The following is a 57671-nucleotide window of genomic DNA, read 5'->3' on the forward strand; positions in this document are numbered from 1 at the left end:
CGATTAACGGCGCGGGCGGGACGTGGACGCTTCCGGCGAATACCGCTGTTGCCGAGGCGCTTACGGTCTCCGCGGGCACTTTCGACTCGGACACCAATGACTACACGGTTACCGTAACGGGGCTCGCGACGGTTTCCGGCGGGACGTATCTGGCAAGCTCATCCGCGGCGCAGACGTTTAACGGCGGATTGACCATATCGGGTGGAACTTTTACAGGCTCTGGCGGCGTTGTGGACATAAACGGTGATCTCATAATATCGGGCGGAGCATGCTCCGCCCCTACGGGGACGTTGACCATCTCCGGTAATTGGCTGCAGACAGGGGGGACGTTCGCGCACAATTCAGGCACGGTCAATTTTGACGGAACAGGCGCCCAGACCCTGGAATTCATCGACGGCTTCTATAACCTTACCCATTCAGGGGCAGGTACGCTCAATGTAGCTCTCTGGTATAGCGCTGACTGGACATACAGGAAGACGATTATAATCAGCAAATCAGTAGTATCGGGCGGGAGCGACCTTACCGATTTTCCGCTTCTTATAAAATTCTCGGCCGACGCCGACATCGCGGCGCACGCGAAGTCGGACGGCTCGGATATCAGGATAGCCTCGGGCGATGGCAATACGCTTCTTTCGCGCGAAATAGAGAAATACGACAACGCGACAGGCGAGCTCTGGGTCTGGGTGAAAGTTCCGACGCTCTCCGCGTCGGTTAACACCGTCCTATACCTGTATTACGGCAATGCCGCGGCCGCCGCTCCCGTGGACGACGCGCAGGTGTGGGACGCTAATTACGTGGGCGTGTGGCACTTGAATGACGATGCGGCCAACACCAACGTCAACGAATCCACCTCAAACGGCAACGACGGCACAGCCCAGCAGAATACAGAAGACCTTACCACTACCGGCCAGGACGACGGCGCGCTGACGTTTAATGGGACGAGTGATTATATATCGCTTGGTAACGAAATCATACCCAATGGTTCAACAACATGGTCGTTTGCGGCATGGGTGAATCTTGATACATTGGCGAATGCTGACAGTTGGGATGGGAGGAATGTCTACTATGAGGCGACTTCTGGGGGAATTAATTGGACCAAGTATAGTGTAAATATAGACAGCGGTGGGCATCTTTGGAGCGGTTATCGTGATACTGAGACAGGTGCTTTTATCAATTTTGGCGATTCAACTAATACGATTACTTCTGGTACATGGTATTACTTATCAGTAACAGTGGATACAGTCAACGATATTGCTTGCTATTATGTTAATGGCGCTTTGAGCGATAGTCCGACATTCGCTGGAGACGCAATTATTACATCGGGTACACGAACGCGATTAGGATGGGCGCAGGATGCTCCTTATACAGGTAAACTGGATGGCACTCTCGACGAAGTCCGCGTCTCCGATACCACTCGCTCTACCGACTGGATTGCCACGGAATACAATAACCAGTCTGCTCCCGCGACATACCAGAACGCGCTTGCCGAGATGACCACTTCCTCGACTGCGCTTCCAATAGCCGGCACATTCACCAATTCCGGCGGTGAGTTCAACGCCAACGGCCGCAACATGACGGTTACCGGCAATTTCGCAAATTCCGCGACATTTACGCCGGGAACGAATACGGTTACCTTTAACGGCGTAACTCCTAATACCCAGACCCTCGATATCGGCGCAAGCTCCTTGTATGGTATGGCCCATTCAGGCACAGGGACATTGCAGTTAACCGGCAATGATCTTACAGTTACCAATTCTATCGACCTCTCCGCCGGCACATTTGACTTAAACGGCATGAACCTCACCACAAACGGCGCTACATTCACCGTAGCCAACGCCACCTTAAAACTCCAGGGCGATGAGACCATCGGCACCGTCGCCCCGACACTCGGAAGCGGCTCTACCGTGGAATACACCGCCACATCCGGCTCACGCGCCATAAAGGATTGGGATTACACTAACGCGACCATATCTTTTACAGGCGCGGGGACGTTCGTATTCGGCGAGGACCACACGTTCACGGCGATATCGGATACGGCGGCAGGCTCGACGCTGACGTTCACCGCCGGGATGGAGCAGACCGTTACTGATGACATTACAATCACCGGTTCCTCGTCAAATCCGATCATAATTAACGATAACGGCGCGGGCGCTACACCGAAGCTCTCTGTCCAGGCAGGCGCGACACAGGCCATCACAAATGTCAGCGTTACAAATAACGACGCGTCAGGCGGGGTAACGCTTGTGGCGCGTGGGAGCGGTTCATCATTACATGGAGTTACCACTAACTGGGTCCTCGGCCCGGTGGGCACGACATTTACCTGGACGGGCGCTGTCTCGACGAACTGGAACGCGGCAGGCAACTGGGACGTCGGACTTGTGCCGTCCGACGCGGATAACGTTATCATCCCATCGGGCACACCGAACGACCCTCATCTGGCGGCCGCTACGACTATAGAGACGCTTCAGCTAAATTCCGGCGCCTCGATGTTCACGGACGGGTTCGCTTTCGGCGTCCTGCAGGGGGCCGTTGTGGACGGCGCTCTCGACGCGGGCTCGTCCGCGGTGACGGTCGGCGGCAACCTTACCACAGCCTCCGCCGGCAGAATATTAGGGACAGACACCTATTTTTCAGTAAGCGGTTATGCGGGTACACGGGCTAATCCTATTAGCACAACTATAACCGGCACGCTCACGATACACGCCGGAGGCATGAACGATTACTCGTCGATAGTCCTGTCCGGGACGGGCAAAGTGAATTTCCGGGAGACGATGCCGGGATTTGTATTCATGAACGGCCTCCAGCCGTCCGTGGGGCAGGGGAATTTCCGGGCGCTTTTGGATTCGGCCGATAAGGATCTGAATCAACCTATGCAGAATATTGGTAGGGGAGGTTTAAACCTCCCCTACCTTGAGGGGTTGGGTTACATTGGCGGCGGACTGCCGGGTTACGGTATGGCCGCGCCGATGATGGTTGCGACGCCGGCTGGTCCGGTGATGGCGCCCGCGCCTATGATTGCGCCGATGCCGGTTGTCGCGCCGGTTGTGTTACCCGCGCCTGCGGTTACGGAAAAAATAGAAGGTTCTCGACTCGGCCCGCAGTATGACAGCGGCCTCGCTCGAACAGTAAGAGGGGCTTACGGCGCTCACATGTTGCCGCCGGTGCCGTCATTCATTGGCGCGGCCGGCCAGGCGGGATTACCTCATCCGGTGCCGTCATTTGAGCAGGTTACCGCGCAAACCATATTACCACCTCCGAGGAGTGAATACTTGGACCGGTCACACCTCGGAGGTGATTTCGCGGCTGCGCCGGCGCCGTCGTTTGCCGGGGCCAGGCCGTCGGTGGAGTTTAAGAGCGCGTTGACCAAGGAGAACTTCGAGAACGCTATCGCGCTCGTCGTCCTGCCGGAACTGCGGCCCAGGCCGTCGTTCGAGGGCGCCACTGCGCGGATCGTGTTGCCCGCGCCGCTGCCTATTGAAAAAATGGGACAGTCCCCACCTCCGTCATATCAAGGTCCGGGGACAGTCCCTATTTTTTCGCCTCGTCCGTCGTTTGAAGGCGCCGGAGGCGCGTCGGCGGTGCCGGACAGGTTCAGCCTCGACGCGTTTAAAGGCGTATTTTATATAACGGAGTTGCCGGAGAGGCCGTCGTTCGAGGGCGCCACTGCGCGGACCGTGTTGCCCGCGCCTGTGGCCGCGCCGGTCGCGGCGAGAGCGAAGGAGGAAGCGGGTCGATACCTCGACAAAAGCTCGGTATCGACCCTGAGCTCGTCGAAGGGTCGGGAAGGTTCTCGACTCGGCCCGAAGTATGACACTGGCCTCGCTCGAACAGGAATAGGTGAGTATGACGCTGGCCTCGCTCGAACAGTAAGTGAAGGTCCGGGGACAGTCCCTATTTTTTCCGCGGTCCCTATAGGCGAGGCGCGGATGCCTTCGGCGCCGTCGTTCGAGGGAGTTACAAGCGCGGCGTCCCTGCCAAAGGCTTCGGTTTTCGAAGGAATCGCGGGCGCGGCGTCCCTGCCGAAAGCTCCGACTTTCGAGGAGATACGCGTTTCGGCGTCGCTGACCGGCAAGGGCGGCGTAGGGCGATTCAGGGAAGCATCCGCCGCTGTCTCGCTCGAGTTCCCGGGAGGCGGGAAGATAATTCCTACATACAATATAGGCGTGCCGCTTGGAGCGGAGAAGCCGCTGTTAGAGCCTAAGGTGAAGAGGGAGAAGGAGTGAGGCGCTATTAAATTATATTGCATTAAGTTAACAAATATGATAATATAACGTTATGGCCTCGGCTTGAGGCCTCGGCACTTAGCAAACTGAAAGGCTTAACTAACTTGAAATTCGAAGAATTTATTAAAATCACTAAAAATTTACCTGTAATCGATACGGAAATACTTCTTGCCGGTATCGAGGAAACGAGCCCTCTACGAGTTCAAATCAGCCGTTGGAGGAAGGCAGGCAAACTTATTCAGGCTAAACGGGGGGTTTATTTATTGGCCGAACATTACCGTAAAGTAACTGTCTATGAACCTTACCTCGCGTCGGTTATTAAAAAACCTTCATATATCAGTTTAGAAAAAGCGCTCGAGTATCATAGTTTAATTCCCGAATCGGTTACGGTATTTACTTCGCTTACTACCGCGCGTTCCGGCAGATTTACCTCATCGGCGGGGACTTTTGAATACAGGCATATCAGAGAATCCCTGTTTTGGGGATACAATTCCGTTACCGTGGGCGGACAGACAGGTTTTATCGCTTCTCCGGAAAAGGCCTTACTTGATTTTTTTTATTTTAGGAGAACGGGTGTTACCATGGAATATATCGAGGAATTAAGGCTCCAGAACGTCAAAAATATCGGGCTCGACAAGCTATTTAAATACGCGGAACGGTTTAAAAAGCCGGGAATTTTGCGTTTCGCTGAATTGCTCAAAAAATATATCGATTCATACGACAAAGAGGAGAATGCGCTGTGAAAGATTATGCCCTGGAGCTGGCGTCCCGGCAAAACGGTTTTAACGCCAAGTTAAATGTCATGAGAGAATACATCCAGGCGTACGCCATGAGTATTTTATATGATGAAGGATTCTTCCGAACGACGGCGTTTTTAGGCGGCACCGCTTTACGGTTCCTCTATAATCTTCCGCGCTTCTCGGAAGACCTGGATTTTTCCATCGCGAATAAGAGCGAGGGTTATTCTTTCGTGAAAATCGTCGAGAGGCTTAAAAAAGAATTTTCACTGGCAGGATATGATATCTCCGTGACATACAACGATAAAAATACGGTCCAAAACACTTTTTTGAAGTTCAGGGCCTTATTATATGAGGCGGGGATTTCGCCGCTGAACGATCAGAAATTTTCAATCAAGATTGAAATCGATACCAACCCTCCGGAAGGCGCCGTCCTTAAAACCGGTATCGTGAACAAATATTTTCCAATCTCTTTTTTATCTTATGACATTCCGTCCCTCTTCGCCGGTAAACTGCACGCTATCTTCTCCAGAAAATATACCAAGGGCCGGGATTATTTTGATTTAGGCTGGTATCTTTCCAGGTGGAAAGATTTATCGCCTAATATTACATTACTGCGGAACGCACTGAAACAGACCGGTTGGATCGGCGATATGCCGACCGAAGGAAATTGGCGCGAGTTTTTATATGAAAGCGTTAAAAAAACCGACTGGAAGGGTGTGAGGCAAGATGTTAAAAGTTTTCTCGAAAATCAAGCTGATATGGACGTATTTTCTCAAGAAAATCTCCTTATGTTAATAAAAGATTAGCCGGAATTACAGCGGCCTCGCTCGAACAGTAATAGGGAAAATGACATTTTGTATTGCGATTATAGCAGATGTAGGCATTTCATGAAATCATTTGACAAAATGCCCGTTTGTGATAGACTTTATAATAAAAAGAAAACTAATTTAGTTATAACTAAATAAAACAACTTATTTATGGCGCCCTATAACTCTTTACAATTACGGGAGATATTCCATATAGAATTCCTAAGATCGCTGGCGAGGGCGATGAAGGGAGAAAATTACGCCCTCAAGGGCGGCGCGAATTTACGTTTTTTCTTCAAAAGTTTCCGCTATTCCGAAGATATGGACCTGGACGCCTCCGGCGTAGGCGTCGCCGCTCTCAAGGATATTGTAATGAAGATACTTGACGACGGCGCCTTCAGGGATAACCTGAAGCCTTTCGGCATAGAAAGGGTAGTGCCGTCGAATATAGTCAAAGCGAAACAAACGGGGACGACACAGCGTTTCAAGATTCATCTTATTACATCTTCGGCGGAAGACCTCTTTACCAAGATCGAATTTTCCCGCAGGGGATTTTCCGGTGATATCAAAGTCGAAACGATAGACGGCGCTATTTTACGGACATATAAAATCGCGCCTTTATTAGCGCCGCATTACGGAGCGGAATCCGCTGTCGAGCAAAAGCTCCGCGCCCTCTCCGGAAGGACGACCGTCCAGGCAAGGGATATATTTGATCTGTATATACTGGATTCTCAAGCCGGCGCGCCCGTCAGGCGGCCTGACGGCATGGACGGGAAGACGCTCGATAAGGCGGCCGAACGCGTATTCGAAGTCGGCTTTGACCAATTTAAAGATACCGTGGTGGCATATCTGGACGGAGAGGATCAGGCCGCGTATAACAACGCCGCTGTATGGGACGATATAAGGTTGAAGACATCGCAGTTTATAGAAAAGGCGCGTAAATATCATGCGTAGGCTGTCGATACTTTCGGCATTCAAGAAAGTGGGAAACCGTGTTTTTACCACGCGTGAAGCCGCTTTGATATCCGGCAAATCATTATCCGGCGCCACCCAATCCCTCAATAATCTGGCCTCCGAAGGCATTATAATCAAGATTCGCAGGGGCATATGGGCTCCGGAGTCGGAAACGATAAGCGTTTATGACGTCGTGCCGCATCTATTTCCGAAACATCGCGCTTACGTGTCGTTTATAAGCGCTCTGCATCTTCACGGAATAATAGAGCAGATCCCTCATGTAATAACACTTGCCTCAACGGCCCACGCCGCGGCCATTCGCACGAATCTCGGCGTCTTCCAGGTCCATCATATATCGCCTTTGTTCTTCGCCGGGTTCGGATGGTACAGAGGAAGCGGCTCCTTTCTTATCGCCGAACCGGAAAAGGCGCTGGTGGACAGCCTGTACCTCTCCGCGTATAAGAGGAAACGTTTTGGATATTTCCCCGAGCTTTACTTTCCGGAAACGTTTAGTTTCAAAAAGGCAAAGGCCTGGGCCGATAAGATACCGAGCCAAAAAGCGCGGACGCATGCCGTTAAACGGCTTGAAGAATTGTTTCCGAAGGTGAGAAAGGAAAATAGAAAATAAAATATGAAACCGCCGCTTTCGGGATATCCGTATATAATGAAACCGCTCTTTTATCATATCCAGAACGCCGTATTGACCCTATTGGTAAGCCTCGCGCTTTGGCTTATCGTTATCGCAGTTTCCAATCACATAGGGTTTATGTCGCGGATCAACTGGAAGATATACGATATCCTGACGCGGATAGAATACAATATCGCCCGTCGTCCAGCGGCGGATGGCGTCGTCCTTATAACTATCGACAATGATACGCTCGCGGCTGTCCACGAACGGTGGCCGTTCTCGCGCTCAAAATTCGCGGCTGTCGTGAATAACCTGCGCGGCGCCGGCGTTCGCGCGATAGGGTTCGATTTTATTTTTTACGGCCGTTCCACGCCGGAAGAAGACGCCTCGCTCGATACCGCGATAAAGGAAGCAGGCAATGTCGTGCTCGCGGCGGCTATCGACGAAGAAGGCAAGCTGCGCGCGTCCGCGCCTTTCGGCGCTTCGGCCTCCGCAACCGGCCTGGTAACGAAGCTTCAGGAGTCCGACGGGATCACGAGAAGGGAATTTACATATCTTACGCGGGACGACGGCAATGCCGGCGTCGTCCTGTCGTGGAGTCTTGGCCTCCTCGGGACAGCCAGGAAAGACCTGTTATGCGGCCTGCGCGCGGGCAACGGCGTGGTAGAGTGCCGCGAGGCAGGAGGCGGCATATGGAAGATACCTGTCGATGATTATTCGAAAGCGTATTTGATCCGTTTCCACGGCCGTACATCGGATTATAAAAGGGTTTCTTTTTACAACATCCTGAAAGGGGACTTCGACCGCGCCGCAATGAAAGACAAGGTGGCGATCATAGGATTGACGTCTTCGATATTCGGGGACTTCCACAACACGCCGATCGGCTGGATGCCGGGGGTTGTGTTGAACGCGAACGCGTTTTCGACCCTGTATAAGCGCGACTTTTTGACCATGATGCCGAAAGCGTTAAGTATGTCGCTTGCCCTCGCGGCGCTATTTGCCGCGTCCATACTTATCTCTCTTTTCGGGTTTAAAAAAACATCTATTTTTATTATCCCGGCGGCGGTTCTCTTCTTTATGGTAAGCTATTTTATCCTGACAAAAGGATATGTATGGAATTACATCCGTTTTCCGGTAGCCCTGGCGCTGATACCCGTATTGAGCAAGAAAATTGTGGACTTAATACTTCATATATGGTTTACTATTATATTAAGAAAGGGGATATGGATATGGAAATTAAGGAATTAAGCAAAAGGCGCGGGCTTCTTTTTTTCTTTGCTCTCATTTTTTTTGTTATATGTCCTATGTCTTGTTCCTTTCAGCACGGTGATGATATCAAGCTTGTCGATATGAAAACCGCCATGGGCGTTGACGATAAATACATGCCCGTGAACCCCATGAACGTATTTCCCGACGGCACAACCCGTATATTTTGCTGGTTTTCATGGAAGGATGCCAGGAAGGATGTAAAGATCCTGGCCAGGTGGCGTTATGTAACGGATGATATATCCATACTGGACTACACTTTCGCTATCCCGCGCAAAGAAGGATCCGGCAGCGTTTCTCTGGCGATGCCTGAGGGCAAGACCCTCCCGCCCGGTTTATACAGGGTTACATTGAACGCCGGTCACAGAGAACTGAAATCTCTCGAGTTCAATATTTCCGGAAAATAACGGTTTGGGCTGATAATCAGATAGGAGGCAGAATGTCGAATATGGGTAAGATTGTCGCGGTCTTTTTTACTGTGATTATCGCAAGCTTTCTTTTGGTAAACCCGGCATTTTCTCTAGACGAAGCATCTCTCGCAAAGCCCCAGACAGCAGTCCAATCCATGGTCAAACAGGCCGCCAAGGAGACCCCTTCAAGCGGCACCGATAAGGTGGAAGCTATGGAACAGCCGCCTGCCGAAGGATTGAGTTTCAACCTTGAAGGCCCCATCGTGAAGGCCCCCGCCGCCAAAACGCCTGAATTGAAGAAGATAGATATTAACAAGATAGGCGCCAGCGCTTACTACGAGACATACGAAGGCTTGCGGCTTTTGAAATATTTCACGGTCGCGCAGAGGGTGGAGATATACCAGGAGCCCAGGCCGGTGGACGCCTATATCATGGACGCGAAGAAGATAAGGTGGCTGCACTGGAACATGCCGTGGAATGAGAAGGTGCGCTATAGAGAACAGATCCAGCCTATCTTCACCAGGGCATACGGCACCGAGATCACTATGAGCGACCCGAAGGACAAAGAAGGGCAGTGGCGGTATACCCATGATTACCGTCAAATATATCATAACCAGTTCCCCGTATACCAGATGAATCCGCAAGCGAACCGCAGAGACATCATTTACACGTGGAATACCAACTACAAGGCTGAAGAATGGGACCAGAACGAGATCCTTATGATGCATTCGAAGCACATAGACGGGATAGAGTGGGATTACACATCCAACTTAGGGTATCGTTATTCGACTATGGACGCTAAAAATACCGAAAATACCCACTCTTATTACGAGAACAGGCATACGCTTTTCTGCAGCCTTTCCCTTGTGCCGAACCAGAGGTTCGAGACGTTTTCACAGCTTGAATACTTCAAGTCCAGGCGTCCCAAATCCACATTTCCCTACAGCCCCGACCATTGGTTTATGGCGCAGGAATTGCGGATGCGGTCCAAGGACTTAAGGACGAGTTTTATCCCGAGGATAAGCTATTCCCAGGACCGTTATTATCCTACAAGGAACAAGTTCCATAAGACGGAGATGCAGCTAAGGTGGGGCCATGACTGGAACGAAAAGTTGAACGGCAGTTTTACCTACAGGTATGTCCTGGCTATGAGGAATGAGGTTGACAATAAGGCGCCGACATATCTGGTGGAAAACGCTGTTAACGATATGGCCGCATGGACGGGATTTGAGTCGCGAGGACAGTACAATGTCTACGACCGCCTGTGGATCCAGGGCGGGCTCGATTATTCCGTCGGAACGAATATGTCCGATTTCGATAACCTGGGCCTTCTGGCGGGATTGGAATATTACGCGCCCGGCATGATACGAGTCGACGTTGGCTGGAGAGGGAACCAGTACTATAATATAGATGATTACATGTCGTCCGTATATTTTAAAGTCTATTTCTTCATGTAGCCGGAAAGAAGGATAGGCATGTATCCCAAAAAGCTATTAGCGGCATTGGCGGTATTGGCAGTGCCGCTTTCTTTTTTTATAGCGGGTTGTTCCGGCGATAAGGCCGGGACGGCCGCGAACAAACCCGTCGAAATAAAAGTGGCGTTCTGGGGCGCGCCCGATGAATTGAATATAATAAATGGCATCATAAGCAAATGGCAGGCCGCTCATCCGGAGATCGCCGTGAAACTTGAACATACCCCGTATCGCGGCTACGTGGACAAGCTCCTCACCCGTATAGCAGGCAGGGCCGCGCCCGATGTTATATGCACCGAAGTAGACCTCTTTGTCACGTTCCAGTCCAAGAACGTCCTTCTCGACCTCAACCCGTATATCAAAGACGATCCGGAAATTAACATAAAAGATTTTTATCCCGAGATAATCAACAGGTTCACGGTTGACGGCAAACTGTACGCCCTTCCCAGGGATACGGCGCCGTTCGCCTGTGTCTATTACAATAAGAAGCTCTTCGATGAAGCCGGCGTGCCGTACCCGACCGACGGCTGGACTGTGGACGATATGCTGGAGAAGGCGAAGAAGCTGACTAAATTCGACAGCGAGGGCAGGCATATCCAGTACGGTTTTTACGCGTGGGCATGGCAGAATTTCATCTACGCGTTCGGCGGAAGTATCGTCGACGATGTGAAGAAGCCGACGAGGTGCACGCTTGATTCGAAGGAATCTGTGGAAGGGCTGCAGTTCTACGCCGACCTCATCAATAAACATAAGGTCCACCCGTCGTTTATAGCGATGACTAACCTGGCGATGGGCGTCCAGGGCATGTTCATGACGAGGAGGCTTGCCATGTTCTCCTCGGGCATATGGGAGACGCCCGGTCTTAGAAAGATAACGGATTTCGAATGGGATGTCGTCATGTTCCCCAAAGGGCCCAAAGGCGTCAGGGGGTTCGGCACAGGCGGCTCGGGCTACTGCATATTGAAGGACACCAAATACCCTCAAGAGGCCTATAAGGTCTTAAAGGCGCTTACCTCAAAGGACGCCCAGATGATGCTCGCCGATACAGGGTTGGCCCAGCCGGCGAGAAAGGAAATAGCCGAAGGGCCGCATTGGGTAGGCGATAACAACCCCCCGAAAAACAAGAAGATGCTGAACGACGCTATGAAATATGTGGTCTACGACCCGTTCCATCCGGCCTGGAGAGAGGCGAGGGAGATGTATATCAACTCGGAGCTGGACCTGCTATTTAACGGGAAGAAGACGGCCCGGGAAGCGGTTACCGCATTCATAGGCAAGGTTAATGCTCTGCTGGAGAAGAAATAAACTAAAAAGCGGAAAGTCGTCATGAGAATACTTGTAATAGAAGATGAAAAGAAGATAGCAGATTTCATAAAACGCGGGCTTAAAGAGGAGGGCTATGCCATAGATACGGCCCATGACGGCGAGAAAGGCCTTTTTCTTGCCAAGACGAACGACTACGACTTGATACTGCTCGATCTCATGCTCCCGAAGATAGACGGTATAACCTTATGCAAGCGGTTGAAAGAAGAGAAAGTACCCGCCCCTGTAATAATGCTGACGGCAAAAGACACGGTAAGGGACAAGGTAAGCGGCCTCGACGCCGGCGCCGACGACTACCTCACCAAGCCGTTCGCGTTCGAAGAACTCCTCGCCAGGGTCCGCGCTATCCTCAGGAAAAAGCAGTCTCAGGCCGTGACGAAGCTTAAGGCCGAAGACCTTGAGCTGGACCTCTTTACGCATAAAGTGACGCGCTCCGGAAAAGAGATCGAGCTTACGGCGAAAGAGTATTCGCTGCTCGAATACCTCATGCGGAATGCGGGCTCTGTAGTGACAAGGACGATGATATCCGAGCATGTATGGGATATCGATTTCGATACATTCACAAATGTCATAGACGTGTATATAAATTATCTGCGTAATAAGATAGATTCCGGGAGCGGGAAGAAACTGATACAGACGATCCGCGGCAGGGGATATATGCTGAAAGATAGTGATAAGTAGTAAGTTATAAGTTGTAGGCAGGAAGTTTATAAATAATTATTCTTTAACTTAAAACTTAAAACTTACTACTTACAACTAACACGAGCCTGACTATTTTATGTTCTACAAGTCCATCCGTTTCAAGATGACGATAGTCTACATGGTGATACTGGCGGTTACAATATCGTCATTCAGCGCCGTGCTCTATCATTATGTCCGGCGCAGCCTGAACGAGAGTATGGACACCCTGCTCCAGTCGAAGGCGGAAGGCATAATATACGCTATCAGCACCTACTGGGCCGCGGAAAGGCTCGGGACGAAACGGTACGGCGCGAAGCCGGAAGCGGATACGAAAGACGGGGCGGTGGATTTCGCGACGATGGCCCAGCGCTGGGTCCAGGCGAGGTCCATGGACCCCAAGCTCCTCGACATCATCGTTAAGATATTCAACGCAGACGGCGCCCTGATAGTCTCGTCTAAAAATACTCAGGGCATTACTAATGTCTCGGAAGAGACGCTTGCGGCGGTCCTGCAGGGCAGGAGCTGTTTCGACCACCTTACCTCTTCATTCCCTACAAAAAAATTCCTGGTATTCAGGGTATTTATAGCTCCCGCTGTCGAGAATAATAAGGTCGAATATATCGTCCAGGTGGCGAGCCCGATGACTTCAATACAGACGGCGCTTAACAGTATAAAGGTCATCATCTTCCTCCTGATCCCGGTCACGATCCTGGCCACGGGACTGATGGGCGTATTCCTGGCGGGGCTGGCGCTCCATCCGGTCGATAACATGATAAACACCATCCATGATATAACCGCCGAGAACATGAAACTGAAGATAAAGGTGCCGGAGACCAAAGACGAGATACAGAAGCTGGCCGAAACATTTAACGATATGCTCGGCCGTCTCGATAGCGCGTTCACGACACAGAAACATCTCTTCGAGGACCTGTCTCATGAGCTGAAGACGCCGCTTACCATATTAAAAGGCGAATTCGAGGTAGTGTTGAAGAAGATGCGTTCCAGTGAGGAGTATGAAACGATACTCCGGTCGAGTCTCGAAGAAGTCGACAAGATAACCAGGCTTGTGGAAAACCTTCTGATGCTGGCAAGCTTTGAATCCAAGAAGATATTGCCGGAAAGAAAGAGCCTGGACCTGAACCTGCTGGTCCAGGGCGTCGCTAACAGCGTAAAGACCCTCGCGGAAGAGAAGAAGATAGGATTGAATGTCGAGCAGCATGACCGTATTACGTTGAACGCCGATGAAAAACAGATCAAGCGGCTCGTATTGAATCTATTGGATAATGCCGTCAAATATACCGAGCCCGGAGGAAAGGTCGCCGTGGATATCAGGCGGGACGGCCAGAATGCTAAAATGACGGTAAAGGATACTGGCATCGGCATACCCAAGGACGAGATCGGCCGCATCTTTGACCGGTTCTACCGTATTGACGACGCCAAAGGCGGCCATGGGTTCGGGCTGGGGCTTAGCATAGTCAAATCCATAGTCGATTCTCATAAAGGCTCTATTACGGTCGACAGCCGGCCCGGCGCGGGGACCACCTTTATTGTCACTTTCCCGGCACCCATTCATTAAAATCTTTTAATCTCATACTAATCGAACCTTAATCTGGCCTGATGTATAATTTGTAGTGTAGGATGAAGCGGAGTGCTTCATCTTTTGACACGTGTTAAGATACTTCGGCAGCTACAATCCTCCCGTTGGTCGGATTGTTTAACGCTGCCTCAGTATCGAATTTGCACGCAAATTCGAAAGGAGGAGTAGTTATGGTAAAGAAACTACTAAACGCGGCTATGGTGTTGGCTATGGCAGTCCTTCTGCTTGCGCCGGCGGCTATGGCGGCGGAGAAGGACAGCTCCAACGAGCTGATGATCGCCGATTTTGATACCGGCGAGAAGCCCAATAGTATAGGCGGTGATTTCGGAGCATGGAACAAAGATCCCACCGATTTTACGCAGGGGTGCACGGAATCCTTTGACAGCGTTAACAGGTACGGCGTCAAGGGTTTTTGCATGAAGCTGGACTACAGCGTAGATTCCAAGAACCCGGCTTACAACGGTTTTTGGATGAATCTACAGAACCTGGACGCGACAAAGTACGATAATATCGCCATGAAGGTGAAAGGCGACGCCAAAGTCGGTTATACCACCGTATTTAAGGTAGAGCTTAAGAATGCCGCGAAGCAGATCGGCCGTTATTACGTAACTAATATCACCGATCAGTGGCAGGATATAGTGATACCGCTGAAGGCGTTCAAGGGCATCACCGATTACTCGAACCTCACCGAAATAGTCGTGGTATTCGAGGACAGGGTAGCGTCCAATAAGAAGGGCGTTATTTACATAGACGACATCAGATTGACGAAGAACAAATAATACCGGCACAAATATACCGGCATCAGACAGGAGAGAGGCCGCGATATCGACAACCTGTTTATACACGGCCTCTCTACCTGAATGCCGAATATGAGGAAGATAGGCGATGAAGCTTTTATCTGACACAAGCCGGAGGCTGTTTTCGATATCTTTTTTTTGCGTACTTTTCGCCGGCTTTTTAAATTTATCATTTGCGCAGAATGAGACCTTAGGCGAAAAGACGAAATTCGTCCCACCGGCCATCATATATAATTGCGACAGCGGAAGTCTCATAACCAACATTGGAAGCCTCTCAGGCGGCGATGAGACTCTGCCCGGCACCACATTCACCACCCTGATACCCGACGAAGATTACACAAAAGGCCGTTCCGGCTACTCCCTGAGGCTCGATTTCGACGTATCGAATCTCGGCGATTATTCTTTTTATTGGATAAAGCTCGGCAAAGAACTTACGGACAAGAAAGACGCCACCGCTCCGCTGGATCTACGGGGCTACGACTACCTGTCGTTCTGGATAAAGGGCGCCCAGGAGGGCGGGAACGTCAAAGTTGAGATGCATCAGGATATCGACAACGACGGCGTATTCATGTTCGACAGGGACCTGACGGGTTATGTCTACCTGAATGCCTATATAAAGAACGGCATTATAACGAAAGACTGGCAGAAGGTGCTGGTGCCTTTAAAAGATTTTTTCAGGATCACCGATTGGTCAAAGGCGCTGGAGCTGGTATTTGTCTTCGAGAATAAGGTAGGGAACCAGAAAGGCGCCGTATACATCGACGACATATTGTTCGGCCACAGGCAGGAGGATGTCCTTTCGGCCATAGAGATGAAAGAGATAGCCGCTCCGGTAGAATCCAGCTTTACCGTAAACGGCGCAGGCGCGAAACAATGCCCCGCTTTTAGCAGTATGAATACACTCGAAATAAAGGCCGAAAGCCTGAATGAAAACCCGTTCCTTGAAAGTGTCAGGTTCGAATACAGCATCGATAACGGCAACTATAAGACGATAGGGGCGGATTACGATGTGAGCAAGAAAACATACAAAGTGGACTGGCAGCTGGATAACACCAGGGAGCCGTATAGTTACAAGCTGCGTTCCGTCGCTACGGATATCCGCGGCAACGAAAAAGCGACAGGTGTTTTAATAGAGTGCGGCGTTAAGCCGATGACCGACGACGAATTTCTGAACCTTGTGGAGAGGAAGGCGTTCGAATTCTTCTCCGAGCACCAGGACCCTAAAACAGGGTTATTCGCCGATACGTCCGGTGGAGGCGACGCGAGCATAGCCGCGACAGGGTTCGGCCTCGCGGCCCTGTGTATAGGCGTCGAGAGGAATTGGATAGACAAAGAGACCGCCGGGAACCGCGTCGCGCTTGCCCTTAATACTTTCCTGCCGCAGGCCGGCCGGGAGGAGCCCATGGCGGAAGGAAGATACGGATTCTTTTATCATTTCCTTAATATGCACAACGGTAAGCGCGCCTCCAGGAGCGAGATATCCACGGTCGATACCGCTATATTGGTAGCGGGCGCAATCACGGCCGGAGAGTTTTTCGGCGGGGAGGTTAAGGACAAGGCGAACTTTTTATACAGGAGGGTCGAGTGGGAGCAATTCCTTGATAAAGAAGAAGGGCCGTGGCGCAACCTGTTTTCCATGGGATGGTCTCCCGAGCGCGGTTTTCTTGAATCTTACTGGGATTATTATACGGATGAAGTCCTCCTAATATCGCTTTTGGCCATCGGGTCGCCGTCGCATCCCGTCAATCCGGATACGTTCTACGCCTGGGCCAGGAACAAGGGATCTTACGGCGAAGGCAAACCTTTCATATACAGCTGGCACGGCGCGCTCTTCTCTTACCAGTACGCGAATTGTTTTTTCAATTTTCAACGTCTCGTCGATAAGCAGGGAGTGAACTGGTTCGAGAACTCGACCAACGCGACTCTGGCCAACAGGCAGTTCTGTATAGATAACGCCGAAAAACATAAGGGATTCGGCCCGAACAGCTGGGGCATAACCTCTATGGCAAGGCCGAACGCCTATACGATGCATTTCGGCGTTCCTCCTACGGGAAGCGGAGAGCCTCAGCTCGACGGGACGCTTTCCCCTACAGGGCCGGCGGGGTCGATCGTATTTACGCCCTATCCTTCTATGTCGGCCCTGAAATATATGTACCTTAATTATCCGAAATTATGGGGCCAGTACGGTTTCAGGGATTCATTTAACGCCGACCTTAACTGGTATGCCCCGGCCTATTACGGGATAGGCGAGGCGATGATCCTTATTCCCGTGGAGAACTTCCGCTCCGGGTTTATATGGAAAAATTTCATGAAAAATAAGTTTGTGAAAGAAGCCCTGGACAAGGCGGGGTTCGTAAAAGAAAAATAAGGAAAGATAAATATGAAAAACATATTGCTCCGCGTAGCTGTAACAGCGTTATTTTTAACCATAGGCGCAGGCTCCGGTTTTTCGCAGGAAGCGCCTGCCGCAGGCGCCGCGCCTGAGAGAAAACTTAACCCCACAGCGGATTTTGACGGCGACATAGCCAGGATGCTCAGGACTGACGATGAGGGGCAGGCCATGGCCGCGTTTGAAGGAGCGCTTTCTAAATGCAAGACGTACGACGATTACGAAAAGTTCGCCTTGGATATGAAAAAAGCGGTAGCGGATAAGCCTGACCTGAAGCGCGCAGACATATTCTATTACGCAATAGCGCGGATAAGGATCGACCAGCTCTCTTTCCTTTCGAAACAGAACGATATCGAGTCGGGCAGGCTCTATATGAACGTTAATGAGGCTTACCGCAGCGAAGCTATCGATTATCTGGGCAAGGCAACGGCCGGGACAAAATCAAAGGACTTGTTGCTGGATATCAATTTCCTGAAATTCCTGATTTTGAAAGAGACCTTCCAGCACCAGAAGATAGACGCTTTTCTCGATGAGGTGGCAAAGGAGATAACCTCGTACAGCTCCGACGCTTCAAAGAACAAGGACGTACTGGCCCGCATGGAACAGAAATTCAAAAATAAGGGGCTTTCGGATTACGCCATGAAACTTAAGCTGATATATGTCGCGAAAGTAAGCCCCGAAGCCGCCGAAGAGATCTTCGAGGACATGAAGAACGGGGCCGACCGCGCGTTCTCGCAGGGAAACACGAAAGAAGCGGCCATGCTGTATGATCAGTATATGAAGTCGGGCCGGCAGTACTTTAAGAAAGAGAAATGGGCCGGCGGCGTGATGGAGATAGCGGAGAAGTATTTTTCCGCCACAAGATACAGGGACGCGAGAGGCTATTACGAATTCTATCGCGACAATTACCCTGACTCCAGGGTGATCGACTACTGCGATTACAAGATAGGACTGTGTTATTATAATGAGAAAAATTTCCCGCAGGCAATATCGGCATTCGAGAGTTTTATCAACAGGTATAAAGGCGGCGTATGGTTCGACAGGGCGTTCGAGGCCCTGTGCAGGCTTTATTTCATGTCGTATACGAAAGAGAGCGCCATAACGAGCCTCCAGCGGCTCATTGATAATTATTATCGCAAGAATATAGGCGACTACGCGCGGCTATTGATAGCCATATTGCACTACAACGACCATGAATACGACATCGCCATACCTATATTAAAGAAGATACCGCAGGACTGCGTATATTTCAATGACGCCGATACGCTGTTGACCGACATCAACGATATAAAGAAAGAGAAGAAGCAGCCCTCTTACAGCTACGGCACAAAGGATACCTACAAAGTATGGGAGCAGTATATGCCGACAAGCTCCGAGCTGGCCCCTTACGAGGCTAACGGCCCCGCGGAATTGCTGAAGATATTCAAGAAAGACCAGGATGTAAAGATAATACCGGACGGTGTTAACGAGTCCGGGATCCCCGAATACAAATTAAAAGGCGGCACAAAGATCAAACTGGTGCTGGATCCTCTCGCAGACCTCGACAGGTATATGAATTATCAGCAGGACCAGGAAGACATAAGCAGGCTGCCGAAGAAACTGGATGAGGCGGTCGAGAAGGACCTGATTTCGATCAGCTGGAGCTGCGAAGGCGGGAAATTCTCCGACGAGAACGAGACAAAGATAAAGATATGGGAGGCTCCTTCGGCCCCGGGGTCGTACAAGATCTCGGCGATCGTAGATGACCTCGGCCTGGTGCGCAAGCCGGACAGGGGTTTGAGGAAAGACGCAGCAAAAGAGCTGGTCGTCATAGTTATTGTCGGGTAGGGCATAGGAGAGATCTGGTAATGAGAAGATTGCCGTTGGCATTGTCCATGGCCGTGGTCACAGCATGTTTTATCGCTCAGAGCTCTTGGAGCGCCGGAAATAGGGACGCTGCGCCGCCGCCCAGCCGCGTCGTCATCGCGGATTTTAACAGGGACAACCTGCAGAACAACCTGAACGGCGAATCGGGCACGTGGGTCATGGATACGGAAGACAAGAACCAGTGGGTCAGGGCATCCTTGGACGGCATCGTAAGAACCGGTGACCGCGGCTCTTCCCTGAAGCTTGAATACAGTGTTAACTCTCCCAATGGCGCGACCGACGGGTTCTGGACCAAACTCGGGTCTTTTGACGCAAGCTCGTTCGATCATCTGGAATTCTGGGTCAAGGGCGACGCGAAGAAAGGTTTCACCGGGACATTTAAGGTCGAATTCAAAAAATACGAGAAGAAACCGGGTGACGAATACGAAGAGACGCTCGAAGCCAGCTACATCGTGAAAGGCGTTACCGGCGAATGGCAGAAGTTTTCCGTGCCCCTTAATGTCATGAACGGCATACTGGACTGGCGCGATATCAAGGAATTCGTGATAACTTTCGAGAAGCGGCGTGTCGATAAGCCCGAAGGGACGCTCTACTTCGACGATATTGCCCTGGTAAAGACCGGGAACCCGGGGCCCAAGATAACGGATATAGTCCGCCACAAAAAACAGAAGAGCGACAGGCCGCTAAGTCCCGAGGAATTCGCGAAACTTTTAATATCGAGGCTGGGAGGTTTTCCGAAGGATGTGTATGTAAAGAAAGAGTTCCCGAAGGACGACAGGGCCCTTCTCATCGAGGTGGCCAGGGACACATGGAAATATTTTGATAACATCGTCGATAAGGAATATGGCCTTCCCATAGACAATATAGGGTTTACCGGCGATGCCGCCGTATCCAAATATACCCGTATAGGGGATTACACCAACATCACGAACATCGGCATGTACCTGATGTGCGTAGTGTCCGGCTACGACCTCGGGTTCATCTCAAAAGAAGAGGCCGTGAAAAGGCTCTCGCTGGCCCTTGACTCTGTAGACAGGATGGAGAAGTATAAAGGGTTCCCTTATAATTATTATGACATAACGATATTCCAGAGGACGAGCAACTTCATATCTTTCGTCGACAGCGGCTGGCTTGCCGCGGGTATTATAGTAGCAAAGAACGCTTTTCCCGCCGAACTCTCGAAAAAATGCAGGAAATTGCTGGACGCCATGGACTTCTCGTTCTTCTACGATCCGGTGAGCGGTTATATGTACCACGGCTACTACACCAATATCGAGTATTATTCGGAATACCATTACGGCGCTTTCTACACCGAGCCGCGCGCTATAAGTTACCTGGCTATAGGCAAAGGCGATGTGCCCAAGGAACACTGGTTTATGCTGTCACGAACGTTCCCGGAATCGTGGTCATGGCAGACTCAAGAACCGAAAGAGAGAAAGAAGAAAACGTACCTCGGGTATAATACGATAGGCGGATACTACGTCCATGACGGCTTAAAATATGTGCCGAGCTGGGGAGGGAGCATGTTCGAGGCGCTCATGCCGCCGCTCATCCTGAACGAAAAAGAACTGGCGCCTAAAGGGTTAGGAATGAACGACGCCGTGCACGCGAAGATACAGGTGAAGTACGCGCTGGAGGAGCTCGGGTATCCGGTTTTCGGCATGTCTCCGTCCTGTATTCCTGAAGGCGGATACGCCGAATACGGCGCCAGGCCTCTCGGCATAAAAGGATATAAGCAAGGTGTAGCCGCGCCCCACGCCACATTCCTGGCGCTCGAATTCGAACCTGTGGAGTGCGTAAAAAATATCAGGTACATGCTGGCGAAATATAACGCGTACGGCGAGTACGGTTTTTACGACGCGATAAATGTGAATACGGGTAAAGTCGCCGTTAAGTACCTGTGCCTTGACCAGGCGATGTCTTTTATAGCCCTGAACAATTACCTGAATGACGGCGCTATAAGGAGAAGGTTTCACGCGGATCCGATAGCCAAGAACGCGGAAGAGCTTTTGAAGGCAGAAGACTTTTTTGGACCGGAAACACCGGAGAGCCTCGAGAAATGAGATTGAAAGGTTCGGAAAAAGAAGCGATCGCGGGGTATCTTTTTATATTGCCGAATTTCCTGGGGTTTATCGTATTCACCCTTGTGCCCGTAGCGATGTCCCTTATCCTGAGCTTTGTAAGCTGGGATATGCTGTCGAACCCTAAATTCGTGGGACTTGTCAACTTTACCAGCCTCCTTGGTTTTCACAGGGAGGGCGCAGCTCTGGCGGCGAACGACCCGCTTTTCTGGAAATGCCTGGGCAACACAATATTCCTGATGATAATCATCCCTATCGAAATAATGGCTTCCCTGGCGCTGGCGCTGGTGATGAACAAAAAAATAAGAGGCATAAACGTATTTAAAACGATCTATTTTCTGCCGACCATAACGAACGGCGTCGCCATTTGCCTTCTGTGGGCGTGGATATATAATTATGACTTTGGCCTGTTGAACAGTATGCTGGTGAAGATCTCGAACCTGGTCCAGATACCTTTCAAGGGGGTGCCGTGGCTTACCTCCGAGGCATGGTCGAAACCGTCGCTCATGTTCATGGGGTTGTGGGTGATGATGGGCGGGTATAATATGATACTTTTTCTCGCGGCGCTGAAGGGCGTGCCGAAGGAGCTTTATGAGGCCGCGGAGATAGACGGAGCCGGCAGTTGGGCCAAATTCTGGCGGATAACGTGGCCGATGATAAGTCCGACGACGTTCTTCATAGCGGTAATGGCGGTCATCGGAGGGTTCCAGGGCGGTTTTATGCAGGCCTATATAATGACGGGCGGCGGCCCGAACCGTTCGACGACCACATTGGAGTACCTTATATATAACCACCTTTACAGCTGGCAGCATGTCGGATATGCCGCGAGTATCGCGTGGTTCGTATTCATAGTAGTATTTATCATCACGGTCCTGAACTGGAGATTCGGCGGGAAGCTGGTCCAGTATTCTAATTATTGATACATAAGGGCATATTCATGAACGATGAAGCGTTGCTGGGTAAGATAGCCAGGGCCAGGCGTCGGGAGAGGACGCTGGGAAAGGCTGTCTGCTACATAGTCCTGGCGGCGGGCGGCGTCACGATGATACTGCCGTTCCTGTGGATGCTTTCAACATCGCTGAAATCGTACAACTCTGTCTTCATATTCAACCTCACCGAGATACAATGGATACCGGATCCGCTGTATCTGAAAAATTATATCGACGTATGGAAAGTGGTGCCGTTCGCGAAGTTCTATCTCAACAGCATCTTTGTGAGCTGCGCGGTGACCTTCGGGCAGGTCGCGACTTCAAGTCTCGCGGCGTACGCGTTCGCCCGGCTGCAGTTTCCCGGGCGGGACAAGATATTCTTCGCGTACCTGGCGACGATGATGATACCGGGTTCAGTCACTATGATACCCGTCTTTGCCCTTATGAGGACGTTCGGGTGGATCGATACTTACAAGGCCCTTATAATACCGGCGATATTTACTGCCTACGGGACTTTTCTATTGAGGCAGTTTTTCATGACGCTGCCCCGCGATCTCGAGGACGCCGCGAAGATAGACGGCTGCAGCCTTTGGGGGATATTCTGGAACGTTACGCTTCCTCTTTCCAAGACGGCAATAGCGACGTTGACGATATTCGTCTCTCTGGGTAATTGGGTAAGTTTCATGTGGCCTCTCCTGGTGACAAATTCCGTGGATAAACGCACTCTCCCGGTAGGGCTCGCGTATTTCCAGGAATTGTATCAGTATGCGCAGCCCGACTGGGGGCTTCTTATGGCAGGGTCGCTCGTTACGATGGTGCCTGTTATAATAGTCTTCCTGTTCAACCAGAGATTTTTCATAGAAGGAATAAAACTTACCGGTATGAAAGGTTAGGCCCGGGTTCAATTTTGAGCAGTAATTAACCTGATTTATAACACTTAATAAAAATTATACATTATGGTAAAAACGGCGGGAGTGATGAATAAAAATACGAAGCGCGACGAGATGAGAGTGACTGTCCATGATGAGATCGCGAGGACATATTTCAAATTATCGGAAAAAGAGAGCGGCAAAAAACGGCCGCCGTCCCGCGCTCCATGGATCGTGGCCGCGGCGGCTATCATACTGGCCGCTGTAGTCCTTGTCTCCAAGAGCAGGATAGACGTTAAGATCAGGATAGTGGGCGAGGTCCCGTCGGTAAGGTCGGCCGTCGGCGACGGCGGCGAAGACGTAGGCATGCTTCTCGCGAAAGGCGCTGAGGCGAACGGTAACTTAGTGAAGAACATATCTTTTATGGGCGACGCGAAGCATTTCAGCCGCGTTACAAAAGAACAGATAGTCCTCTGCAATACCAGGGGCCATGGCTGGGCAGGCTATGCGATAGAGCTGAAAGAACCGATAGACCTCGGCAGCTTCGACCTGACGTTCACCGCCCGGGGCGACAAAGGCGGGGAGTACTTAAGCGTATCGATCGTCGACTCCGAGAACAGGTCATACATGATAGAGAAGGAGTCCCTGGCGAGGCTCACAAAAGACTGGAAACGCTATAAGATCGAATTTGCGGCTGTTAAGAACGCGATAGATCTAGCGGCTATCGTATTGATAAGGTTCGAATTCGGCAGTCTCACCGCGGGCAACAGCCCGTCGGCTACGATATATTTAAAGGATATATACGCAACGAAAATAAAAAAATGAGGTGATTATGAAAAGAGAAGGAGTCTTCAGTTTTCATATCCTGCAGGACAGGGAACGGAAGAACCTCGCTATACTGGAGTTGATTAGGAAGAAAGGGCCGATCTCCAGGGCGGACATCTCAAGGGTGCTCGGATTTAACATAGTTACCGTCACGAACTATACGGACTATTACATAGACAAAAGGATAATCCTTGAGGTGGGGCTTGATGTGTCGAGCGGAGGAAGGCGTCCGGAGCTCCTGGAATTGAATTCGCGAAGCGCTTACATCATAGGTGTGGACCTGGGCCCTAATAATATCATCGCGATAGTGACGGACCTGAAGGTCAAGACCATCGCCAAATCGGTAATGCCCAGGCCCGCGTACAGGATGGAGGATCTTGCCTCAGAGGTCATAAAAGTCATAGACGACGTCATCAAGAAGAGCAAGATCGAAGTCTCGAACATAAAGAATATAGGCATCGGGGTGTCCGGGATCGTGGATTATCCTTCGAGCACGATCCACGATACGGATCCGACGAGGGGCCGGACCAAGGTAAGCTTCTTAAGCTTCGAGAACGTCATAGGGCAGAAGTTCGACATCCCGGTATACATAGGCAATGACGCGTCATGCGCCGCGTTCGGGGAGAAAGTGCTCAATCCTTCCGCCGACGTGGATAACCTGATATACCTCTATTCGGATGTCGGCTGCGGATTGGTGATGCAGGGCGACGTCTATATAGGTTCGAGCGGATGCGCGGGAGAGACGCAGCTGGCCCTGGAAGGCCTCCAGACCGAAGAGAAGAATTATATGAAGGAATTCACCTATCTCAGGCCGTGGGGCGTGGACCTTGCCATAACCCATGAAGCTAAGAAAGCCGTAGAGAAAGGCATGGCTACGGAGATGCTGAGCCTGGCGAAGGGGGACCCTAAAGCCATAACCAGGGATACGGTCATAGACGCCGCCAAAAAGGGCGACAAGCTGGCCACAGAGATAATCGGCAACGCGGGGAAAAATCTTGGCGTAAGGGTCGCTTTTATGGTAAATGTACTTAACCCGGATATAGTGATAGTCGGCGGCGGGGTAGAGAAGGCCGGCGATATACTTATGGATCCTGTAAAGGCTACGATGAGGAAGCTCGCGTTCGAGGAGCCGGCCGGCATAGTCAAGGTCGTGCCGAGCCTGCTGGGAGAAGACGCTGTAGTCCTCGGCGCCGCCGCGCTCGCCGCAAGGGAAATATTCATTCAAGCGTAGCAACTTTGTGTAATGTGTGAAGTGTAATGTGTAATGTTGGTGTAAAGCATCTATGTGTAATGGAAAATTCGCTCTGTCTAATCTTTTTACATTAAACCCACTTTACACCTGCCTGCCGGCAGGCAGGCATTACACATATAACATTACACAAAAGGGTTAGGGAGGTAATTATGTGGGGTCTTAAACTGAGGATGTGGTTACTGACCGCGGCGCTCTTCGCGATAATATACGCCGTTGTGTCGATGATAGGTTATTCGCTCGGCGTCAGCAATTTTTATTTCTACCTGATATTTTCATTAGTGTTGATGTTCATCCAGTACATGATCGGGCCCAAGATAGTCGAATGGTCTATGCGTGTCAGGTATCTTAAAGAAGGCGAGGATCCCAGACTTGAGTCTATGGTAAGATCGTTAGCCGACGCGGCCGGGATACCCGCGCCGAGGATAGGCGTCGCGGATATCTCGATACCGAACGCGTTCGCGTTCGGCCGCACGATAAGGGACGGAAGGATATGCGTGACTGAAGGTATCAGGCGGCTTCTGGATGAGAAAGAGTTGAGGGCCGTTATCGGTCACGAGATGAGCCATCTGAAGAACAGGGACGTGCTGACGATAACGCTGCTTTCAGTGATACCCATGATACTTTACCGCATAGCGTGGCAGTTCATGTTCTTCGGCGGCAGGCGCGACAACAGGAACCAGGGAAATACGATGCTGGTAGGCGTAGCCGCTTTTCTTTTCTATTTCCTCACTAACCTCCTCGTCCTGTACGCTTCAAGGATAAGGGAATATTTTGCCGATAAGGGGTCAGTCGATCTGGGCAATGAACCTTCGCAGCTTGCGTCCGCATTATATAAACTGGTATACGGTTCGGCCAGGATGCCCAAAGAATCGATCAAGGACGTTGAAGGCATGAAGGCGTTTTTTGTGAACGATCCTTCCCGGGCTGTCGACGAGATGAAAGAGTTGAGCGAGCTCGACATAGACAAGAGCGGGACGATATCCGCCAGTGAATTGAGTTTGCTGCAGTCGAAAAGCGTCAAATTGGGCTTCGGCGACAAGGTCTTCGAGCTTTTAAGCACACACCCGAATATGCTGAAACGCATAAAGCGTTTGAGCGAGTGGGAGAGGCGGTAGGAACTTGAAATTCAATTTTGAGGCTACAGGTATAGGCAGTGTCCCGTTCAAGGACGCCAAGTCTGCGTGCAGCGTCATATTCAAGCAATTCAAGACGATACCCTTCTGGCCGCAGCTTCCGAAAAGGTCCTTCCTCGAGAACATGTATGTCCAGTATTCCGAAAAGATACCCGGTCTTGTAATGAACGAAGAGAATAAGACCGTCCACATCGATACATCTATGGTAGCCTCGCAGATCGAAGAGGTCTACGGGAAATATCTCGACGGGGAAGTCAAGTTCTTCAAGATCTCCGAAGACCGCGCCGAAGGGTTCTACGAGTTCCTGGAAAGTTTCAAGGGCGCGGCCGGCGACGGCGTATCGCTTATCAAGGGACACATAACGGGCCCTATAAGCTACAGCCTTTTCCTGACCGACCAGAACAAGAAATCGGCCATATACGACAAGGACCTGTTTGAACTCATAACGAAGGTCCTCGCTATGAAGGCGAAATGGCAGATAAGGAAGATGAGGAAGATATTTGCCCGTACCGCTATATTTATCGACGAACCGTACCTGGTATCCATAGGTTCAAGTTTTGTGAACATCAATATGGAAGAGGCCGCTAAAAGGCTGGACGAGGTCGTCGAGGCCATAAAGAAAGAGGGCGCGCTTGTCGGCGTGCATTGCTGCGGGAATACAGACTGGCCCTTTCTTCTCAAAAGAGGTATTGACATATTAAGCTTTGATGCATATAATTTTAGCAAAGAATTTTCTTTATATGCCGCGGATATAAATAATTTCCTGGCTAAGGGCGGCACGATAGCGTGGGGGGTGGTGCCGGCGGCAGACACGGTTGAGAAAGAGACGCCGAAGGCTTTGGCGAGCCGCGTGAAGACCGCGATCGCGGGCCTGGTAGATAAAGGCATCAGCAGGGAGGCCATCTCGTCGCTCGTCACTCCGAGTTGCGGAGTTGGAACCCTGGATGAAAGTACGGCGAAGAAGGTCTTCAAGACAGTTAACGAATTATCCGAAGAATTGAGGAAGATTTAATAATCATGGGGAAGAATTTCATAGCGCTGGAGGACGAATACTCCAGTTTCAAGAAGTCGAAGGCCGTTATACTGCAGGCGCCGTATGACAAGACGGCTACTTACATCAAAGGAACGGTCGACGGGCCTTCAGCCATAATAAACGCCTCAGCGTACCTGGAGCGTTACGACGATGAGCTCAATCAGGAGACATTCAGGGCCGGCATACATACCATGGATCCGCTCGATATAAGAGATCTCGCGCCGGAGGAGATGGTCGAGAAGATGCGCGTGGCCGTCGCAGAGTTGCTCAAGGGCGGTAAATTCCCGATAATGCTGGGCGGGGAACATTCCGTAACGATCGGCGCTGTCAGGGCTTTTAAAGAGACTTATCCCAATCTTTCAGTCCTTCAACTCGACGCTCATTATGATATGAGGAACGAATATATGGGCTCGCCCCTTAACCATGGGTGCGTAGCGCGCAGGATAAGCGAGACATGCCCCATAGTCCAGGTCGGCACGAGGAGCCTGTCTAAAGAGGAGAAGGAGTTCCTTACCGCCCAGACAAACGGTAAAGTTACGACTATAAGCGTATACGATATACTGAACATGCCTATGTGGAAAGACGCTGCCTCGAGCAAATTGACCGAGAATGTATATATAACCATCGATATGGATGTGTTTGACCCGGCTATCGCGCCCGCGGTCGGGACGCCGGAACCGGGCGGGCTCGGCTGGTATGAGATGCTGGACTTGCTTCGCGATGTGTCGCGCGATAAGAAGATTGTCGGGTTCGATGTGGTGGAGCTCTGCCCGATAAAAGGGATGATCTCATCCGACTTTTTGGCCGCGAAGCTGGTCTACAGGCTCTTGGGGTACGTATTCTCGAATAAGAAGTAGTGATATTACACACGAGGAGATAAGATGCTTCTGGTACCGAGGAAGAACCTGCTCGTTCCTAAAAAAGCGTTCTTTACAAAGGGCGTCGGGACGCACAAAGCGGAACTGCGCAGTTTTGAGTTGGCGCTCCGCGACGCCGGAATAGAAAAATGCAACCTCACTCACGTCTCCAGCATACTTCCCCCGGAAGCGAAGATAATATCCCGCAACGAAGGATTAAAAGAGCTCTATGCCGGGATGATAGCTTTTACCGTTATGTCCAGATGTTGTTCGAATGAGCCGCACCGCCTTATAGCCGCTTCGATAGGCTGCGCTGTCCCGGCGGATAAGAGCGCGTACGGATACCTTAGCGAGCACCACGCGTTCGGCCAGAATGAAAAGGTCGCGGGCGATTTCGCGGAAGACCTGGCTGTAGAAATGTTAGCGTCGACTCTCGGCCTCGAATTCGACGAAGATAAGTCCTGGGATGAGAATAAAGAGATATACCGCCTGAGCGATAAGATAGTCCATACCTCAAATACCACGCAGACCACAGTGATAGGCCCCGAAGGCTATTATTCCACAGTCGTCTCCGCAGCAGTATTCCTGTTCTGAGGTTTTTCAATTCACTAATAGTCCTTTCGCTTCGTCCATCTACTCTTTTAATAAATTTTATGGGTCCTGCCGCGAGGTCGCCTTTATGTGCTCCGCGCTCCGCGTGGGGTTTGCAAGCGACGCTTTAACAGGTGCGTATCTGTATGCCGCCAGCCCTGTACCATTTTTAACATTGATAACCAGTAAAAAGGTACAGGGCTAAGCGGCGGCACCCCCATCCCACGCTTCGCTTGCCTGCCTGCATACCGTAGACCTACATCAGGTAGGCAGGTGCGCGCATAAAGGCTAGGCCTCGCGTCACCCATAAAATTTCTCAACAACGCTAGCTTAGGCCGGCCAGGTTCGCTTTTCGCTCACCTGGCCGTCCTCCAACCTGCTTCCAGCTAGAAATTTTTCGGGTGACGCGGCTTGGACTTTTTCTTTTAAAGGGCTCGTATGGGTTTATCCCGCCATCTGTTTAGCTCGGGGCGGGATCCCGCCTCAAGCCTCACTCCGGGCGGGACAATCTATCACGAGTATATTCTATGCGCGTATCTACGTATCCCGAACTATAGTCTTTAACATTCGGGCACCCCATCCAATCCGCCTGTCGTTAGCTCCATCGGATTGGGTTTACATTCTGTAGTCGTAGGGGAGGTTTAAACCTCCCCTACGACATAAGCGCGTATCTATGTGCGCGAACTACGCTCTTCTGTATTCGGGACACCCCATCCCTGCCCGCCAGACTTAGCTTGCTGCGATCAGGCGGGCATACTTCGCCATTATCATAAAAAGTCTCAAGCCGCGGCAGCCTGCCCGCCTGACACTGTCGAAGCCGGGCAGGCGGGACGCCGGCCGAGTTGCCGCAGGCTCCCGTTTTTCGACTGAACAAAGACCGACCCAATAGTTACACTGCAGGGGGGATATTTTCAGTGCTCACATAACGAGGCTTGGGTTAGAGCTATGGGCAGGGCCCGAAAAATTGGTTTAATCGTTTCAAAAGGCCCCTCTATTTGATATAATATTCTCATATATATGACTATAATAACGCTGCCTTTCAGGGTCAGGAGGCCGATCTTAGCCTGCGGGGCGGATCTTAAAGGCACTTTTGCCCTGGTGAAAGGCGATAAGGCCTTTCTGGTGGATGGGTTCGGCGACCTGGCGGACCCGGACAATCTCGCAAGGTATGAACGGTCGATCGCTTTCAATATAAAAAAGCTTAAGATAAAGCCCGCGATCGTCGCCTGCGACATGCATCCGGGATATTCATCTACTCGCTTTGCCGAAAACTTACAACTTAAAACTTACAACTTAAAACTATTTAAAATACAGCACCATGAAGCGCACATCGCATCCGTGATCACGGAGCATTCTATCAGCGGCGATGTGATAGGAGTTGCTTTTGACGGCACCGGGTTTGGCCTCGACGGCAATATATGGGGCGGCGAATTTTTTGTCGGCGGGTTGAAGAAATTTACAAGGGCGGCCCATCTTGAATACGTTCCCATGCCAGGTGGGGAGGCGGCTATAAGAGAGCCCTGGCGGATGGCTTTATCGTGGTTATATCGCGCGCTCGGGGAGAAATCTTCGAGCCTTAAAATAGATCTTGTGAGAAAGCTCGATAAGAAGAGATCCGCGATGTTACGTAAGATGATGGAAAGAGGGATAAACTCGCCGCTTACATCGAGCATGGGAAGGTTGCTTGACGCTGCCGCGAGCCTTGTGTTTGTTAAGATGGACGCGGCCAAAGAAGCTGAGCTGCCCACAAGATTCGAGAGAATTGTTTCTCCTTTATGCCGCGATAAATATAAATTTGATATGAAGTCCGAAAGAGGGATCCTGATAGTAAAGGCTTCGCGGACAATAGCCGGGGTCGTAAGAGATCTGGCTAAAGGCGTTGACGAAGCGATCATATCTGCCAAATTCCATAACACGATAGCGGATATAGTTTTAAAAGTTTCGATCAAATTGAATAAAATACATAAGATTCGGAAGGTCGTCCTATCCGGCGGCGTATTCCAGAACAAGTTCCTGATAACAAGAGCTGTAGAAGCGCTGGAAGGGGTGGGATTCGACGTTTACACAAACTACAGGACATCGACGGGAGATCCCGGGATACCTATAGGACAGATAGCGATAGCGAACGTGAGGGCACGATGTGTTTAGGCATACCGATGAAGATAGTGAGTATTGACGGCGACGAGGGCGTCGTCGATTCGGGCGGATTGAGGAAGAGGGCGAACCTGTCGCTATTAAAGGACGCCAGGGTGGGAGAGTATATTCTATTGCATGCGGGCTTCGCGATCGAGAGGATCAAAGAGAAAGAGGCGCGCAAGACGCTGAAGGCGTTCCGAGAGATAAGCGGGTAAAATTTTTCGCTCCACCACAGGGCAGCTTAACGGCAGGCGCCCTTTCGGCTAATTTTGCCGTCAAGAGTATTGAGTATGGTATTAGTTATATATTTTTTATCTTGCTGTTATGGAGACAGCGGCTTTAAGAGGCTTGGGTGTATCGAAGCCTCGGCAAAATATAACGCCTCAAGGGCAACCTGCCGTTATCTGCCCATACAGTATGAGCGAGAAAATTTTATCGGGGAAGCAGGTTGGAGGACGGACAGGTGAGCGATAAGCGAACCTGGCCGGCCTAAGCTAGCGGGTCGGGTAAATTTTATGGGTGACGCGAGGCCTAGCCTTTATGCGCGCACAAGCGAAGCGTGGGATGGGGGTGCCGCCGCTTAGGATTGCCATTATAAAGGCTATACCGCTTAAGACTTAAAAGAACGTATGCAATCCTGGCGGCATACAGATACGCACCTGTTAAAGTGTCACTTGTAAACCCCACGCGGAGCGCGGAGCACATAAAGGCGACCTCGCGGCAGGACCCATAAAATTTATTAAACGAGGAGATGGTCGAAGCGAAAGGAAGAGCGAATATTTTCAGTGCTCGAATAACGAGGCTTAGGTTAGAGCTAGGCGGAAAACTATGAAATATGTTGATGAATTCAGGGATAGGAAGATAATCGATAAGCTGGCAAGCGAGATACGCGAGGCAGTCGATCCGGGACGGCAATACAATATTATGGAGGTATGCGGGACGCACACGATGAATGTATTCAGGTTCGGCCTGAGGTCGTTATTAACGCCGAATATCAATCTTATATCCGGACCAGGCTGCCCCGTTTGCGTGACGCCGAACGAATATCTCGACAAAGCGATATGGCTTGCCGGGCGGAACGACATTATCATAGCCACATTCGGCGACATGTTCAGAGTGCCGGGGTCGTATTCTAGTCTAGAGAAGGAGAAAGTTAAGGGAAACGCGATAAAGATGGTCTATTCGACGACAGACGCCCTGGCGCTCGCGCGGAAGAACCCGCGGCAGGAAGTCGTATTCTTAGGTATCGGTTTCGAGACTACGATACCCACGGTCGCGCAGTCGATCATTGCCGCGAAGAGGGAGGGAATAAAAAATTACTCTGTCCTCTGCGGCCATAAGACGATGCCCGCGGCATTGAAAGCGATAGCTGAAGATAAAAAGATCCGCGTCGACGGTTTTCTATTGCCGGGACATGTCAGCGCAGTTATAGGCGCGGCGCCCTACGTTTTTCTGGCAAAAAAATATTGCAAGCGCTGTGTGATAACTGGATTCGAACCTGCAGACATATTGCAGGCGATACTTATGGTCGTCAGGCAGAAGACGCCCAGGGTAGAGATCCAGTATACGCGCATAATAGCCGGGAGCGGCAATTTCCTGGCCAGGAAGAGCATAGAGCGCGTATTTAAAAAAAGCGCCGCCGAATGGCGGGGAATGGGTAAAATAAAAGATAGCGGCCTCGAGATAAGACCTGAATTCAAAGATTATGACGCGGACGTAAAATTTAAGCCGAAGCCGAAAAAAGCCAGGGAGAATAAGGCGTGCATTTGCGGTGATGTCATTAAAGGAGTGAAGAAACCTGCCGACTGCAAGTTGTTCGGCAAAATATGCAATCCTATCAGTCCCGTAGGCTCGTGTATGGTGTCGAGCGAGGGGACGTGTAGCGCTTATTATAAGTATAGCTATAAGTTGTAAGTCGTAAGTTGTAAGTAAAAAAAAGGAAATATGGAAAAAATAGCACTGGCTCACGGAAGCGGCGGAAAGTTGATGCACGACCTGATAGACTCCGTCTTTATAGGCAAATTCGATAACAAAATACTCAGGCGTAAAGATGACTCGGCCGTGTTTAACGTCGGCAAGAAGCGGATAGCTTTTACAACTGATTCTTATGTAGTGAACCCGATATTTTTTCCGGGCGGCGACATTGGAAGCCTGGCAATATACGGGACAGTGAACGACCTGTCTGTATGCGGGGCAAGGCCTCTGGCAATTTCTCTTGGTCTTATTATTGAAGAGGGGCTGGACAGGAACGTCCTGGAGAAGATAGCGGCGTCAATAGCGGATGCCGCGAAGCGCTCAGGGGTCGATATCGTTACCGGCGATACCAAGGTCGTCGAAAAAGGATCGTGCGATAAGATATTCATAAATACGAGCGGCATAGGAGAGGTATATTATGGCGGTCTTTCATTGGAGAGAATAAAATCCGGCGACGTAGTGATCGTAAGCGGCTCCGTCGGAAAACATGCGGTCAGCGTCCTGTCGAAAAGAGAAGGGATGGAATTCAGGACAAAGACGAAAAGCGATTCCGCGCCGCTGAACGGCCTGATATTTAATATATTAAAGGTGTCGAATAAGGTGAGATTTATGAGAGATCCGACGCGCGGAGGCCTCGCGACGACGCTTAATGAGATAGTCGAAGGGCGCAATTTCGGGATATCGGTGGACGAAAAAGACGTGCCTGTCAGCGGAGGAGTAAGAGAGGCGTGCGAGATGCTGGGGTTCGACCCTTTATATATGGCCTGTGAAGGCCGGGCAATCGTAATTGCGGCGAAAGAAGACGCTAAGAATATATTAAATGCGATGAGACGAAACAAGAAGGGGCGAATCGCCGCGGTCATAGGACAAATAACAAAAGAACATAAAGGCAGGGTTATCCTCAATACGCGCGCCGGCGGCAAGAGGTCGCTTGATATGCTGGCAGGCGAGCAGCTGCCGAGGATATGCTGAAAGAATTAACATATCATGTATAAAGAACGAATTTATAGACGATCGATGAAGGCAAGCGACCTGGTATCATTCGAGGTCGTTGAGAAAGAGACTGACATATGGGTCTCGGCCGATAAGGCGTTGGAGACACAGGCCCGTGAGGCGGTCATAAATTACAGGAAAGAACTGGAATCGTATATAAAAAATGATCCCCTGTTCCGGACGTCTTTAGACCCTTTTGCCGTGTCCAAAGACGCCCCTCAAATTGTAAAGGTCATGGCCGAGGCCGGCAAAATAGCGGGTGTTGGGCCTATGGCAGCGGTGGCCGGCGCCATGGCTGAATTCGTCGGCAGGGACCTTCTGAAATTTTCGGGCCAGGTAATAGTCGAGAACGGCGGGGACATATTCATTAAAACGGACAAGAAGAGAACCGTCGGCATATATGCGGGAGAGGCCTCGCCATTTACCGGAAAGCTGGCCGTTGAGATAGGACCTGACGAAGACGGCATTGGCGTATGTACATCGAGCGGGACGGTCAGCCATTCGCTCAGTTTCGGAAAGGCCGACGCTGTCCTGATAATATCGAAGAATGCGGCCCTTGCCGACGCCGCCGCGACGGCCGCAGGGAACGTTGTGAAGAAAGCGGCCGATATCGAAAAAGGGATTGGAGTTGCGAAATCTATCGACGGAGTAATAGGGGTGATGGTTATAGTGGGAGATAAAATGGGTAGCTGGGGAGAAGTCAGGCTGATATAATAGGTTACGTAATGTTCCGTAAGGTTAGCGAATGTTACGTAAGGTTAGCGAATGTTACGTAAGGTTACAAAAGCGTATTAACCTTACGTAACCTTAATTAACCTTCTCTAACATTACGTAACTCTATGTTAAAAGGAGGATCATATGGTTTCCAAGCGTATAGTACTCACATTTCCGCATAAGATGGTGGATCAGCCTATAGTATATAAGCTGGTAAAAGAGTTTGACCTCGTCTTCAATATATTGCAGGCAAAGATCACTCCGAACGAAGAGGGGTTGATGGTGCTGGAGCTTAAGGGCAAGAAAGAGAACTATGCCGAAGGGATCAAGTATCTGACTGGGATCGGTGTCAAGATACAGCCCCTCAGCCAGGATGTTACCCGGGATGAGGCCAGGTGCACCCATTGCGGGGCATGTATTGCAATATGTCCGACGGCGGCCCTGCATATAGATAAGAAGACGATGAAGGTGCTTTTTGATTCCGAGAAGTGCATAGCCTGCGAGCTGTGCGTAAAGGCATGCCCGCCGAGAGCCATGGTGGTAAAGTTTTAAAATTTTTCGTTCACCCCAGTCCGGCGTGGAACTTGCGGGCAGTTGCCTCAGCTTCGCCGCAAATTTACATTAGGCATGTAAATTTGCTGTGGTAAAATTTCGATGGCCTCGTAACCCGGACTGAGGGCATGCTGTTGACAGGTTTACTCGGCCTTGTTTCCCGCCTTCGGCGGGGAAGATCGCCATAAGGTATCGAAATTTTACGACATTCGCTTCGGCAACCGCCCGTAAGTTCCGCCACCTGAGGAGCGAAAAATTTTACTGGAGGAGTGAACTTGCAAATTTTTACGGGTGATGCTCCTTCCAGACTTTTTCTCGATAAGGGCGAAGTTTGGGATGGGGCAGTACAGATACGCGCATAGAATATACCGATATATAATAACTGAGTGTCAAGTTAGACCGTTATCTACCCCGCACAGTATAAAGAAATAGGGAGATTGTAAACCCCAAACGAGCCCTTTAAAAGAAAAAGTCGAAGGAGCAGCAGGCCCCGTAAAAATTTGTAAGAAGCGGAAATTCTGACTTGACTTGGGGCGGATATCGGTCTACAATAAAATTTCATAATAATTATACGCTATGGATAATAAATATTACACGATATCGAAGAGGAACTTTTTCGACCTGCTGGGCAGGCTGACTGCCAGCCACAGGATAATCGTTCCATACCGCAAGGGCGACAGGCTCTATTTTGACGATTTCGACCCGAAAAAAGAAGATATCATAGAGCTTGGAGGCATCAGGCAGAGCCAGCCTTTGAAGTCCTTCCTGAATCCGCCCAGGGAAAGCATGTCCGGCGCTAAAAAGAGCGATACCAGGCCGGTCATAATCGCGGGCGTAAAAGGCTGCGACCTCTCCAGCCTTATATTGCAGGATTACGTATTTCTCCAGGGCGATTACGTCGATCCATTCTATTCCGACTACAGGAACAGGACGATACTTATAGGCAATGACTGCACCTACGCGAAAGAGACCTGTTTCTGCCTTGCCATGGAAGGCGCTCCGTATCCGACAAAATATTTCGATATCTCCCTGTCAGTAATCGACGACCATTTTGTCGCCGAGGTGGCCAGCGGCAAAGGTGTCTCTCTGGTGAATGATTTTAAGATGTTCTTCAGGCCTGCCGGTGGGGATGCTGCCGGCTCGAGAGAAGCCGCCCGCAATAAAGTATCGAGTCAGGTCAGGGATTTTATCGATAAACGCGGGACGAAAAATACGTCGGAGATAAATGGCGCGGTGAAGAAGAATTACAACTTAACCGCGTTGTGGCAGGACTTCGCGTCGACCTGCGTGGAATGCGGCGCCTGCAACCTCGTCTGTCCCACATGCCACTGCTTCCTGCTATTTGATGAAGGATCCGAATCCTGCGGCGCCAAGAGAACCAGGATATGGGACGCGTGCCTTTACAAGACTTTCGCCAGGGTCGCCGGCAACGCCAATCCGAGAAAGCAGTTATATGAGAGGCTTCGGAACAGGTTCGAGAAGAAGTTCGATTTCTTCCCGCAGGTCCTGGACTATTTTGCGTGCACCGGATGCGGCCGATGCATCGAGGCGTGCCCGGGAGACATAGACCTCCGGGAGGTGTTGAAGGGGCTGGTGCTTGGACAGTGGAACAAACCGCCGAATGACTAAGTTAAATTGAGGGAGGTTACGTAAGGGTATGGAAGGTTAATTAAGGTTAGAGAAGGTTGCTTTTGTAACTTTACGTAACATTCTATAACCTTACGTAACATTACGTAACCTAGACGCATAATTTAACCACTATGAAAAATCCATACGAATATATAGAAGCTGAAATAACCGGCATAGCCGAAGAGACGCCCAACATAAAGACGTTCACTCTCATGCCGAGAGGGGATATAGCTTTCAGGGCAGGACAATTTATGGAGCTGACCGTTCCCGGCCTCGGAGAAGCGCCGTTTACGCCTTCTTCCAACCATAACGTGAAAGGGAAGCTCGATTTTACGATAATGAGCGCCGGCAGGGTCACCAAGATCCTACATGCGGCGAAGGCGGGCGATATCGTCGGTGTCAGGGGGCCTTACGGCCTGGGCTATCCGCTGCAGGATTTTAAATCGAAAGAGGTATTCATAGTCGGCGGCGGCGTCGGGCTCGCGCCGTTAAGGGCGCTCCTATACGCCCTGTTTAACGACGTCAATGACTACAAAAAGATAATGCTGAAGTACGGCGCAAGGACGTCCAGGGATATAGTTTATAAGAAAGAGATAGATTCCTGGAAGAATAAGGCGAAGCACGTGAATGTCGATATAAGCATCGACGTCGGCGACGATTCATGGAAGGGGAATGTAGGGCTTGTCACCACCATATTGAAGAGCGAAGGATTGGATCTTGAGAACGCCGTAGCGATCGTATGCGGCCCTCCAATAATGATGAAGTTCGTGACCTTCAAGCTTCTAGACCTCGGGTTTAAGGACAGCCGCATATATCTGTCTATGGAAAAGAATATGTCGTGCGGCATAGGCAAATGCGGCCATTGCAGGCTGGGCCCGTATTACGCGTGTAAAGACGGCCCGGTCTTCACTTACGATAAGATCAAGGATTTGGCGAATATATGGGATTGAGTGAGATTGACGTTAGTTGTAAGCTGTAAGTCGTAAGCTGTATTACGCGCTTATAACTTATAACTTATAACTTATAACTATATTATGAAAAAGCTACTGATCGACTTAGACACATGCTCCGGATGCGGCGAGTGCGGGATGCTATGCAGCTATATTCAGCATCCGGCAAATAACGGCATCACGACTTTACGCGAATTCGCGCACTTCGCCGTGATATGCAGGAAGTGCGACGACGCCCCGTGCGTCGCTTCCTGTCCTTGGGAAGCGCTTGAAATGCAGGAGAACCGCATGCTGAAGAGGTATATGATGCGGTGCACGTCCTGTAAGTCCTGCTCGCGCGCGTGCCCGTTCGGCGTCATATATCCGGAGACGATACCTTTTGTGATCGCCAGGTGCGACTTTTGCCTCGGAAGATTGGAGGGCGATAAAGCGCCCATATGCCTTGAATCATGCAGCCACGGCGGGATAAGATACGGTGAGTTCGAGGAGAACAAAGAAGAGCATATATATAAGGTGTCGGACTATCTCGTCATAAAGACGAACAATAAGTGGGAGAGGATAGAGGATGCTCCGAAGAAGAGATAGGGCATAAATACGAAATCCTAATTTCGGAATTCGAATTTCGGATTTTGAGTTTCGACTTTAAACTACTATGAAAATATTTGAATATCTATTCATGTTCCTGGTCTTCCCGGGATTTCTCTTCTCGGCCGTGATGGGACTGTTGGTCGGCTGGGTCGACAGGAAGGTGACAGCGCGGCTCCAGTGGAGGGTCGGGCCGCCGTGGTACCAGAATTTCATAGATGTGGTTAAGCTTATATTATATAAGGAGACTCTGGTGCCGGAGGGCGTTTCGAAGGCGATGTTCCTGGGCATGCCGGTACTATGCGCGGCAAGCGCAACGTTGGTCTCTACCATAATTTGTGTGGTGAATTCGACCCCGGCAGTAGGTTTTATGGGCGATCTCATAGTCGTCGTGTATCTTTTGATAATACCGCCGCTTGCCCTGATGCTCGGCGGTTTCTCTTCGGAAAACCCGCTCGCGTCGCTGGGCGCCTCGAGGGAGATGAAGCTTGTGCTCTCATATGAGCTTCCTTTTATTATGGCTCTCATCGTTCCCGTGATAAAATCGGGATACGCGATAAAACTGGGCGACATCATACTGCGGCAGGCCGAGACCGGCTCTATAATAGCGAGCCCGTCCGGCGTAATATCGTTTATCGTAATGCTCTTGTGCTTCCAGGCTAAGCTGGGTTTTGTGCCGTTCGACATGGCGGAAGCCGAGACGGAGATAATGGCGGGGGCTTATATCGAATACTCCGGAAAGGCGCTCGGAATATTCAAACTGGCCAAGGCGATATTGACATTCGCGGCGCCGGTCATATTGATAACATTGTATTTCGGCGGGATCAAATTGAATTCGGAAGGATTCATGTCGAGCCTCCTGGAATATATTATGATATTGGTCCTGATGATAGTGATAAAGAATACGAATCCGAGGGTCAGGATAGACCAGGCGATGGGGTTCTTCTGGGGGCCTGTGAGCGGCCTGGCCGTGATAGCCATCTTATTAGCGATATTAGGGAAATAATATGGGATTCAGGGAAAAGATACTTACGAAATCTATTTACGCGTTCCACGTCTCGAGCGGCAGCTGCAATAACTGCGACATCGAGATACTGGATTGCCTTACGCCCAGGTTTGACCTGGAGAGGTTCGGGATAATACTGGCCGGAAGCGTAAAGCATGCCGACGTCCTGTTTTGCACCGGTTCGGCCAACAGGCTCTGCGTGCCCAGGATAAAGAAATTATATGAGATGATGCCGAAACCCGGATTCGTGGTAGCGTGGGGCGCATGCGGATCTTCGAGGGGCCTGTTCAAGGATAGTTATAATACGACCGTGCCGCTTGATGAGGTTATACCGGTCGATCTTTATATACCGGGGTGCCCGCCTAAACCTGAGGCCGTGATAGGCGGCATGGTGAAGTTAATAGAGAAGATAAATCAAACGAGGAAGTGAGCACAGATGAAGATGGAAGAGGTCTTAAAAAAGATAAATGATAAGTTCGGATCGAGGGTTCTGAAGGTCTATAAGCATAACGAGAAGAGGGCCTACGTTGATATATATCCGAAGGATGTCGTGGATTTCACGAGATATATATTCAAGGACCTGGGGCTTCGTTTCAACATAGCCAGCGGCGTGGACGATTTTGACGGTATCGAGATAATCTACCATTTTTCCCACGACATCTCCGGCATAGTAATATCGGTCAGGGCGATATTACAGGATAGTGAAGCTCCGCGCATAGATACGATTACGACCGTGACGAGGTCGGCCTGGTGGATAGAGAGGGAGATACACGAGCTATTCGGAGTAGAGTTCGACGGCAATTCCGATTTGAGGCCGCTCTTATTGCCCGACGACTGGCCGAAAGGCGTGTATCCGATGAGAAAGAACTTTGTAGTGCCCAAGAGAGATTCGAGGAAAGCGTAGCTGAGTCAAGCAGAGTTTAGTTTATTGAGTTTATTGCGTTAGTTGCGTTCGGCGGAACCCAATAAACCCAAAAAAAACGCAATGAACGCAATAAACTAACGAAGAGTTTGAGAGGAGTAAAATTGAGCCATAAAGCGCACATACCCATAGGGCCATACCATCCCCTGCAGGAAGAGCCGGAATTTTACAAGCTCGTCGTGGAAGGCGAGAAGGTGGTGGATGTCGATGTGAGAATTGGTTGGAACCACAGGGGCATCGAAAAGATATCCGAATCTAAGAGCTTCGACCAGTCGATATTCATAGTTGAGCGGATATGCGGCATATGTTCATCGAGCCATCCCATAGCGTGCGTCCAGGCGATCGAGGACATATCCGGTACAGAGGTCCCTGAAAGGGCCCTGTATATAAGGACCATAAACCAGGAACTCGAAAGGCTGCATTCGCATATGTTGTGGCTGGGGCTCGCCGGCCACTTTATCGGTTACAATACAGTCTTCATGTGGGGCTGGAAATACAGGGAGCCGATCTGTGACATAATGGAAACCGTTACGGGCAACAGGCAGAATTACGCCATGCTGAAAGTCGGCGGGGTAAGGCGTGACATAGAAAAAGAGCATGTCTCCTATATATTGACAAGACTCGATGAGTTCGTGCGCCATCTGGATATGCTAAAAGGAGCTGTCCTGGACGATCCCGTGCTTCAGGCGAGGCTTAAGGGCATCGGGGTGCTGACGAAAGAGGACGCGATAGATTACGCCGCTCTTGGCCCGACGGCCCGCGCGTCCGGCGTGGATATCGATGTGCGGCGCGACCATCCTTATGCGGCGTACGGCAGGATAAAGTGGAACGTCATCCTGCGGGAAGAGGGGGACGTCTTCGCGAAGACCGTAGTCAGGATATTGGAGATGTACGAATCGGTCAACATCATCAGGCAGTGCCTCGACAAGATGCCGCAGGGGCCGATCGATTCAAAGCCGAAAGACATACCTCCGGGCGAAGGTATAGGGTTGGTGGAGGCGCCGAGAGGCGAATGCTTCCATTATGTCAAATCCGACGGTACCAATTCGCCGGTCCGCCACAAGATCAGGGCCCCGACCTATATGAACTTCCCGACATTCAGGGAAACAGTCATAGGGGAAACGGTCTCGGACGCGACTATAATCCTGGCCGCGATAGATCCGTGCTACTGCTGCACCGAGCGGATGATGATAGTCGACGGCAAAGATAAAGAGATAATGGGCGTTCAGGAACTGATACGGCTGTCCCAGGAAAAGACCATGAAGCTGAAAGAGAAGATGAGGATCCTATAAGATGTTGACGGAAAATCCGCTACTCCTTTTGATATGCTTGCCCGTTGCGGCGGGACTATTTTCCCTGCTGCTGCCGGATAAGATGAAGGGCGCTATCAAGGCGATGGCGTTCCTCTTTACGCTGGCCTGCCTGGCGCTATCCGTCTATGTATTCATAAGGAAACCATTATTCTGGCAGTCGGGGCAATCGACTATCTTTATAGCGGATAACCTGTCATCGTTCATAGGCATGGGCGTCGGGCTATTCGGCTTTCTTGTCGCGCTGTATTCATTCGGTTTCATAGAGAAGTCGTTAGGCAGGTATTTCGGATATCTGATGATCACGCTTGGCTCTTCGTTCGGCGTGGCATTCTCGAATGATCTCATCGCGCTCCTCGTATTCTGGGGCGTCCTGGCCGCTATGTTATATCTTATGGTGAATATGCAGAATACGGCAGGAGCTTCGGCGGCGGCAAAGAAGGCGCTTATAATAATAGGCGGGACCGACGCCGCTATGATGCTGGGCATCGGGCTCATATGGGCTGTTACCGGGACGTTCTCAATGGATAAGATACACCTGCCTCTTAACAGCTTTACGTTATATGCCGCGTATTTTTCCATTGCTATAGCGTGTTTCGCGAAGGCCGGCGCGATGCCGTTCCATTCGTGGCTGCCGGATGTCGCGGAAGCGGGACCCACGCCCGTTACAGCGTATCTTCCGGCGTCTTTAGATAAGCTTCTCGGTATCTATATGTTAGCGAAGGCGTCACTGCACCTATTTACCATGAATTTTGTATCTAATTCCATCCTCGCTTTATCCGGAGCCGCTACAATCATATTCGCGGTAGTCTTTGCCCTTGTCCAGCATGACATGAAACGGCTTTTAGGATATCATGCCGTGTCTCAGGTCGGTTACATGGTTCTGGGGATCGGGACAGGCAGCCCTATAGGCATAGCGGGCGGACTTTTCCATATGCTTAACCACGCCGTATATAAATCATGCCTCTTCCTCTCGGGCGGGAACGTAGAGAAAAAGGCAGGCACGACAGACCTGGACAGGTTAGGCGGCCTGGCAAGATATATGCCGGTAACTTTCATTTGCTTCCTTGTGGCGTCGCTTTCAATATCCGGCATCCCGCCGTTTAACGGATTTGTTTCGAAATGGATGATATATCAGGGAATAATCGAGTCGGGCACCGCGAAGAACCCTCTGTGGATCGTATGGCTTGTGGCGGCGATGTTCGGCAGCGCGCTTACCGTAGCGAGTTTTATGAAACTTCTCCACGCTATATTCCTCGGCAGGCCGTCCAAGGATTTCGGGTATATCAAAGAGGCCGGGTTCTCGATGTCGTTCCCGGTCGTGATCCTCGCTTCCGTCTGTTTCATATTCGGGGCGTTCGCATTTTTGATCCCGCTTCCTCTCCTCATATTGCCGTCCCTTGGACTTACAATAAAGTATATAGGGATATGGAGCCCGGTAGCGGCTACCATCCTCCTCCTGGCGGGTATAATAGCCGGATTTGCCGTATACGCGGTATTGAAAGCCGGAAAATTCCGCAAGGTCGGAACATTCATCGGAGGGGAAGATGTCGACAGGCTCGACAGAGTTTCCGGCACAGAGTTCTATAATACCATTAAAGATATAAAGATTTTCGGCAATGCCTATAAAAGAGAAGAAGAGAAGACACTCGACCTTTATACCGTTAGCCGTAAAATCGTCTATTTCTTTACGGGCATATTTCAACATTTGCATAACGGTATATTGCCGACGTTCATGGTCTGGTGCCTTCTCGGTATGATCGGGATGTTCCTTGTATTATTTTTGAGGTAGGTTATGATAGAGATACATCTGGTCCTGATATTCATGATAGCCGCCGCTTTGATAGCGGTCATGGTGAAGGACCTGCTATCGAGCGTCGTTGCCGTCGGCGCCGTAGGGATAGGCCTTTCCATGGCTTTCCTGCTTTTAAAAGCCCCGGACCTGGCCATAATGCAGCTTGTGGTCGAGATACTGAGCCTGATAATATTGATACGCGCCACGATAAGGAAGGACCTGCCTTTCAGCACATCGGGCAGGTGGTTCTTCAACACGATATCCACGATAGCGTTTATCGCGCTATTCCTTACGCTTGCTTATGTTTCTATGCGCGGCCTGCCGAAGTTCGGTTCGGCGCTGATGGGCGTGTCAAAATATTATATAGAAGAAGGGGCCGCGATAACGAAGATAGATAACGTAGTCGCTTCTATAACGCTCCATTTCCGCGCGTACGATACGCTTGGCGAGGCGACGATCGTATTTACGGCCATTATCGGCGTCCTGGCGATCGCGCGGAAGATAGGGCGCAAGAACAGGGAAGTCAAAGATGAATAATAGTCAAACGCGCGGGATGACGCTCATAGTCAAGACGGTAACCCGGATAACTTTAGGGTTCATCCTGCTTTACGGCGTGTATATCGCGCTCTGCGGGCACGTCGGCCCGGGCGGAGGGTTTGCCGGAGGAGTCATCGTCGCGCTGTCTTTTGTCCATGTCATGCTCGCCTTCGGCAAAGAGGTGGCGCTGAAGAGACTGAACGCCAATGTATTGCGCCTCGTTGTGGGGCTGGGCGCGTTGGCATTTTTGTTCGTAGTGATGACCGGTTTTACGAAAGGCTGCGAGATCATCATACCGTTAGCGGAAACGATGATAGTGGGGTTCGGACTTTTTGCTATATTCATCGCCATGGCGCTTCTGGCCAGGGCAGATAAGAATTCGGAGTAAGATATGGCGGCATATATGATGTGCCTGGTCCTTTTTTCAATAGGGCTGTATAGCGTCCTTAGAAAGAGGAATATCATAAAGATAATAATAGGTATAGGCATAATGGAGTATTCCGTGAACCTGTTCTTCATCCTTGCGGGATATCGTAAGCAGGGCCGCGCCCCTATATTCGCTTCCGATCAGGCCGTGCTTAATATGGTGGATCCCCTGCCGCAGGCAATCGTCATGACCTCGATAGTGATAGGGCTTTCGGTTATGCTTCTACTTGTAGTCTTTGCGATAAGGATATACGAAAAATACGGCACTTTCGATATAACGAAGATAAATAAGTTAAAGGGGTAGTTTTATGCAATACGCTCCGTTTCTTGTAATAATACCGCTTGCCGCGGCCTTTCTTATACTGATCACAGGTAAAAAGATCAAGGCGTCGGGCGGCATCCTGGCCGTCCTGGCCGCGCTGGGGCTGGTCATAGCCTCTTTCGGATGCGCCTCATATACGGTCTCCTATAAGATACTGGTATACAAGGTGGGAGGGTGGGCTCCGCCATTCGGCATACCGATTGTCATCGATAACCTGTCGGCGTTCTTATTGGTCACGGTGAATATAGCGGCTTTCTTTATCGCCGTATATTCCACAAGCTATGTAAAAAAATTTACGGATACCTGGAAATTCTTCTCGCTCTTTTCGCTTATGCTCGCGGGGATCAACGGTGTCCTGATAGCGGGGGACATATTTAACCTGTATGTATTCCTGGAGATAGCCGCTTTAGCGGGATATTTCCTCGTGGCTTTCGGAACGGGAGCGGGCGAGATCGAAGCGGCGTTCAAATACGCCGTTATGGGCGCGGTCGCGTCCTCTTTCATATTACTGGGCATAGCGTTCCTTTACATCCACACCGCGACGCTTAATATGGCCGGCATGGCGGATATCATCGCGGCAAATGAACCTTCCAAAGTATTGGCGTTCGTCAGCGTCCTCTTCCTGATGGGCTTCGGATTAAAGGCCGCGCTCGTTCCGTTCCATTCGTGGCTGCCTTACGCGCATTCTTCGGCTCCGGCTCCGGTATCCGCGATGCTCTCCGGCGTATCTATAAAAGTCCTCGGCATATATGCGCTGGCAAGGATATTTTTTAATGTATTCGGCATGACTCCCGCGGTCCTTTCGATATTGATAGCCCTGGCAGTCACCTCTATGGTCATCGGAAGCCTGCTCGCTTTCGGACAAACCGATATTAAGAGGTTGTTTGCCTATTCGAGCATAAGCCAGATAGGTTATATAGCCCTGGGTTTAGGTGTAGCAACGCCTCTTTCGATATTGGGAGCGCTCTTCCATCTCTTTAACCACAGCATCTTCAAGTCGCTTCTATTTTTGAATTCCGGAGCTATCGAGGAGATCGCGGGTACCAGGGACCTGACCAGGATGTCGGGTATCATAGCGAAGGCGCCTGTGACCGGCTACACAAATCTCGTGGGCGCTCTGTCGATATGCGGCGTGCCGCCGCTGGGCGGGTTCTGGAGCAAACTTATAATCATACTTGCGTGCATACAGGCCGGCCGTCCCGCGCTTGCTTTTATAGCCGCGGCCGTCAGCATATTGACGCTGGCCTATTATTTCAGGGCCCTTACGCCCGCGCTATTCGGCCGTGGCGGGGCCGACAGGCTTTATGACTCAGAATCGAAGAGGCTGTCATGGTCCATGGGCATGCCTATGGTAGTGTTAGCGCTCCTTACCGCGGTAAGCGTTCTTATGCTTTTGCCGGGCGCGGGACTGACTTTTCTTAAAGACGCGAGCGCGGTCCTCGCGAACGGGAAAGATTACGCCGCTATTATCGCCGGGGTATTGAAATGATGACGAATATATTATCGTTCCTCCTATGGTTTGGCGTATGGATGCTTTTGACGTGGCCTCCGAGCGCGGCCAACGCCGTCATAGGGATCTTCGCGTCCGCTATAGTATCTTTCATCACATCGGACATGATACCGCCGAAAGTCTCGCCGCTTCGGAACCCGCTTCGCTATCTCTGGTTCATCTATTATATAATTATATTTTTGTGGGAGTGCTTAAAGGCGAATATCGACGTGGCTTACAGGGTGATCCACCCGGGCCTGCCCATAAGGCCTGGTACGCTAAGGGTGAAAACAGGACTAAAGTCCGACGCGGGCCTTACGTTCCTCGCGAATTCTATAACGCTGACTCCCGGAACGACGAGCGTCGATATAGATAAAGAGAACGGTTATATTTACGTCCATTGGTTATCGGTGAAAGACGGCCTTCCCGGGAACAGGCTGCCTGTAGCCGAAAAGTTCGAAAATATATTGAAGAGGATATTCGAGTGAAGATAAGTAAGTCTATGCGTTGGGTGATGGGGCTCGTCTCGATACTTGCGGTTGCGGGGGCCATAATATTCATGCCGGTCCCTTCCATGCTCGAGTGGCAATCGAATTTCCTGGCGCGCAGTTTTCTGTGCCTGATCTTTTCCGCTTTCCTTTGTCTCTATCGCCTTTTGAGGGGGCCGAGCGCTCCGGACAGGGCGGTGGCGATAGACATGCTCGGCATACTGATAGTCGGTTTTTGCGCGGTCTTAAGCATACCGACGGGGCGGGACTGGTATATAGATGTAGGCATAGCATGGGCGCTGCAGAGCTTCATCGGCATTATGGCCCTCGCGAAATACCTGGAAGGAAAAGACCTCGATGAATGAAACTATAGGCAGCGCATTGGTAATCATAGGGATCCTGTTCGACTTCTTCGGATGTCTGGGACTCATCCGTTTTCCCGATGTCTATACCCGTCTTCAAGCCTCGGCCAAGTGTATTACGATGGGGACATGCGGGATACTCCTGGGCCTGCTCGTTTTTAAAGGATTTACGGCTACCGGATTAAAAGCGCTTCTTTGTCTCGTGTTTATAATACTGACTGCGCCGGTGTCGGCGCATGCCTTGGCGAGAGGGGCATACCGCTCGGGTGTTAAACCATGGGAGGGAACAGTTATCGATGAGTACAGAGACGATTGCGAAAGGTGAGAGTCTGATCATGGATATAAAAGTGATCCGGGATATGGCAGTATCGATGGCTGATAAAGTGTACGACATGCTCGAATTGACGCAGAAGGGCTTCATGGAGCACAAGACCGAATTCCTTGCGAGCGCCATGAAGATAGAAAATGAGCTTAACGCCATGGAGAAGCTCCTCACCAGGAGCATCCTGGAGTTGTCCGGGGAGTCCCGTAAGAATGAAAAGGACCTCGTTGCCCTGGAGCAGATGGTTGAGATGTTCGAGAGGATGGGGGATGAGGCGGCGAACCTGGTAGAAAGGATCGAAATAAAGATACACGAGAAGCTCCTTTTCAGCGAGGCCGGCGTCGAGCAATTCAACGAGACGTATAACGCGATGAAACAGTCTGTAAATATAATGAGGGATTTTTTAAAAGCGAAGAATTCTATATTGAAGAGAAGGGTTATAGATAACGGTTTTCATGTCAAGGAGCTGGTAGAGCGTTACCGCAAAGAGCACGCCAACAGGCTCGTCAGGGGCATGTGCACGCAGATGGGGGCCAATATGTATTTCGATATGCTCGACTTTACCGGGAACCTGGCGAGACACGCGTCGAATATAGTGAAGCTATTCTAAGGTAAGGCTCAATAATGCGATATCCTAAACTCAGGGAATTAATAGAGGCGATAACGGCGCTCGTCAAAGGCCCTTACACGACGAAATATCCGTACAAGCCGCATGAGCCCGCGAAACGGTTCCGCGGCAAGCCGGAATATTCGAACGAGGGGTGTATTGCCTGCACCGCCTGCTCGCTCGTCTGCCCGGCCAGGGCCATAGAGTTCAGGGATACGCTGTCCGGCAAGACGCCTACGAGGAGGATGATCCTGCATCTGGATGAGTGCCATTACTGCGGACAGTGCAGCGCGCTTTGCACCACAAGGGACGATACGCCTCCCGGGATAAAGCACACCACGCAGTTCGACCTTGCCGGATTTGACAGGGCGAGCATGGTATCCACTACCGAGGAGAAGGAACTTGTAATGTGCGAGGTCTGCGGCGATGTCGTTACGGCTAAAGCGCATCTTGAGTGGATAGCGAAAAAGCTGGGACCGCTTGCCTTTTCTAATCCCACCTTATTTATAACGACCCTGAAGAATATGGGTTTTGCCGATAACGTCCTGCAGGCGGCGCGCGATTACGCCCTGAGGCCCGACAGGATAAAGGTTCTCTGCGCAAAATGCAGAAGAAAAGCGACTCTTGAAAAATTATGACCCCTGCGTGAACGACGGATTGAGAACAGAACTTAAGGCAAGGATCAAAGGCAGTGTCGCGATAGTAGCTATCGGTAATATCTTAAGAGGCGACGACGGGCTCGGCGGAAAGATCATAGAACTTTTGAGGTCAAGGAACGTAAAAGCGGCGCTGTTCGATTGCGGGACGGCGCCGGAGAATTATATATTCCCGATACTCTCGACTTCCTGCGATACAATTATATTGATCGACGCCGCGGACCTCGGCATCAGGCCGGGAGAGGCCAGGGTCGTAGGGTTAGAATCCATATCAGGCGTAAGCTTTTCCACGCATAACCCTTCTCCGCGGTTATTCACAGACCTCCTTAAGACAGGCAGGGATGATCTTAATATTTTCGTTGTCTGCGTCCAACCCAAGAGCACGGTCCTCGGGCAGGGCTTAAGCAAAGAGGTGCTGGAAGGTATCGGCATCCTGGCCGATGCTTTTTTGGATGTGCTGAAATGAAGCTTTTTCCGGTGCCGCGATGAGCAAAATAGATGTTTTGATCGAAGAATTGGTATATCCGCCGGGAGCGCCCGACGCCTTGAAGACCCTCCGAAGCCTTCCTTATTGTTTTTTCCTCGATAGCGCGTCAAGCCCCCGGACGCTCGGCAGGTATTCCTTTTTAGGCTGCGATCCTTTTCTCATATTCAGGAGCAAAAGAGATCTCATAGAACTGGAATGGTCCGGCGGAAAGACCGAGACGCTAAGGTCAAACCCGTTCGATGTATTACGCCGCCTGTTAAAAAAATATACCGTTGTCGGATCCGATGATAGGGTGCCGTTCGTTTCCGGCGCAGTCGGGTATTTCGCCTATGACCTTAAAGATTTTGTCGAAAAGCTGCCTGACAGCGCATGCGATGACCTGGACCTTCCGGATTGCATATTAGGTTTTTACGACACTATCGTAGCTTATGACAACCTGACCGGCAGGACGTACATAGTGAGTTCTGGGCTTCCTGAACTGGGCCCTGCCGCGAACGACCGCCGCAAAAAGTCCCGCCTAGGCTTCTTCAAAGAAAGAATATCGGGCAGTTATTGCAGAAAGACAGAATTCGCGGCGGATACCGAGCCTATCTTAGAGTCGAATTTTTCGAAGGCCTCCTATATCAAAGCTGTAGAGAAGGCTAAGCGCTATATAAAGAAGGGCGATATATACCAGGTAAACCTTTCGCAGCGGTTTCACGCGCATGCCGGTATTGACCCGCTGTGCCTTTACTCGCGCTTAAGGCAGGTAAGCCCGGCCCCTTTTTCGTCGTTTCTGGGATTTCGCGAAGTATCGATTGCCGGTTCCTCGCCCGAGAGATTTTTGCTGAAACGGGGGAGATACATCGAGACGAGGCCCATTAAAGGGACGAGGCCGCGGGGAAGCGATACCATAGAAGATTCTCTCCTGGCGCAGGAGCTGGCGCGGAGCCGCAAAGACCGCGCTGAACATATTATGATAGTGGACCTTGAGCGGAACGATCTGGGCAGGATATGCGTTTACGGTTCTGTGCGGCCCGCTGATTCCTTTGTCCTGGAGAAATATTCGAATGTATTCCATCTGGTGTCGACAGTAACGGGCGTTCTGAATAACGGCGTAGACGCCGTAGATTGTCTGCTGGCGACGTTCCCGGGCGGCTCGATCACAGGCGCCCCCAAGATACGCTCGATGGAGATAATCGAGGAACTTGAGCCGGTCAAGAGGTCTGTATATACCGGCGCCATAGGATATATATCGTTCGACGGGAATATGGACACATCTATAGTCATAAGGACTTTTCTAATAAAAGGCGATGACGTTTATTTCCAGGTAGGGGGAGGCATAGTGGCCGATTCCGACCCGGAAAAAGAATATGAGGAGACACTTGATAAGGCGAAGGGGCTGATGCAGGCGCTCGGTGTGACTAATGTTCCGGCGGCAGAACCTTTGTCCGCCATGCAGGAGCAGATATGAAGATATGGATGAACGGGAAGTTTGTTGGCGGGGAACGGGCGAAGATCTCCGTATTCGACAGGGGATTCCTTTACGGCGACGGTGTGTTTGAGACAATGAGAAGTTACGCCGGAAAGGTATTTTGTCTCGACGAGCACGTCAGAAGGCTCTCATCCTCGATGAAGGCCGTGAGGATACGTCCGCCATATTCCGAGAAACGACTGAAAGATATAGTGCGGAAGTGTCTTGAAGTAAACAAACTGAAGAGCGCATATATACGGCTTGCCATTACGAGGGGAGAGGGGAGGTTCGGGATATATTACACCGACGCATTCACACCCAATGTCGTGATAGTGGCGAAGGAGTTCGGGCCTTACCCGGGCTGGATGCACAGCCAGGGCATAAGTGCCTGCGTAGTCGGCGTCAGGCAGAATGAATATTCTCCGGTATCATATGTGAAGTCGATGAATTTCCTGAATTATATCCTCGCCAGATTTGACGCCAAAGATAAAGGATGCGATGAGGCGATACTCACGAATACAAGAGGCCTCATAGCCGAGGCGGCTACCAGCAATATATTCCTGGTTAAGAGCGGAACGATTATCGCTCCGTCGCTGGATACTGGAATAGTGCCCGGTATCACAAGAGACGTCGTTATCAGAATAGCCCGTAAGATGCGGATTACCGTTAAAGAAAAGAAGGTCACGCGCAGCGAAATGCTGGGCGCCGACGAGGCCTTCCTTACAAACTCTCTCGTCGAGATCCTGCCGGTGACGAAGATAGACGGCCGCAGGATAGGGGAGGGCATCCCCGGTGAGTTCACAAAGCTACTCCATATCTCATACCAGAAAGAAGTCATCCGTCAGACGCTGAGCTAAATTATTACACATTCCTTTCGCTCTGTCCATCTACTCGTCCAATAAATTTTATGGGTCCCCGCCTGCCAGCGAGAGACTGCTTCAGGCGGGCAGGCTGCCGCGGCTTGGACTTTTTCTTTTAAAGGGCTCGTATGGGTTTATCCCGCCATCTGTTTAGCTCGGAGCGGGATCCCGCCTCAAGTATTACTCCGGGCGGGACAATCTATCACGGGTATATTCTGTGCGCGTATCTATGTATCCCGAACTATAGTCTTTAACATTCGGGCATCCCATCCAATCCGCCTATCGTTAACTCCATCGGATTGGGTTTACAATCTGTAGTCGTAGGGGAGGTTTAAACCTCCCCTACGACATAAGCGCGTATCTATATGCCCGAACTATTCTCGCTGTATTCGGGACACCCCATCCCTGCCCGCCTGACTTAGCTTGCTGCGATCAGGCGGGCATACTTCGCCCTTTATTGAGAAAAAGTCTCAAGCCGTGTCACCCGAAAAATTTCCAGATGAAAGCAGGCTTGAAAACCTAAGCCGACGTTATGATGAGCACATTGTCCCGCCTAGAGTCTAACACGGGGCGGGATCCCGCCAGAATATGATAGAGGGCGGGAATAATATTAGGTCTTTGTGATGGAGAAAAATTCCTTTCGCGATTGTAAACTAATAACTATGCATATGGTTGACAATTGGCATGTTTCGTGATAAATTTATTCCATGCGAAAGATCGCCGGCATTGCCGCGCTCATTATTCTGTTTTACCCATCTGTCTCACATTCTGAAGACGCCCATAAGCTGGAGAAGATCGTGGTGACGCCATCCCGCCTTACTACGTACCTGTCAGAAAGCTCGCGCTCCGTAACGATACTTGATGAGGAAACGTTCAGTTACTCCGATTATAACGCTATCCCGGATATAATCGGGAATGTCGGAGGTATTGACATGCGGCGGAGAGGGCCCAATGGCGTCCAGGCTGATATAAATATCCGGGGGGCGACGTTCGAGCAGAATACGGTGCTGATAGACGGCGTCAACATTAATGACCCGCAGACAGGCCATTACAGCATGGACCTTCCTGTCACGATGATGGATGTCGACCGCATAGAGATATTGAAAGGGCCTGCGTCGAACCTTTACGGCGCGAACTCTTTCGGAGGCGTAATAAACATAGTAACGAAAAAGCCCGAAGGCAAGCAGGTCCTGATCAACGCCGGGGGAGGTTCATACGACTATGTCGACGGCGGTTTCTCGGTTTCGTACCCGATAGGGCCTGTAAATAACCGTTTTTCGTTCGAGGAGAGCAGGTCAAGCGGTTACATGCCCGAAACGGAATTCAATATCCTTTCCCTTATGGATACGGCAAGAGTGAATACGCCCGCAGGGGATTATGACTTCGTCTTCGGTTACACAAAAAAGGATTTCGGCGCCGGCAGTTTCTATTCCAATCTCTACCCGAACGAGGAAGAGCATACCGATACAAGATTCTTTAAGCTGGGCGGCAGCGCGGATAGCGGCGCGCTGAAAATAAGGCCGAAATTGTTCCTGAGGCGCCATTGGGATAAATTCGCCCTCGACAGGAACAGGCCGGGCTGGCAGACGAACTACCATACGACATACAGCTATGGGGGAGAGTTAGGCTTCATTATGACAGACCCGTTCATGGATGCCTCATACGGCTTCGAGCTGTCCAGGGATACGATAGATTCGACCAGCCTGCAGACGCATTCCAGGACGAAGGACGGGATATACCTAGAATTGTCGCCGCATCTCGCCGAAGGCCTGTATATAAACGGAGGAGCGCGCATAGACCGGTTTTCGGGATTCGGATGGGAGTGTTCTCCTTCGGTCAGCGTAAGTTACACCATATTAAAAGACGTGACCTTACGGGGCCTTGTCGGCAGGTCCTACAGGATACCGACATTTACGGATCTGTATTATAACGATAGCGCCAATATAGGGAATCCGGACCTTCGGCCGGAAAGCTCCTGGACATACGAAGCGGGCGCCGATTACCGGAAAGGCCCGGTATACTGTTCGGCCACTTTTTTCCACAGGAACTCTTATGACACGATAGACTGGACCAGGATGAATTCAGGGCTGCCGTGGCGCGCCTCGAATATAGGCTCCGTAGATACGAACGGATTTGAAATGGCCCTGGATATTTCGCCCAAGAAGATATCGGCGTCGATCCCGGTAGAAAAGGTATTTTTTAGTTACACCGCCGTCGATTCATACAGGAAGCACGACTATCTGTCAAAGTACGCCCTCGACTACCTTAAACAGCAGATCTCGGCGGGAGCCGAATTAAAGGCGTCCGGATTTTCAAATTACTGGGTGCTGAACTATAAAAAGAGGATAGGCGATTCCGGATCCGTAATAGTCGACACTAAAGTGTCGAAAGAGGTCATAAAGAAAGGGGCGCTTAAGTTCGAGGCATTCATTGAGATATCCAATATATTCGATACGGCCTATTCCGAACAATCGGGCATACCGATGCCGGGCAGATGGATAAAATCGGGCGCGCACCTGGAATTTTAGAACTGATTGGGATTGACATGACGGATACTTTATAGTAATCTTATAATAAAATTATAGCACTAAAGGAGATTTTAACATGAATGGAACATGCGCAATAAGCAATAAGGGGGAACTGGTCGGCGACAGGAGATTTAGCGCGGTGATCGGAGTCTTATTCTTCATCATGGCTACGGCGCTCGGCGCCTACGTCAGGATACCTGTCCACGGCAGCCCTGTCCCGATAACGCTCCAGACGTTCTTCGTGATACTTTCGGCCGCTGTGCTCGGGAAGAGGCTGGGCCTCTTCAGCCAGCTCGGTTACCTTGTTCTCGGGATGGCGGGATTGCCGTTATTCCAGGGCGTAGCATGCGGTTTTTCCTACCTATTCACCGTAACGGGTGGTTACCTGATAGGATTTATCCTTGCGGCGTATTTCATAGGCCGGTCCCTTGCGACCGATAATCCCGGGATCCTCAGGATCGCCGTAACGTTTGCCGTTGGAAGCCTTATTATATTAGCCTCCGGAGCTATTTGGCTTGTCTGCCTCTTCAAGATAGACGCGATGAAAGCCATTTCCATGGGGATCCTGCCGTTCATCCCGGGAGACGTCGTCAAAATATTCTTTGCCGTCATCATATATTCGAATATCTCGAAACGCGCAAAGGCCATATTCGGTTCATGATGATCGATAATATCTCAAAAAAAACGGTCGCAGCCGTCCTGGTCCTGGCTGCGCTTAGCTTTTATCTCTTCTTCTTCCGTCTGGGAGCGTTCGCCCTGACAGATCCGGATGAGACGTTTTACGCCCAGACGGCAAAAGAGATGGTTGATAGGGGCGAATGGCATACCCCGTATCTTTACGGCAAACCCCAGTTTGAAAAACCCATACTCTTGTACTGGCTTGTCGAGGCGTCGTTCAGGGCCTTTGGAGTCAACGAGTTTGCCGCCCGCCTGCCGTCGGCGGTCTTCGCCCTCTTTGGAATAATGGCGATATATTTTTTAGGGTCGCTCCTCTTTAATAAAAGGGTCGGAATGTTGTCGGCTGTCATTCTCGCCGCCAGCGTGGAATATGTGGTGCTTTCAAGGGCGTGTGTCACAGACATGGTGCTGACCGTTTTCATGCTTTTGGGCGCGTTATTATTTTTCTACGGTCAGATAAGGAACAAGGCATATTATTATATTCTGTCGGGCGGTTTCTTCGCTCTTGCCGTCCTCACCAAAGGCCCTGTGGCTATAATGCTGCCGGCTGTAGCGATAGGCCTGTATCTTTTATTCGTAAGGGATTTCAGGATATTCAAAAGCATGTCTCTTGTCTGGATAGCGCTCGCGTTTATCATAGTAGCGGCTCCCTGGTATATCCTGATGTATAAGATCCACGGCAATAGTTTCATAGACGCGTTCTTTGGCTTCCACAATGTCAACAGGTTCCTGGAGGCGGAACATAAGATAGGCTCCCAGTGGTATTATAATATACCGATCGTCTTCGGCGGGTTCTTCCCATGGAGCGTATTTTTGCCGTTCGGTCTCTGGCACGCGTTCAAGAAATCTTTCCGCAATAGTTCGCCGGAAAACGGTCATCTGGTATTCGCTGCCCTGTGGTTCTTCGTCATATTCATCTTCTTTTCCATATCGAGCACGAAACTTCCGACGTATATATTCCCTTCATTTATAGGCCTGGCGCTTATAGTGGCCGTATTGTGGGACGATCTCTTGCAGAAGACGGTTGAGAAAAGCATCGTCCTGGGTATGAAGATCTCCCAATATTTATTGCTGGTTGTCGTTATAGTGGGCTCTATAGGCGCTCTTATCTATTTAAAATTCGATTACCCGTCGATCCTGCCGGGCATTGCGATAGGGTGCGCGCTCCTTATCATCGGCATGATACTGTCGACGGCCGCTTTTGCGAAAAAAATATATGCCCGCGCATTTCTTCTTATAGTCTGTTCTGTCCTGGCGTTCGCGTATCCCATGAGCGCCCTCGTCCTGCCTCAGATAGAGAGATTTGAGACGAGTAAAGAGATATCGGAAGTGCTGTCGACCGTGATGAAAAAAGGTGAGGCGCTTGGCTGTGAGAGCAACTATCAGGAGGGGCTCGCGTTTTATACAGGTGTATTTCCGGTCAATATTGATAAACATCATGACCTCGTTAATTTTATGGGCTCGAAAGAACGCATATGGTGCGTTTTGAAAGAAAAGAATTACAACCAGCTTTATGACCTCGATACGAAGCCTTTCTATACGAAGCCCTCCTTTATGATATACAAGCTCGGGAAGAAAGCCGTTGTCACCAATAAGATGCCCGAAGACGGGAAATATATTCTCATGCGGGAGAGGACCAAATGACGCGTTATAACATATCCTTCGTTTTGCCTATGTTCAACGAATCCGATAACATAACGGATACGTTAAGCAGGGTCTCGAGCCTCGCGGGGGAGATATGCGGAGACTACGAGATAGTTGTCGTTGACGACGCGTCCACGGATAAAAGCTGTGATGTGGTCGCGGTCCTTGCCGCGAAAGATCCGCGCATAAGGCTGATACGGCTTAAAGAAAATTCCAAATTCGGCGGCGCGCTGGCTGCGGGGCTGAAGAACGCCGCGAAGGATATCGTGCTATATACCGATTCCGATTTTCCCGCGAAAGAGGCGGATATCAAGAAAGCCCTGGAACTTCTGGAGGGGGCGGATGTAGTGACCGCCTACAGCCTTGTGCTGAAAGATTCCAGCATTAAGAGGATAGTCATGTCGAAGGTTTATAATTTTTTAGTCAGGGCCTTATTCGGCTTAAAGATCAGGGATATCAATTCCGGACTCAAGATATACAGGCGTAAAGTCCTTGAGGGGCTTGACCTGAAGTCAAGGAGCCCGTTTATAGATGTGGAGATATTCGCGGAGGCCGCGAGAAGGGGTTTCAAGATAAGGCAGTACGGGCTCATATTCGATCTTCGCGTCAAAGGGAGCTCGACGATATCGAGGATGAGCGTGGTGGCAAGGACATTCTGGGACATGCTTGCATATAGGTTCCGCATATGAGGTATCTCATAGTGAGCGCCGATGATCTGGGCCTGACGAAGAGCGTGAACGAAGGTATCGTAAGGGCTCACAAAGAGGGCATAGTCACATCGTTCAATCTCGTGCCGTCCGGCGAGGCGTTCGAAGACGCCGTTGGCCTGCTGAAGTCCATTAAGATAGAAGAGGCCGGAGCGCATCTGGCGCTTACAGAGACGGCGTCATTATCGGATCCCGCCGGAATTTCCACGCTCATCGCGAAAGACGGCAGGTTCCCGGCGGGGCGTAACGATTTTTTTATCAAGTTATTCCGCCGCCAGGTGGATCTCGATCAGATATATGCCGAATTGAACAGTCAGCTGGATAGGGTCGAGAAGACCGGAATACGGGTAACGAATTTAAGCGGCCATGAACATATACATATGTTGCCGCAGCTTTTGAGTATATTCGTAAGGCTGGCCAAAGAACATAAGATCCCCTCCATAAGATGTCTCCGCCAAGAGAAGCTCATTCCGCCGTTAAGCCTGAAAAAGATTTATAAGTCGCTGGTCGTTATGTTCTTCGAAAAAGAGATGCGCAGGATGATGGATGACTCCGTGGTTTTGTATACTGACAATTTTGCCGGATTTCTAGATTCCGGCAGCTTGAAAGAAGATATCCTTGTGGAGATGTTGAAATCTTTAAAAGAAGGGGTTACCGAGCTTGTGTGCCATCCGGGATTTTTGGGGCCGGAGGTGGTGGACAGGTACAGGTTTCACCTGGATTGCGAACAGGAACTCTTTTCCCTCACAAGCCCCCGCGTGATCAAGGCCGTCAAAGATAATAAGATACAGCTCATTTCCTACCGCGATTTTCTGAA

Annotated in this window: 54 protein-coding genes (1 of these 54 running past the window's edge); all 54 read left to right on the forward strand. The window is 50.6% G+C overall.

From position 1 onward, the window contains the following. Positions 1–4223, forward strand: a 4223-nt coding sequence (locus tag WC592_05230) for a DUF2341 domain-containing protein (GenBank protein ID MFA4981855.1), incomplete at its 5' end; no start/stop codon positions are given. Positions 4224–4486: 263 nt separating this feature from the next. Next, complete coding sequence (locus WC592_05235; GenBank protein MFA4981856.1) at positions 4487–4966, forward strand: hypothetical protein; 480 nt, start codon at positions 4487–4489, stop codon at positions 4964–4966. Continuing rightward, positions 4963–5769, forward strand: a complete 807-nt coding sequence (locus WC592_05240; GenBank protein MFA4981857.1) for a nucleotidyl transferase AbiEii/AbiGii toxin family protein — start codon at positions 4963–4965, stop codon at positions 5767–5769. The genes WC592_05235 and WC592_05240 overlap by 4 nt, the downstream gene beginning before the upstream one ends. Before the next feature lie 171 nt (positions 5770–5940). Further along, positions 5941–6723, forward strand: coding sequence for a nucleotidyl transferase AbiEii/AbiGii toxin family protein (locus WC592_05245; GenBank protein ID MFA4981858.1), 783 nt, complete (start codon positions 5941–5943; stop codon positions 6721–6723). Further along, entirely contained in the window at positions 6716–7351 is a 636-nt protein-coding gene (locus WC592_05250; GenBank protein ID MFA4981859.1) for a hypothetical protein, read from the forward strand. The genes WC592_05245 and WC592_05250 overlap by 8 nt, the downstream gene beginning before the upstream one ends. A 3-nt stretch (positions 7352–7354) precedes the next feature. Beyond that, a complete protein-coding gene (locus WC592_05255) occupies positions 7355–8599 on the forward strand; it encodes a CHASE2 domain-containing protein (GenBank protein MFA4981860.1) in 1245 nt (414 codons plus the stop codon). A 101-nt stretch (positions 8600–8700) separates the two neighbouring features. Continuing rightward, complete coding sequence (locus WC592_05260) at positions 8701–9024, forward strand: hypothetical protein (protein ID MFA4981861.1); 324 nt, start codon at positions 8701–8703, stop codon at positions 9022–9024. 41 nt (positions 9025–9065) lie between these two features. After that, entirely contained in the window at positions 9066–10484 is a 1419-nt protein-coding gene (locus WC592_05265; protein MFA4981862.1) for a hypothetical protein, read from the forward strand. Between the two features lie 18 nt (positions 10485–10502). Further along, entirely contained in the window at positions 10503–11804 is a 1302-nt protein-coding gene (locus WC592_05270; GenBank protein MFA4981863.1) for a sugar ABC transporter substrate-binding protein, read from the forward strand. 21 nt (positions 11805–11825) lie between these two features. Beyond that, positions 11826–12503, forward strand: a complete 678-nt coding sequence (locus WC592_05275) for a response regulator transcription factor (protein ID MFA4981864.1) — start codon at positions 11826–11828, stop codon at positions 12501–12503. A gap of 97 nt (positions 12504–12600) precedes the next feature. After that, complete coding sequence (locus WC592_05280; protein MFA4981865.1) at positions 12601–14079, forward strand: ATP-binding protein; 1479 nt, start codon at positions 12601–12603, stop codon at positions 14077–14079. 191 nt (positions 14080–14270) lie between these two features. Further along, positions 14271–14879, forward strand: a complete 609-nt coding sequence (locus WC592_05285; GenBank protein MFA4981866.1) for a hypothetical protein — start codon at positions 14271–14273, stop codon at positions 14877–14879. A gap of 106 nt (positions 14880–14985) precedes the next feature. Beyond that, entirely contained in the window at positions 14986–17265 is a 2280-nt protein-coding gene (locus WC592_05290; protein MFA4981867.1) for a glucoamylase family protein, read from the forward strand. Positions 17266–17277: 12 nt separating this feature from the next. After that, complete coding sequence (locus WC592_05295; protein ID MFA4981868.1) at positions 17278–19113, forward strand: tetratricopeptide repeat protein; 1836 nt, start codon at positions 17278–17280, stop codon at positions 19111–19113. Between the two features lie 20 nt (positions 19114–19133). Continuing rightward, positions 19134–21215 carry a glucoamylase family protein gene (locus WC592_05300; GenBank protein MFA4981869.1) on the forward strand — a complete coding sequence of 694 codons (2082 nt, stop codon included), beginning with the start codon at positions 19134–19136 and terminating at the stop codon, positions 21213–21215. Beyond that, positions 21212–22153, forward strand: a complete 942-nt coding sequence (locus WC592_05305) for a sugar ABC transporter permease (GenBank protein ID MFA4981870.1) — start codon at positions 21212–21214, stop codon at positions 22151–22153. The genes WC592_05300 and WC592_05305 overlap by 4 nt, the downstream gene beginning before the upstream one ends. A 17-nt stretch (positions 22154–22170) precedes the next feature. Beyond that, the gene (locus WC592_05310) at positions 22171–23055 is read left to right on the forward strand and encodes a carbohydrate ABC transporter permease (GenBank protein ID MFA4981871.1); all 885 of its coding nucleotides are present in this window, start codon (positions 22171–22173) and stop codon (positions 23053–23055) included. Positions 23056–23139: 84 nt separating this feature from the next. Further along, positions 23140–23856 carry a hypothetical protein gene (locus WC592_05315; protein ID MFA4981872.1) on the forward strand — a complete coding sequence of 239 codons (717 nt, stop codon included), beginning with the start codon at positions 23140–23142 and terminating at the stop codon, positions 23854–23856. Between the two features lie 7 nt (positions 23857–23863). Beyond that, complete coding sequence (locus WC592_05320) at positions 23864–25087, forward strand: ROK family protein (protein MFA4981873.1); 1224 nt, start codon at positions 23864–23866, stop codon at positions 25085–25087. A gap of 170 nt (positions 25088–25257) precedes the next feature. Continuing rightward, positions 25258–26223 (forward strand): zinc metalloprotease HtpX, encoded by a 966-nt coding sequence (locus WC592_05325; protein ID MFA4981874.1) that lies wholly within the window; start codon positions 25258–25260, stop codon positions 26221–26223. A gap of 4 nt (positions 26224–26227) precedes the next feature. After that, positions 26228–27253: a hypothetical protein gene (locus WC592_05330; protein ID MFA4981875.1), complete on the forward strand. Its 1026-nt coding sequence runs from the start codon at positions 26228–26230 to the stop codon at positions 27251–27253. A gap of 5 nt (positions 27254–27258) precedes the next feature. Beyond that, on the forward strand, positions 27259–28131 hold the full coding sequence (gene speB, locus WC592_05335; protein ID MFA4981876.1) for an agmatinase: 873 nt from the start codon (positions 27259–27261) through the stop codon (positions 28129–28131). Positions 28132–28155: 24 nt separating this feature from the next. Continuing rightward, entirely contained in the window at positions 28156–28725 is a 570-nt protein-coding gene (locus WC592_05340; protein ID MFA4981877.1) for an arginine decarboxylase, pyruvoyl-dependent, read from the forward strand. A 1014-nt stretch (positions 28726–29739) separates the two neighbouring features. Continuing rightward, complete coding sequence (locus WC592_05345; protein ID MFA4981878.1) at positions 29740–30870, forward strand: hypothetical protein; 1131 nt, start codon at positions 29740–29742, stop codon at positions 30868–30870. An 8-nt stretch (positions 30871–30878) separates the two neighbouring features. Then, on the forward strand, positions 30879–31073 hold the full coding sequence (locus tag WC592_05350) for a HypC/HybG/HupF family hydrogenase formation chaperone (protein ID MFA4981879.1): 195 nt from the start codon (positions 30879–30881) through the stop codon (positions 31071–31073). Between the two features lie 613 nt (positions 31074–31686). After that, the gene (hypD, locus tag WC592_05355; protein MFA4981880.1) at positions 31687–32772 is read left to right on the forward strand and encodes a hydrogenase formation protein HypD; all 1086 of its coding nucleotides are present in this window, start codon (positions 31687–31689) and stop codon (positions 32770–32772) included. Positions 32773–32802: 30 nt separating this feature from the next. Further along, the gene (gene hypE, locus WC592_05360) at positions 32803–33804 is read left to right on the forward strand and encodes a hydrogenase expression/formation protein HypE (GenBank protein MFA4981881.1); all 1002 of its coding nucleotides are present in this window, start codon (positions 32803–32805) and stop codon (positions 33802–33804) included. Positions 33805–33819: 15 nt separating this feature from the next. Beyond that, positions 33820–34539, forward strand: a complete 720-nt coding sequence (locus WC592_05365) for a UPF0280 family protein (GenBank protein ID MFA4981882.1) — start codon at positions 33820–33822, stop codon at positions 34537–34539. 144 nt (positions 34540–34683) lie between these two features. Continuing rightward, entirely contained in the window at positions 34684–35091 is a 408-nt protein-coding gene (locus tag WC592_05370) for an NIL domain-containing protein (protein MFA4981883.1), read from the forward strand. Positions 35092–35667: 576 nt separating this feature from the next. After that, positions 35668–36720 carry a 4Fe-4S dicluster domain-containing protein gene (locus WC592_05375; protein MFA4981884.1) on the forward strand — a complete coding sequence of 351 codons (1053 nt, stop codon included), beginning with the start codon at positions 35668–35670 and terminating at the stop codon, positions 36718–36720. 131 nt (positions 36721–36851) lie between these two features. After that, positions 36852–37670 (forward strand): FAD/NAD(P)-binding protein, encoded by an 819-nt coding sequence (locus WC592_05380; protein MFA4981885.1) that lies wholly within the window; start codon positions 36852–36854, stop codon positions 37668–37670. 84 nt (positions 37671–37754) lie between these two features. Further along, positions 37755–38255 carry a 4Fe-4S dicluster domain-containing protein gene (locus tag WC592_05385; protein ID MFA4981886.1) on the forward strand — a complete coding sequence of 167 codons (501 nt, stop codon included), beginning with the start codon at positions 37755–37757 and terminating at the stop codon, positions 38253–38255. A 67-nt stretch (positions 38256–38322) separates the two neighbouring features. Further along, positions 38323–39261 (forward strand): complex I subunit 1 family protein, encoded by a 939-nt coding sequence (locus WC592_05390; protein MFA4981887.1) that lies wholly within the window; start codon positions 38323–38325, stop codon positions 39259–39261. 1 nt (position 39262) lies between these two features. Then, entirely contained in the window at positions 39263–39691 is a 429-nt protein-coding gene (gene nuoB / locus WC592_05395; GenBank protein ID MFA4981888.1) for an NADH-quinone oxidoreductase subunit NuoB, read from the forward strand. Between the two features lie 6 nt (positions 39692–39697). After that, the gene (locus WC592_05400; GenBank protein ID MFA4981889.1) at positions 39698–40165 is read left to right on the forward strand and encodes an NADH-quinone oxidoreductase subunit C; all 468 of its coding nucleotides are present in this window, start codon (positions 39698–39700) and stop codon (positions 40163–40165) included. 122 nt (positions 40166–40287) lie between these two features. After that, positions 40288–41475 (forward strand): nickel-dependent hydrogenase large subunit, encoded by a 1188-nt coding sequence (locus tag WC592_05405; GenBank protein ID MFA4981890.1) that lies wholly within the window; start codon positions 40288–40290, stop codon positions 41473–41475. 1 nt (position 41476) lies between these two features. Then, a complete protein-coding gene (locus WC592_05410) occupies positions 41477–43285 on the forward strand; it encodes a proton-conducting transporter membrane subunit (GenBank protein MFA4981891.1) in 1809 nt (602 codons plus the stop codon). 3 nt (positions 43286–43288) lie between these two features. After that, a complete protein-coding gene (gene mbhE / locus WC592_05415; GenBank protein ID MFA4981892.1) occupies positions 43289–43825 on the forward strand; it encodes a hydrogen gas-evolving membrane-bound hydrogenase subunit E in 537 nt (178 codons plus the stop codon). Then, on the forward strand, positions 43818–44213 hold the full coding sequence (locus WC592_05420; GenBank protein MFA4981893.1) for an MnhB domain-containing protein: 396 nt from the start codon (positions 43818–43820) through the stop codon (positions 44211–44213). Before mbhE ends, WC592_05420 begins: the two co-directional genes overlap by 8 nt. 3 nt (positions 44214–44216) lie before the next feature. Then, complete coding sequence (locus WC592_05425) at positions 44217–44555, forward strand: sodium:proton antiporter (protein MFA4981894.1); 339 nt, start codon at positions 44217–44219, stop codon at positions 44553–44555. A gap of 4 nt (positions 44556–44559) precedes the next feature. Continuing rightward, a complete protein-coding gene (locus WC592_05430) occupies positions 44560–46062 on the forward strand; it encodes a proton-conducting transporter membrane subunit (GenBank protein ID MFA4981895.1) in 1503 nt (500 codons plus the stop codon). Continuing rightward, positions 46059–46550, forward strand: a complete 492-nt coding sequence (locus WC592_05435; GenBank protein ID MFA4981896.1) for a Na+/H+ antiporter subunit E — start codon at positions 46059–46061, stop codon at positions 46548–46550. Before WC592_05430 ends, WC592_05435 begins: the two co-directional genes overlap by 4 nt. Next, positions 46547–46915 carry a cation:proton antiporter gene (locus tag WC592_05440; GenBank protein ID MFA4981897.1) on the forward strand — a complete coding sequence of 123 codons (369 nt, stop codon included), beginning with the start codon at positions 46547–46549 and terminating at the stop codon, positions 46913–46915. The genes WC592_05435 and WC592_05440 overlap by 4 nt, the downstream gene beginning before the upstream one ends. Continuing rightward, on the forward strand, positions 46908–47237 hold the full coding sequence (gene mnhG, locus WC592_05445) for a monovalent cation/H(+) antiporter subunit G (GenBank protein MFA4981898.1): 330 nt from the start codon (positions 46908–46910) through the stop codon (positions 47235–47237). Before WC592_05440 ends, mnhG begins: the two co-directional genes overlap by 8 nt. Next, complete coding sequence (locus WC592_05450; protein MFA4981899.1) at positions 47209–47844, forward strand: PhoU domain-containing protein; 636 nt, start codon at positions 47209–47211, stop codon at positions 47842–47844. Before mnhG ends, WC592_05450 begins: the two co-directional genes overlap by 29 nt. A gap of 14 nt (positions 47845–47858) precedes the next feature. Further along, positions 47859–48479, forward strand: coding sequence for a 4Fe-4S dicluster domain-containing protein (locus WC592_05455; protein MFA4981900.1), 621 nt, complete (start codon positions 47859–47861; stop codon positions 48477–48479). A 7-nt stretch (positions 48480–48486) separates the two neighbouring features. Beyond that, a complete protein-coding gene (locus WC592_05460) occupies positions 48487–48963 on the forward strand; it encodes a hydrogenase maturation protease (protein ID MFA4981901.1) in 477 nt (158 codons plus the stop codon). A 19-nt stretch (positions 48964–48982) separates the two neighbouring features. Next, positions 48983–50437 (forward strand): aminodeoxychorismate synthase component I, encoded by a 1455-nt coding sequence (gene pabB, locus WC592_05465; protein MFA4981902.1) that lies wholly within the window; start codon positions 48983–48985, stop codon positions 50435–50437. Further along, entirely contained in the window at positions 50434–51294 is an 861-nt protein-coding gene (gene ilvE, locus WC592_05470) for a branched-chain-amino-acid transaminase (GenBank protein ID MFA4981903.1), read from the forward strand. Before pabB ends, ilvE begins: the two co-directional genes overlap by 4 nt. A gap of 710 nt (positions 51295–52004) precedes the next feature. Next, complete coding sequence (locus WC592_05475) at positions 52005–53825, forward strand: TonB-dependent receptor (protein ID MFA4981904.1); 1821 nt, start codon at positions 52005–52007, stop codon at positions 53823–53825. A 76-nt stretch (positions 53826–53901) separates the two neighbouring features. Then, positions 53902–54486, forward strand: coding sequence for a biotin transporter BioY (locus WC592_05480; GenBank protein ID MFA4981905.1), 585 nt, complete (start codon positions 53902–53904; stop codon positions 54484–54486). Then, positions 54483–56147 carry a glycosyltransferase family 39 protein gene (locus WC592_05485; GenBank protein ID MFA4981906.1) on the forward strand — a complete coding sequence of 555 codons (1665 nt, stop codon included), beginning with the start codon at positions 54483–54485 and terminating at the stop codon, positions 56145–56147. The genes WC592_05480 and WC592_05485 overlap by 4 nt, the downstream gene beginning before the upstream one ends. Then, positions 56144–56836: a glycosyltransferase family 2 protein gene (locus WC592_05490; protein MFA4981907.1), complete on the forward strand. Its 693-nt coding sequence runs from the start codon at positions 56144–56146 to the stop codon at positions 56834–56836. The genes WC592_05485 and WC592_05490 overlap by 4 nt, the downstream gene beginning before the upstream one ends. Further along, positions 56833–57671: the 5' portion of a ChbG/HpnK family deacetylase gene (locus WC592_05495; GenBank protein ID MFA4981908.1), read on the forward strand. It continues 10 nt past the right edge of the window; the window shows 839 of its 849 coding nt (coding positions 1–839); it begins with the start codon at positions 56833–56835; the stop codon falls past the right edge of the window. Before WC592_05490 ends, WC592_05495 begins: the two co-directional genes overlap by 4 nt.

The sequence above is a fragment of the Candidatus Omnitrophota bacterium genome, from assembly GCA_041648975.1.
GTDB lineage: Bacteria > Omnitrophota > Gorgyraeia > 2-01-FULL-45-10 > 2-01-FULL-45-10 > JAQUSE01.

Bases quoted from the DNA above. Each gene is read 5' to 3' on its own strand.
- WC592_05300 (MFA4981869.1), top strand. From the start codon at position 19,134: ATGAGAAGATTGCCGTTGGCATTGTCCATGGCCGTGGTCACAGCATGT.
- pabB (MFA4981902.1), top strand. From the start codon at position 48,983: ATGAGCAAAATAGATGTTTTGATCGAAGAATTGGTATATCCGCCGGGA.
- WC592_05420 (MFA4981893.1), top strand. From the start codon at position 43,818: ATGAATAATAGTCAAACGCGCGGGATGACGCTCATAGTCAAGACGGTA.
- WC592_05345 (MFA4981878.1), top strand. From the start codon at position 29,740: ATGACTATAATAACGCTGCCTTTCAGGGTCAGGAGGCCGATCTTAGCC.
- WC592_05275 (MFA4981864.1), top strand. From the start codon at position 11,826: ATGAGAATACTTGTAATAGAAGATGAAAAGAAGATAGCAGATTTCATA.
- WC592_05435 (MFA4981896.1), top strand. From the start codon at position 46,059: ATGATGACGAATATATTATCGTTCCTCCTATGGTTTGGCGTATGGATG.
- WC592_05475 (MFA4981904.1), top strand. From the start codon at position 52,005: ATGCGAAAGATCGCCGGCATTGCCGCGCTCATTATTCTGTTTTACCCA.
- WC592_05255 (MFA4981860.1), top strand. From the start codon at position 7,355: ATGAAACCGCCGCTTTCGGGATATCCGTATATAATGAAACCGCTCTTT.
- mbhE (MFA4981892.1), top strand. From the start codon at position 43,289: ATGATAGAGATACATCTGGTCCTGATATTCATGATAGCCGCCGCTTTG.
- WC592_05245 (MFA4981858.1), top strand. From the start codon at position 5,941: ATGGCGCCCTATAACTCTTTACAATTACGGGAGATATTCCATATAGAA.
- WC592_05425 (MFA4981894.1), top strand. From the start codon at position 44,217: ATGGCGGCATATATGATGTGCCTGGTCCTTTTTTCAATAGGGCTGTAT.
- WC592_05340 (MFA4981877.1), top strand. From the start codon at position 28,156: ATGCTTCTGGTACCGAGGAAGAACCTGCTCGTTCCTAAAAAAGCGTTC.
- WC592_05310 (MFA4981871.1), top strand. From the start codon at position 22,171: ATGAACGATGAAGCGTTGCTGGGTAAGATAGCCAGGGCCAGGCGTCGG.
- WC592_05390 (MFA4981887.1), top strand. From the start codon at position 38,323: ATGAAAATATTTGAATATCTATTCATGTTCCTGGTCTTCCCGGGATTT.
- WC592_05455 (MFA4981900.1), top strand. From the start codon at position 47,859: ATGCGATATCCTAAACTCAGGGAATTAATAGAGGCGATAACGGCGCTC.
- WC592_05265 (MFA4981862.1), top strand. From the start codon at position 9,066: ATGGGTAAGATTGTCGCGGTCTTTTTTACTGTGATTATCGCAAGCTTT.
- WC592_05320 (MFA4981873.1), top strand. From the start codon at position 23,864: ATGAAAAGAGAAGGAGTCTTCAGTTTTCATATCCTGCAGGACAGGGAA.
- WC592_05385 (MFA4981886.1), top strand. From the start codon at position 37,755: ATGAAAAAGCTACTGATCGACTTAGACACATGCTCCGGATGCGGCGAG.
- WC592_05430 (MFA4981895.1), top strand. From the start codon at position 44,560: ATGCAATACGCTCCGTTTCTTGTAATAATACCGCTTGCCGCGGCCTTT.
- hypD (MFA4981880.1), top strand. From the start codon at position 31,687: ATGAAATATGTTGATGAATTCAGGGATAGGAAGATAATCGATAAGCTG.
- WC592_05410 (MFA4981891.1), top strand. From the start codon at position 41,477: ATGTTGACGGAAAATCCGCTACTCCTTTTGATATGCTTGCCCGTTGCG.
- WC592_05280 (MFA4981865.1), top strand. From the start codon at position 12,601: ATGTTCTACAAGTCCATCCGTTTCAAGATGACGATAGTCTACATGGTG.
- WC592_05270 (MFA4981863.1), top strand. From the start codon at position 10,503: ATGTATCCCAAAAAGCTATTAGCGGCATTGGCGGTATTGGCAGTGCCG.
- WC592_05315 (MFA4981872.1), top strand. From the start codon at position 23,140: ATGAATAAAAATACGAAGCGCGACGAGATGAGAGTGACTGTCCATGAT.
- WC592_05365 (MFA4981882.1), top strand. From the start codon at position 33,820: ATGTATAAAGAACGAATTTATAGACGATCGATGAAGGCAAGCGACCTG.
- WC592_05380 (MFA4981885.1), top strand. From the start codon at position 36,852: ATGAAAAATCCATACGAATATATAGAAGCTGAAATAACCGGCATAGCC.
- nuoB (MFA4981888.1), top strand. From the start codon at position 39,263: ATGGGATTCAGGGAAAAGATACTTACGAAATCTATTTACGCGTTCCAC.
- WC592_05480 (MFA4981905.1), top strand. From the start codon at position 53,902: ATGAATGGAACATGCGCAATAAGCAATAAGGGGGAACTGGTCGGCGAC.
- mnhG (MFA4981898.1), top strand. From the start codon at position 46,908: ATGAATGAAACTATAGGCAGCGCATTGGTAATCATAGGGATCCTGTTC.
- WC592_05250 (MFA4981859.1), top strand. From the start codon at position 6,716: ATGCGTAGGCTGTCGATACTTTCGGCATTCAAGAAAGTGGGAAACCGT.
- ilvE (MFA4981903.1), top strand. From the start codon at position 50,434: ATGAAGATATGGATGAACGGGAAGTTTGTTGGCGGGGAACGGGCGAAG.
- WC592_05295 (MFA4981868.1), top strand. From the start codon at position 17,278: ATGAAAAACATATTGCTCCGCGTAGCTGTAACAGCGTTATTTTTAACC.
- WC592_05400 (MFA4981889.1), top strand. From the start codon at position 39,698: ATGAAGATGGAAGAGGTCTTAAAAAAGATAAATGATAAGTTCGGATCG.
- WC592_05450 (MFA4981899.1), top strand. From the start codon at position 47,209: ATGAGTACAGAGACGATTGCGAAAGGTGAGAGTCTGATCATGGATATA.
- speB (MFA4981876.1), top strand. From the start codon at position 27,259: ATGGGGAAGAATTTCATAGCGCTGGAGGACGAATACTCCAGTTTCAAG.
- WC592_05325 (MFA4981874.1), top strand. From the start codon at position 25,258: ATGTGGGGTCTTAAACTGAGGATGTGGTTACTGACCGCGGCGCTCTTC.
- WC592_05375 (MFA4981884.1), top strand. From the start codon at position 35,668: ATGGATAATAAATATTACACGATATCGAAGAGGAACTTTTTCGACCTG.
- WC592_05260 (MFA4981861.1), top strand. From the start codon at position 8,701: ATGAAAACCGCCATGGGCGTTGACGATAAATACATGCCCGTGAACCCC.
- hypE (MFA4981881.1), top strand. From the start codon at position 32,803: ATGGAAAAAATAGCACTGGCTCACGGAAGCGGCGGAAAGTTGATGCAC.
- WC592_05290 (MFA4981867.1), top strand. From the start codon at position 14,986: ATGAAGCTTTTATCTGACACAAGCCGGAGGCTGTTTTCGATATCTTTT.
- WC592_05490 (MFA4981907.1), top strand. From the start codon at position 56,144: ATGACGCGTTATAACATATCCTTCGTTTTGCCTATGTTCAACGAATCC.
- WC592_05370 (MFA4981883.1), top strand. From the start codon at position 34,684: ATGGTTTCCAAGCGTATAGTACTCACATTTCCGCATAAGATGGTGGAT.
- WC592_05350 (MFA4981879.1), top strand. From the start codon at position 30,879: ATGAAGATAGTGAGTATTGACGGCGACGAGGGCGTCGTCGATTCGGGC.
- WC592_05305 (MFA4981870.1), top strand. From the start codon at position 21,212: ATGAGATTGAAAGGTTCGGAAAAAGAAGCGATCGCGGGGTATCTTTTT.
- WC592_05285 (MFA4981866.1), top strand. From the start codon at position 14,271: ATGGTAAAGAAACTACTAAACGCGGCTATGGTGTTGGCTATGGCAGTC.
- WC592_05485 (MFA4981906.1), top strand. From the start codon at position 54,483: ATGATGATCGATAATATCTCAAAAAAAACGGTCGCAGCCGTCCTGGTC.